Here is a 57671-nt window from a genome sequence, read left to right as displayed (position 1 = left end):
GAAGTCAGGCACGCAAATTTCGATCTGCAGGTCAACGTCACGGACGAGGGGGTCGGGGGCGAACTCGGTCTCGAATTCGTCTACAACGCTGATCTATTCGATGATCTGACGGTATCGAGCTTTGCGGGCCGGTTCGAGCGCTTCCTGAATCAAGTGTCTGTCGACCCGAATGTCGCCGTAGGGCAAATCGACCTGTTGGACAGTGCGGAACGAGCTCTTCTCGTCCCCGCACACGGCGCGGTCGACCGGCCTGATCGATCTCGACTTTCCGGTACGACACTTGCCTCCATGCTGCGCTTCGGCGTCGAATCCGCCCCGGACGCTGTGGCGGTCGAGGGTGAGGGCAACACACTGACTTACCGGGAACTCGATGCCCAGTCGGATGTCGCAGCCGACGAGTTGCGCTCCCGGGGAGTTGGAGTCGACCAGGTCGCTGCTTGGACTGCAGATCGGTCGATTGCGTCGATCGTGCAACTGTGGGCAATCGCGAAGGTCGGTGCAGCTCCGGCATTGACGGACCCGGAACAGCCGCAGGCGCGAGTACGCGATGTCCTCGAAACACTGGGCACCGGAGCGATCGGCGGCCGCAACGCTGGTGGTGAAGACGCTGGTGCTGAAGACGCTGGTGGTGAGAAAGTCACCGACTCGGTGCGCGAATATTCCGAGAACCTGGCGGCCTACGTAGTTTTCACGTCAGGAACGACCGGAACCCCCAAGGCTGTGGTCGTGACCAACGGCGGGCTCGGTGTGATCGCCGAAGACCTGCCCGGTCGATTCTCGGCTGGGCCAGGTTCTCGCGTATTCCATCGCGGAGCGCCAGGATTCGACATGACGTTGCTCGAGGTGCTCATCGCGAGTGCGTCCGGGGCCACGCTCGTTCTGGCGAAGAACGAAGAACTGTTCGGCTCGGGACTCGCATCAGCACTGAGGCGCGAGCGAATTACTCATCTGTGCGCCACACCTACTGTCGTCGCCTCGATCGGCGATCCTTCGCTGCCGGACCTTTCCACGGTGATGTTCGGGGGCGAGCGACTCGGCGGCGCGTTGGCGAAGCGCTGGCAAGCCGGACGCCGAGTCATCAACGGATACGGACCTGCCGAGTCGACGATGTATTCGCTTGCTACCGAACCACTGTCGATCGAACAACTGTCGGGTGACACTCACGACGGATCGATCGGGTATCCACTGGCCGGGGTCGACGCCGTCGTGCTCGATGATCGACTCGAACCGGTGCCGCCGGGAGTCGCCGGCGAACTGTATCTCTCAGGTCGAATGCTCGCTCGCGGTTACGCCGGCCAACCGGCCCGAACTGCGGAACGATTCGTGGCAACCGGTTCAGGCGCCCGGATGTACCGGACGGGCGACCTGGTGATGTGGAAGCCGGAAAGCCCCAAATCCGAGGGAAATACGTATCGCCTGCATTATCTCGGGCGAACCGACGTGCAGGTGAAGGTCAACGGTGTCCGGATCGAACCGGGTGAGATCGAGGCAGTCATTCAGTCTGTCGCGAACGTCGACTTCTGTGTCGTCGGGGTTCGGTCGGCCGAAGGTGGAAGTCCTCTGTTGGTCGCCTACGTGAGAAGTTCAGGTGCCGAAAGAGTTGACACTGGTCAACTTCGCGCTGCCGCCGCAGAAGTCCTTCCGACGTACATGGTTCCGCATGCCATCGTCGACATCGAGGGCGAGCTTCCGATGCGGAACGGCAAGGTCGACTTCGCCCGTCTCCCGTCTCCGACACTGGATGCTTCCCGTGCAGAGGGGCCGGCCACCGCCACCGAACGTGTTGTAGCCGGAGCTTTTGGTTCCGTCCTCGGTGGGAATGAGGACGACCGCGACGCAGACTTCTTCTCGCTCGGGGGCAACTCGCTGTCGGCCGCGGAGGTTACCTCGCTCTTGAGTAGTACTCTGGGGCTGGTTGTTCCGCTCAGGACCGTATTCGAGCATCCAACAGTTGCGGCGTTGGCAGCCCGGCTCGATTCGCTCGAGCAGAACGACTCGGTGACCGATCTTGTCCGACTGGAACCGCGCCGCGACCCCACGCCCGCACCCCTGTCACGAAACCAGCGTGCGATGTGGGTACTGAATCAGCGGAACACGGCGAGCGGCGCGTACAACCTGCCGATCTGCATCGAGATCGACGGTGAACTCGACGCGGCGGCGCTGCGTCAGGCAGCAACGGATCTTGTCGGTCGTCATGATGTCCTCAGAACCCGGTATCCGGGCACTCCACCGGTTCAGGTCGTGGATCCTCCGACCTCCGTGACAATGGAAACGCGGCTGGTCGCCGACATCGAGGTCGAGGTGCTGCTGCGAGAGTTCGGCTCGCGTGGTTTCGATGTAGCGGCAGACCTGCCGGTGCGCTGGATGCTGCTCCAGGTGTCACCGGTCAGGCACGTTCTGGCAGTGAGCTTTCATCACATCGCAGTCGACGGGGTGTCGATGCGAACGGTGGTCGGCGACCTGCTGACCGCGTACGGCAAGCGACGAGCTGGACTGGATTCGCAATGGTCTCCGTTGCCGATCCAGTACGGGGATTTTGCCGCGTGGGAGGCAGCACGTGACGTTTCCCCTGTCGTCGAGCAGTTCTGGCGCCGAACGCTGGACGGTGTGACATCTGTGTCTCCGCTGACGGTGGATCACTCCGATGGCGGGCCGGATACCTTAGCGCAGCGAGTGAACTTCGTGATACCAGCCGTCATCACCTCGGCACTGCAGGCGCGAGCCGACCGATTGAAGGTCTCGCTGTTCGCGGTGGTTCATGCGGCGTTGTCGGTGGTGCTTGCCAAGCTGAGTGGAAATCCCGATGTCGTGATCGCGACAGCTGTCGACGGACGGCGGGCGCCTCAGCTCGACGGCGTGGTCGGCATGTTCGTGGATACGGTGCCTCTTCGCCTTCGGATCGACGGGGACGTGCCGATCGATCTTCTGTTGGGTGCAGCTTTCGATGCTGATGTGGCAGCGTTCGAAAACAGCTCTGTTCCTGCCGAGTTGGTTGGTGAGCTGCTCGGTGGACGAACTCCCCAGATTGCGCTGGGTCTGCAGAACTTCGCGATCCCTGCCGTGGAGGTTTCCGGCCTCACGATCGAGGCTCGCGAAATCGAGACCGCGACAACGAAGTTCCCCATGCATGTCTCGCTCGCACCCGCTGACGACGGTTCATTGACCGGAGCGCTCATCTATGCCGCGAGCGCATTCGATCCTTCGAGCGCCGACGCGGTTACCCGACAGCTGTCGAGAGTGCTCACCTCGATTGCCGAGGATGTACCAGTACTCGTTTCGGATCTCGTGGTGGGCGCGGCGCCCAGTTGGACTGCTGCCGAGGTCGATTCGTCCCGCACGCTGACCGAGATCTTCGCCGCCACCGCGGCGCGATTCCCGAACAACATTGCTCTCGACGACGGACACCGCACGGTGACGTATGCCGAACTCGACTCTGCCTCGGATGCCCAAGCCTGGGAACTGGTGGCCCGGGGAGCAGGACCGGGTGCCGTGTACGAGATTCCGGCGGTACGGACTATCGCGTACCTGGTCCGAATGTTGGCGATCTCGAAGACGGGCGCGGCATTCGTACCGATCGACCCCGACCTGCCGCCGGCACGTCTGAAGCAGCTGCGCACCGTCCTCTCCGATCGCAGCCCTGTTCCCGGTCGGCAGTATCCGGATTCAGTCGCGTACGTTGTTCACACGTCCGGGTCGACCGGTGAACCGAAAGGCGTTGCAGTCACACACCGAGGACTGGGCCTGCTGACCGACGATGCTGTCCGCAAGTACGGCGTGACTTCGGAATCGGTTGTGCTGCACGGTTACAAACCGACGTTCGATGCAGCAATCCTCGAGATGATGTTGGCGATCGGCGCCGGGGCTACCTTGGCGGTCGCTCCTCGGGAGGCTTTCGGCGGAAGGGCACTCGAAGAATTCGTCGCAGAACGCGGCGTCACTCACATGTTGTCCACTCCAGCCGTACTCGACACGATGGCTCCGGAGCGGTTCGATTCGCTCGAGGTGGTGGCAGTCGGTGGCGATGTGCTCTCACCTTCCACCGCGCGTGCGTGGAGTCGCCGCGCGCGAATGCTCAATGCGTACGGACCGACGGAATGCACGGTGGTCACCACTGTCGCCGAAGTGGATCATCGGGTCACCATCGGAGTCCCGCTCGCCGGAATCGGTGCAGAGGTGCTCGATACGCGACTGCGTCCGGTGCCGTGGGCCGGGATCGGTGAGTTGTACGTCAGCGGGCCCGGGCTTGCGATGGGCTATGCCGGAGATCCTGCCGGCACCGCCACGTCGTTCATCGCAGCACCCGGTGGGCACCGCCGTTATCGGACCGGTGATCTGGTTCATCGCCGCACGGATGACACGCTCGGATTCGTCGGACGTTCCGACCGTCAGATGAGCGTGCGAGGAATCCGCGTCGAGCCCGCCGAAATCGAATCAGCTCTGCGTCGGTGCACGGGCGTCGAGGCTGCGGCGGTTGTCCTCGTCGACGACATCGCCGTTGCGTGCGCGGTTGGCGATGGTGTGGAGGCGGATCAGCTGACAATCGAGTTGGCCGCGATGTTGCCTGCGTATCTGATGCCCGGCCGCGTGGTCGTATTGGAGTCGATCCCGCTCACGACGAACGGAAAACTGGATGCAGATGCGTTGCGGCGCCATGTGTTCGAGAGCCAGGCGCCCGATGCAGCAGTGACGGTTTCGGAGGAACTCGTCACCGCTGTCATGTCGGAACACGTGTCCGGAAGTTTCGGCGCTCTGCACAACCTGTTCGAATCAGGTGGTGATTCGTTGGCCGCGGCAGCGGTGGCAGGTCGACTCGCCTCGATCTTCGCGCGAGATGTGCCTGTTCGCGCCGTCTTCGACAATCCGTCGCCGCGAGCGATGTCTCAGTGGCTGTCGGCGAGCGCGTCCGATGGCAAACGCCGCGAACTGACTCGACGTGATCCCGGCAAGCCGGCCCCGCTGGCGCCCTCGCAACAACGACTCTGGCTGATCAATCAGCTTCAGCCGGAATCGACTGCGTACAACCTGACGTTTGCAGCGGTCCTGGCAGACGACATCGATCGTTCGGTCTTGAGCAGCGCCCTCGGCGACGTCGTCGATCACCATGCCGTATTGCGAACTGTCTGTGTTCCGGGCGAATTCGGTCCGCAACAACTTGAAATGGACTCTGTTGCATTCGATCTCACTGCGGTATACGTCGGCGATATCCGTGCGAGCGCTTCGGCATTCGCGACTGTGCCGTTCGATCTCGAACGAGATGTTCCGTTCCGTGTGCGTCTGTTCACCGAAAAGGCAGGAGTCGACTCTGCAGGACTGACGGTCCTGGTCATCGTTGTTCACCACATCGCGATCGACGGAGCGTCGATGGGCCCGATCCTGACCGATTTCGTGGCAGCCTTCGAGGCCAGGTCGGCAGGTCTTCCCTGGGATCGCTCGTCGGGGGAGATCAGCTACGGCGACTACAGTTTCTGGGCGAGAGAGAGCTTGGGTGACCCCGAGGATTCTCTCAGCATGGCCCACCGGCAACTCGACTACTGGTCAGACACACTTTGTGGCGTCGAGGATGTGTTGGCTCTACCCGTCGACAACCCCCGGAGTCCCGTGTCTTCACGATCCGAGGAGATGGTTACGGAAGTCCTCGACGGCGCCACCTACGACGCGTTGTCGGCGTTGGCTCGTTCGCATGGCGTCACGGTATTCATGGTCGTCCACAGCGTGATTGCCGTGCTGCTCGCTCGCGAGTGCGTCACGGACGACGTCGTGGTGGGAGCAGCTGTGAGTCTGCGGAACGATCCGGCGCTGCTGAGCGTCGCCGGAATGATGGTGGGTACTGTTGCATTGCGCACGAGGATCAACTCCACCGATCGCTTCGCTGCTGTTCTGGACGAGGTTCGCCGTGCCGATCTGGAAGCAATGGCGAACGCGGACGTCTCGTTCGACGACGTCGTTGCGAAGGTCGATCCGCCGCGCAGGATGAACGAGCATCCGCTGTTCACGGTCATGCTGGCGTACCGGCGAGCGCTGGAGTTGCCGCAGATCGACGGCATTACCGTCTTCGACATCGACAACGCAGGGGCGTCGACCGGTTACGACTTGACGTGGGACCTGGTCGACACCGGTGACAGTCTGACTATTCGATTGCTGTATGCGACGGAGAAGTTCCGCGAGTCGACCGCGGAACTGTTCATGCAGCGGGTGAGACGTATCGCCGAATCAGTGACCGCGGAACCCGAGATTGTGATCGGGGAGATCGAACTGCTGTCCGGACTCGAACGCTCGGCGCTGACTGCTGCGAATCCTCGCCACGTCGAACCTCTGACGATTGCCGACATTTTCGAACGCGCTCTGCGTCAGGCGCCCGACGGCGTCGCGCTGGAAGAGAACGGCAGACGCTGGACTTACCGCGACCTGCACGAGGAGTCGTCGCACTGGACACGCGAGTTGGTGGTCCGAGGAATCGGACCCGACGACGTGGTGGCCGTTGCGCTCGGGCGCGGGCATCTGTGGATCGTTGCGTTGTGGGCAGTATCGCGTGCAGGCGCAGCGTGGCTGTCGCTCGATCCGGCGCTGCCGACAGCGCGCCGGCAGACGATGGTCGAGGAATGCGGTTCGGTTGTCGGTTTGACAGCGGGAGGTGCATCCGAGAGTTTGCCCGAGTGCGTCGAGTGGGTGGCGATGGACGAATCCCGCACTGCTGGTGGCGCTGCCGAGGTATCGGCAACGCCGGCTCACCCCGACAACCTCGCCTACGTCATCTACACGTCGGGTTCCACGGGAAGACCCAAGGGCGTGGAGGTTTCACACCGCGGAATCATGAACGTCTGCACCGCACACGCCGAGATCGCCGAGCTCGAGCGTGGCCCCCGAGTCCTGCAATTGGCGTCGTCGACCTTCGACGCGTCGGTGATCGAGATCCTTCTCGCGGCTGCAGGGTGTGGAACGCTGATTCTGACTCCCGACTTCGTCTACGGGGGAGAAGAACTCACGAATCTGCTGATAGCCGCCGACGTAACACATCTGATCGTGACGCCGACGGTCCTGGCGACAGTCGATCCGGATGCAGTGCAACCGTTGATCGTCGAATCGATGGGGGAGCCGCTCTCTGCGCGCCTTGCGTCGGCGTGGTCACCCCGACATCGCATCGTCAACGGATACGGACCGACCGAATCAACGATCGCGGCATCGATTTCCGCACGGATCACTGACGCGGACGTCACTGTCGGCACTCCAGTCCCTGGTACGACAGCATTTGTTCTCGATCAGAGGCTCCGACCGGTTCCGGATGGCGTTGCGGGAGAACTGTTCCTCGCCGGTGAGAATGTGGCACGGGGGTACGTCGCTTCCCCGGCTCTGACTTCCGAGCGCTTTGTTGCCAATCCTCATGCGGTGGGGACTCGGATGTATCGCACGGGTGACCTCGTGCGTCGTAGGCGTCACGACCGAGCGCTCGAGTACCTGGGTCGCAACGACGCGCAGGTGAAGGTGCGGGGTGTCCGCGTGGAACCGGCGGAGGTCGACGCGGCTCTGTCAAGCCATGGAGCAGTGGCCTTCTCGGTAACCGTTGTCTGTGACGACGGGCACGGATCCGCTGAGCTCCGTTCGTATGTGACGTTGGCGGAAAACGGTTCGGCGACGGAATCGGAGCTTCGCGGGTTCGTCTCCGGCCTGCTGCCGAAGCACCTGCTGCCTTCGTCGGTGACGATAGTGGGCGAGGTACCGTTGCTCGCTTCGGGGAAGATAGACGCAGCGGCACTTCCTGCTCCTTCACCGCAGCCAGGGTCGAGTGTGGATCGACCCATCTCGGATACCGAACGTCACGTGGCACAGGCATTCGAGGGCGTGACCGGCGCGATATCGGTCGGCCGCTACGACGACTTCTTCGAGCTCGGCGGGACATCGATGGGTGCAGTTCGAGTGGCTACGCGCTTGCGTGAGAGCCTGAACAGGGAATTCCCGGTTCAATGGATTTTCACCGACCGAACTGTGGCGGAGCTTGCCTCTCGGATGGATCTCGTTCATGCCGATGTCTTCGAGGGTGATTCGCTTCGTTCGGATCCGCTGGACACGGTCGTCATGCTCGGAGGCGACCCCGATGACCAACGGCCGCCGTTGTTCTGTGTGCATCCGGTCAGCGGAATCGCCTGGTGCTACGCCGGACTCGTCGGTCAGCTGCGGGGTCGACGGGTGTACGGCATCCAGGCAACGGGAGCAGGTGAATTGCCAGGCACGGTGGCGGAGTTGGCGTCGGGGTACGTCGATGCCGTACGGACGGTGCAGCCGTCGGGTGAATACCATCTACTCGGTTGGTCTGCCGGCGGAACGATCGCGCTCGAGATGGCGAGCCAGCTCGAAGAGGCCGGCGATCTGGTCGGTTCGGTTGTCATGCTCGACGCGCTGTTACCGGAGATGATGCCATCGGTACAAGCGGCTCCGAAACCTTCCGAACTGTTCGCGCAGATCGGGCTATCCGAGGTTGAAACTGACACTGCAGCACTGACTTTCACAGACGTTGCGGCAGAGATCCGAAGGCAGACCGGTATGGATTTCCTTTCCGATACGGTACTCGAATCCGTAGTGGGTCGGGTGGAAAAACTGTCGCGAATCGTTCGGGACCACACGCCGAGGCACTATTTCGGGTCAGTGGAACTGTTTGTGGCGCAGCATGATCTGCCTGAACATCGTCACCTGGTCGAAAGGTGGTCCGAACTGGTGGGGCCGTTGCGGGCGTACCTGGTCGACTGCTCCCACTCGGAAATGTCGAGCACTGAGGTGTTGGCAGAGGTCGCCCAAGTTCTCGTCGGCTATCTCGAAGGTGTCGATTCGGATTCGAAGGATCGCAATCATACTGGGGTGCAGTAGATCTAACGGGCCGGGACTTTGGTCCGGAATTGTCACTCCCGTGGTCCCCTTGCTTCAGTTCCGCAAGTAGAATCTGTAGCATTTCCCTTGTGGCAGTAAGCCATTCAGAAACTATCTCCGGAGGATCGTATGTTGGGTTCCCTTTTTTCCATCAGCTCTGAAATCGGTGTTCCGTCCGTCGACGCGCTCTTCGAGGCTGCTCGGACCATCATCGGCGCGCTCTTCGGCCTGAGCTGACACGTCGCAGCGACCTTCCCCCGCGGTGAAGAAAGTCCCTGTTCTCCGACAAGGAGAACAGGGACTTTCGTGCAGCCTGCAGGTGAGCGTTTGCGTGGCGGTGAGTGAGTGACCTACCGGCCGTTCTGTTGATACGCGATCGCTGTCAGCAATCCGACTTCGTCGTTCACGTCTGCGGTGCTGCTGAGCCCGATCTTGTGGGTCGACTGCCCGGGAGCTTTGGCCGGGACAAGAAGTTCGGATTCGGGGACCTCGACAAAACGTAGTCCGAGGTCGACTCGGGCCTTGGTGGCCGCTGCGATGGCGGCGAATTGGCGAGCGCGAACGAAGGGCGTGTAGGTTCCGCGGCCTTCGACCCGAACATCGGTTCCGAGTTCTTCGATCAGACGTCGGGCTGCATCGAAGATCGGCCGCAGTGCCGCCTTCGGGCCGCTGTACTGCTGGTCGATGTATTGCTCGACGGTCGGCTCCACCCATCCGGACTGTTCGGCAGTCTCGAATGCAATTGCCCACTGCGAATTCTGCGGCACACCGTGCTCTGCTTTCAGCCACTTGCGCACTTCGTTCTGATCGAGCGGGTCGACCCCGGACGTCCGTACGGCCTCAACCCATTCTTCGAGGGTGCGCCCGGTACGGTCGCGCATGGACGAGGTGACTGCGGCCATCATGTCGGAGGGTTCCATGTGTCTGTTCTACCGGTTGTCGCTGGTCTTCCGGTTGTCGCTGCTCTCTCGGTTCTCACGGTGCACGGGTAGCTCGCTCAGTCGATGCCGAGCATCGTCTTGAACGCGCGCACGCCGGTCACTTCGACGGGATACGGCGGTGCGACAAAATCTTCGCGGCTGAGGGTGAAGAGACGACGCACGGTCATGCGACCGTCGGCAGCCAACTCCTCTACTGTGCCGTCTGCGCGGTACCCGACTTTGGTGGACACCGTGATCGAGGCGGGGTTGTCCGTGAATGCCGATGACACCACGCTTCGTGCACCCAAAGAGTCGAATGCGAATGCGCAGATTGCCTGTCGGGCGAGAGTGCCGACACCCCGGCCTTGGAACCCGCGTCCAATCCACGAGCCGGTTTCACCGGTACGACTGGTAGGAAAGTCCGTCGCGGCGAACGCCTGGCAGCCGACGGTTTCTCCGTCGACGACAATGGCTGTTTCGAATTTCCAGTCGGTCATGGTCATCGCTCCGCGGACCGACCAGTGGTATTGGATGAATCTTCGCGACACTTCGTCGGGAGTGCCCACCGTCCAGGGGACGAGAAACGGCATCTGTTCGGCAGGGTGAATGCCGGCTCGGACCAGCGCAGTGAGTTCGGGGAAATGATCGTCGCGCACAGGGAGCAAGGTGATGGGCCCACACGTGATCGTGACTCCGTACGGAGACCAGATCTCTCGCAGTGGGTCAACCATCGTCTTCAGACCTTCGTTTCGTGTGCGAATCGGGTCACAGTCTGGCATGCCAGGCCCGTCCGAGTGAGCGACTTCTGGTCATCGGGATTCTTTTGCCCTCGCGGTACGAAGTCGTGACATTAGTGTGTGGACGGTGACTACAGACAAACCGGTACGTCTTCGTGAAGGTAGATCGCCCGACAGGCTTTCGCGTGGTGTGGTGGCCGGATACGCAGCGGGAAGTGTCGGTACGGGTGGATTCGGTGTTCTGCCAGGTCTGGTACTGGCGTACTACCTGACCGACACGCTCGGCGTTGCCGCGGCGCTCGCGTCGCTTGTGGTCATTGTCCCGAAAATCGCCGACGTCCTGATCGATCCGCTGATCGGGTCGATCAGCGACCGAAGCTCTCATCGAACCGGTACGCGAGTGCCACTCATGCTCGCAGGCGCTCTGGGACTGCCGTTGCTCTTCATTCTCACGTTCTCGGCCCCGGTGTCGGCCGGCCCCGGAGTCGGGGCGATGTGGGTGCTCGTCTTCTTCCTGCTCGCGGCGAGTGCCTACAGCCTCTTTCAGGTTCCATATATCGCGTTGCCGACCGAGTTGACCGGCGATTACCACGAGCGCACTCGGTTGGTATCGGTTCGAATTGCGGTGTTGGCCCTGACAATTCTGGTCATCGGCGCCGGCGGACCCGAGCTCCGCGATGCTGCCGGAGGCGGAGCACGCGGTTATCTGGTCATGGCGATCGGGGTGTCGGCGCTGATGTGCGGGGCAATGATCTGGGCAGTTCGCGGAGCCGCGCGCCACACGGTGACTCACGCGGACGCGCCGGTCGGCTCGTTGCTCTCGCAGTACCGGGACGGGTTCGACGCGATACGACGTACCCGCGCGTTCCGATTGCTGGTCAGCGTCTTCGTGCTCCAAGCTCTTGCCACCGCCGTGATGTTGGCGGGTGCGCAATATCTGGCGACCTATGTGATGGGCAACGAAGGTGCGCTCACCGGTCTGTTCGTTGCACTCGTCGGACCAGCTCTCGTCGTCATGCCGTTGTGGTACCGGTTCTCGCATCGGTACGGAAAGCTTCGCGGTTACGTGGTGTCTTCGGTTCTGTTCGTCGTCGCCACGGCGTTGTTGACGCTTGCGGCTGTCGACGCGGGTTCGTGGATCTACGGTGCCGTCGCGCTTGCCGGCGTCGGCTACGCCGGCATGCAGGTGTTCCCGCTGGCGATGCTTCCGGACGTCATCGAGGACGACGCGCGAATCGGTGGGCGCCAACGCGGTGGTTCGCTCAGTGGTATCTGGACCGCCGCGGAAACCGCAGGCCTTGCCCTGGGACCCGCGGTGTTCTTGGGTGTACTCGCGGTGACCGGCTTCGTCTCGAAAACTGCGGGCGAGACTGTCGTGCAACCGGAATCGGCGCTGACCGGAATTGCCCTCGGCTTCTCGGTCGTGCCGGCGATCCTGGTTGCGATCAGCCTGGTCGTATTGCGGAATTACCGCACCGAACAAGAATCCACTCACGAGAACGAAAGGTGAACGATGAGTTCCACTCGGGCCGAGGAACTTCAGGGCAAGATCGTCGAGAGCGCAAACCTCGAGAAGAGGGCGGCCGACATCTTGAGTCGGTTGCGTTCGCTTCGCGAGCAGGACGCTCCGACGCACGGAGGCCGGGTTCTGTCGTACGTGTACGACAGCGGCCTCGCAGCGCTCGACGAGTTGGCAGCGGACGCAGCTCGATTGGTTCAGCCGGTCAACGGTCTCGACCCGACGGTGTTCCCGTCCACCGCGGTGATGGAGCGTGAGTTGGTTGCGTTCGCACGCGAGTTCCTCCATGGAGCTTCAGACCCAGCCGCAGATACAGACGCCGGAGGCGTAGTCGTCGGCAATGTCACCAGCGGCGGAACGGAGAGTTGTGTGTTGGCCGTCAAGGCAGCTCGCGACTTCCGTGGGCTCCCGCCGGGTGAGGGTTCGCTGGTTCTTCCGACCACCGCGCATGCCGCTTTCCACAAGGCAGCTCACCTGCTCGGACTGGAACTGATCCTGGTACCAGTAGATCCCACGTCGGGGCGCGTCGGCGCACAAGATATTGCGACGGCAGTTCGGAAAGACACGGTCTTGATCGTCGTCTCCGCGCCCAGCTACCCGTTCGCGGCGCTCGACCCGATCGCCGATGTCGCGGAAGTTGCTCGTGCACATTCGATTCCACTGCATGTCGACGCCTGCATCGGTGGGCTTGCGTTGCCGTGGTGGGGTGATCTGCCACCCTGGGATTTCCGGGTGCCCGGGGTCACCAGCATGTCCGTCGACTTCCACAAGTACGGATACTCGCCCAAAGGCGTTTCGGTCCTGCTGCACCGAGGGCGAGATCTGCATCGCAAGCAGTATTTCGGACTCACGGACTGGCCGGGGTACCCGGTGGTCAATCCCACGCTTCTCGGTTCCAAATCCGTTGCTGCTCTTGCCGGTGCTTGGGCGATTTCGCAAGTCCTCGGGCAATCCGGGTACGCCGAATTGGTGTCCCGGGCGCAGCGGGCCACTCGTGCACTGATCGGCACGGTCGAGGCAATCGAGGGTCTTCGCGTCGTGGGCTCGCCGGTGGGACCACTGTTCGCGGTCGCTACCGACGATTCCGTGCCGCTCGAACGGCGAGTGGATCCGCATCGCTGGGTGAGCGCTGTCGGTGCTCGCGGCTTCGTCCTTCAAGGGCAGCCGGCGTCGACGCAACCTGACGGGACGACGTTGCCTCGAACAACCCACCTCACCGTCACCCCGGTGACGGAATCTGTGCTCGGCGAGTTGACCAGCGCACTCGTCCTCGGTGCCGACGACGTTCGCGGCTCGGCGGCAGCCGAGGCGCCGCCGGCCCTGGCAGAGTTGGCCGGAGCATTCGAACGTGGCGATGTCACCGTCGCCGATGTTCTTGCGTTGCCCAGTGACGCCGTCGCGGCAGCGTTGACGTCGGCGGGGCTGGATCCTCGGGGCTCTTCCGATTCTCCCTTGGACATGGCGGCCGTCCTCGCGGCAGTGGAATCGCTGCCACGTGAGGTCACGAAGAGACTGCTGGTGGAATTCCTCGCCGGAATGGTGGAGCCCTGAACTCGGCGATGAATACCGAAACCGCGATGAACACTGTCCAAAACTCGGACAAATGGCGCGAAAGATTCGCGAATCGGGCGTAAGTTTTCTGTCATCGGCTAACCATCTTTGTCGGAGGGTTGATCAGTGACTGGTGCCGCGGCCAAGATTTTGACGGTGTTCGAGGAAGTGATCGGGGTTCCGCTTCCGGTTCGCGTGCGATGTTGGGACGGTTCGGAGGCAGGGCCACCGGACGCCGCTGCGCAGGTTCACTTCCGGAATCGGCGTGCCCTACGGCGGGTCCTTTACTCTCCCAACGAATTAGGGCTGGCGAGGGCGTACGTTTCCGGCGATCTGGACGTAGACGGCGATATCTTCGCGCTCCTCGACGTTCCGGAACTGGTCACGCGGCTCGGTGAGAATCGTTTGTCGACGTTGCCGCTGCGCTCGATTGTTCGCGCCGCCGGTACTTTCGCCGGCTTGGGAGCGGTGGGTCCACCACCGTCACCCCCGGCGATCGAGATGCGTAGTAAGCGAGGCAAGCGGCACAGTAGATCACGCGATTCGGCGACTGTCTCCCATCACTACGACGTCGGGAATCGCTTCTACGAACTGTTCCTCGGGCCGAGCATGGTTTATTCGTGCGGATACTGGCCGGAAGGTGTCGAATCCCTCGAAGCTGCTCAGTACGCGAAGCTGGACTTGATTTGCCGCAAGCTCGATCTGAAGCCGGGAATGCGACTGCTCGACGTCGGCTGCGGTTGGGGATCGATGGCATTACACGCCGCCCAGAACTACGGCGTCGACGTCGTCGGAGTCTCGCTGAGCAACGAGCAGGTCGAATACGCCAAGGGGCGAGTTGCCGACGCGGGTTTGACCGATCGCATCGAGATTCGGGTGCAGGACTACCGCGACGTCGACGACGGCCCTTACGACGCGATTTCGAGCATCGGCATGTCCGAGCACGTGGGCCTGGTCAATTTGCCGGTGTACACGGCAAAACTCTACGACCTGCTCGTGCCGCAGGGTCGTCTGCTCAATCATGCCATCGCCGCGGTGAAGTCGTTGTCGGACAACGTCGATGACGGTCCCAGCTTCATCGACAGGTACATCTTCCCGGACGGTGAGATCCTTCCGTTGAGTAAAACCATTGATGCGCTGGAACTTTCGGGTTTCGAGACGCGTGACAGCGAAGCGTTGCGCGAGCATTACGCACTGACACTGCGCGCATGGGTGCAGAACCTCCGCGAGAACTGGGACGCATCGGTCTTACAGGTCGGTGCTCCCCGGGTGCGTACCTGGTTGCTGTATCTCGCTGCCAGTGCCCTGGGTTTCGAGGAGCCGCACAGGCTTACGATTCATCAGGTTCTGGCCGTGAAACCAGGGGATCGGGGGGCCAGCGGCATGGCCCGCTCGCGTGACAGTTGGTATCGATCGATTGAAGTCCCGCAGATCGAAACCGGTCCGCGCGTCGACTGAGGCCTATACGTTGGATTTCCATGAGCACCCGGAAGGTTGTCCTCGCGGCACTGAAGGTTTCGGCCGTTGCGGTATCGGCGCTGTTGCCGACCTCGCTGCTGTTCACACCGATGTCGAACGCCGAACCCGTGAACGATTTCTACGACGCGATTCCGGGCGACGTCGGTGATCCGGGTTCGGTGATTCGGACGGAACCGCTGGCTCTGGCCGGTGCCGTCGGCGGAGTGCCTGGTGTGGGGACCCGGATCCTGTATTCGAGTACCGACACCCACGGATCCAAGGTTGCTGTGTCGGGCTCGTACCTGGAGCCGGCTGCCCCGTGGTCAGGAGCGGGCCCCCGCCCGACGGTGGTGATCGGTCCGGGTACGCAGGGCCAAGGTGATCAGTGCGCGCCGTCGAGGATGTTTCCCACTGCCGGTCAGCTCCGCCTGGCGGAACCCGGGAATCCGTCGAACTACGGTGCCGGTGTGGACAGTGTCGGTGTCAACTACGAGTCAGCTTTTGCTTTTGCTTTCCTCGCCCAGGGCGTTCGTGTATTCGTCACCGACTACATCGGACTCGGAACACCCGGCGTCCATACCTACGTCAATCGCGCCGAGGAAGCCCATGCGATGTTGGACGGTGCACGCGCTGCCCGAGCCCTCGCGCAGGCAGGAGATGACGATCCGATAGCGCTGTGGGGCCACTCGCAGGGCGGCGGCGCCACTGCCGCTGCAACCGAACTGGCACCCGAATACGCGCCTGAGTTGAATCTGGTCGGGAGTTACGCGAGCGCGCCCCCGGCAGACCTGGCAAGCGTTCTGCGTCATATCGACGGTACCGGCCTGATGGCCGCGATCGGTTACACGATCAACGGCGTCCTCGACCGCTATCCCGCCGCCCGAGAGCCGATCGAATCTCGACTCAACGACTACGGCCGGTCCGTGCTCGCCGACGTCGCCGGGCAATGCCTCATCGATTCCCGAACCAAGTACGGGAAGCAGTCGACGGCGTCGTGGACCACAGACGGACGACCACTCGCCGACGTGGTGGAATCGGTACCGGAGATCCAACAGGTGATCGAGGAACAACGCATCGGGTGGCGAACCCCGGCCTCGCCGATTCTGGTCAACGGAGCGCTCAACGACGATTTCATCCCGTACGAGCAAACCCAGCGCCTGGTTCAGGACTGGTGCGCGCGCGGGGCCGAGGCGACGTTGTTCACCGACACCCTGCCTGCGGTGAATCCGGGGAGCGGCAACAACCACCTCGCGCCGGCCGTAGCGGATTTCGGCGTCGGATTGCAGTACGTGCTGGACAGATTCAACGGCAAGCCGATAGTCGGTGCGTGCAACGCCTGAGTCGCCGTGTCACGTAACCACCGTCTCACTTCTAACAGTGGTTGACTGAGCCCGTGAACGATCGACCGCACGACCTTCCGATCAATCCGGTTCCACGGAGCGCCCTGGGTGCCGGGCCGGCGCTGAGAGTGTCGACGGGTCTGCTGCTCGGTGTGGCCGCCGGTGTCGTCACGGCGTTGGTCGGCTACCCCCGATTCGCGTTTCTGATCGGCTGGGATGTGGCGGCGATGGTGTTCACGGTGTGGACGTGGATTCTGGTCTGGCCCTTCGACGCGACGCTCACCGCAAGCCACGCAACGCGCGAAGAGCCGGCCCGAAACGTCGCGCACCTGCTGATTCTCGGTGCCGCCGTCGCGAGCCTGGTCGGTATCGCGTTCCTGCTCCTGGCGGCACCCGACGGACATCACTACCAAGTAGTGGCGGCATCGGTTGCAGTCGGCAGCGTCGTGATCTCGTGGCTGGCGGTACACACGCTCTTCGCCCTCGGATATGCACGGCTGTACTACTCCGGCCCCGACGGCGGAATCGATTTCAATCAGGAAGAACCGCCGAGGTACAGCGATTTCGCCTACGTGGCGTACACGGTCGGGATGAGCTTCGCGATTTCCGACACCAACTTGAAGTCGTCGGACATGCGCGCGATGGCACTCGGCCACGCATTGCTGTCGTACCTGTTCGGTTCGGTGATCGTGGCGTCCGTCGTCAACTTGATTGCGGGCCTGTGATCTCTCGAGCCGTGTTACCGGTCAAGCCGCTGCACGCCCGATGCTCGAGAGGAAGCCGGCGGCTCCGAAGAACAGGCCGGCGAACACTCGATTGGTGGTTCGCTGCTGTTTGGGGGAGCGCATCAAGGTGAGTACCCGGGCGGCCAGGCCGGTGTATCCGGTCATCACGATCACGTCGACTGCGCACATCGTGGCGGCGATGATCAGATACTGCGGCAGCAGCGGCGCCGACGGGTCCAGGAACTGCGGGAGCACTGCGAGCATGAAAACGACGGCCTTCGGATTGCTCGCGTTCACGAGAAATCCGCGAAGCATCATCATCGGACCGGAGCTGCTCGCGGCTGCCTCGTCGGTCTCCACCTCGGTGGGCGCCGATCGCCACTGCCTGATCCCCAGGTAGACGAGGTATGCGACACCGAACCACTTGATCAAGGAAAAGGCCACGGTCGAACTGGCGAGAATTGCACCGACCCCTGCCGCGACAATTCCGATCTGCAGCAACAATCCCAACTGCAGCCCGAAGATGTTCCAGTATCCGCGTCGCAAGCCGTAGGCAAGTCCCGACGACATCGACGCAATGGCGCCGGCCCCCGGCGACAGGCTGATCACCCAACTTGCTCCGAAGAACGCCAACCAGACGTGCCAACTCATGTCGAAAGTCCTTTGATCGGGAAATACTCCCGACAACGAGCACGCACGGGATCAGAAAAGTGTAGACGGACAGTCCTGCTCACTGCTCGCGACAGTGCAATGATCGGGAGATGACGTCGTATCCCGTACTCGACCTGACACCCGACGAATTGCTGACCACAACGCGGACCGTTCGAAAGCGTCTGGATCTGACCCGTCCCGTGCCGTTGGACCTGGTGAAGGAATGCCTCCAGATCGCCCTGCAAGCGCCCTCCGGTTCGAATCGCCAGGGCTGGCAGTGGATGGTGGTGACCGATCCGGCACTGCGTGCAGCAGTCGGGCAGATCTACAAGGAAGTCACCGACGAGTACCTTGCCTCTCACGGTTCGGCGGCAAAACTCTTCGCCGATGATCCCGATCGCGCGCCGATTCAACAACGCGTGGGCACCAGCGTCGCGTGGCTCGGTGAGCACATGGGTGAGGTGCCGGTCCTTCTCATTCCGTGTATCAAGGCGGGCAAGACGCTGCCGGAGGGGAACCAAGCCGGCCTGTGGGGTTCGCTACTCCCGGCTGCGTGGAGTTACGCGCTGGCCGCGCGGGCACGTGGGCTCGGTACGGCGTGGACGACATTGCATTTGCAGCGTGAAGCGGAAGTTGCGGAGCTGCTGGGCATTCCGGCCGGATTCCATCAGGCTGCGCTCATCCCGACGGCGTACTTCACCGGCGAGACGTTCAAACCCGCCGCCCGTGAACCGGTCGACAACGTGCTGCACGTGGACCGATGGTGAGCCTGATCTACTCGGCGATCTGCTCGATCGACGGGTATGTGGCTGATGAGCAAGGAAACTTCGACTGGGCGGTTCCCGACGCACAGGTCCATGCGTTCGTCAACGAGCTAGAGAGGGGAGTCGGCACGTACCTGCTCGGGCGCCGGATGTACGAGACGATGATTCCCTGGGAAACAATGGCATCCGAGGATCTCGAGCGTTCTTCGGTGGCAGGAGGACCTTCGGCTCCGGACGAGTTTGCCGGTATCGAGGCGGCGACCGCCGAGTTCGCTCAGATCTGGCGTGGAATCGACAAGATCGTGTACTCCACGACGCTGAACGAGGTGTCGACCGCACGTACCAGGATTGTCCCGAGCTTCGATGAAGACTCCATCCGTTTGCTCGAGAGTGAAGCGGTACAAGATATCTCGATCGGTGGACCGACGGTTGCGGTTAGTGCTTTCGCGGCGGGTTTGGTCGATGAAGTCAGACTGTTCCTGTGTCCGGTCAATATCGGTGGCGGATTGCGAGCTCTCCCGGAAAGCCGGCTTGATCTGCAGCTGCTCGAGGAGAAAACCTTCGACGGCGGCGTCATCTATCTGCGATACGCCGTTCGCTAAGCAATCACCATCACTGCCGTGACGACGCCGAGTAGAGCGATGTAGGCGGCGGCATGGACTCGGTCCGGTATGGCACCGACGATTCGTCGGCTCAGCGCGATCGCCGGTAGGGAACCGGCGAGTAGTGCACAGACGGCCAGAAGGTCGACAGCGCCGACTCTGCCCGCCGACAGATCCCAGGCTGAACTGTGCCCTGATGAGACCGCATACACCGCAGTCGCGACGACGGCGACAGGCAAGCTCAACGGGTTGGCGCTCGCGGCGGCGTCGGCCATCGGAACTCCGCCGCGTCGCATCATCGGAACCGTCATGACGCTCCCGCCGACTCCGAGGAAACTTGCGACGGCACCGATGCCTATCCCGACAGCGCGGACGCCGTGACGGTCAAGATGTTCGCGAGGTTCAGATGGTGTCAGAAACCCTTGTCGCAGAAGACTGTCCAGGATTGTCACCAGCAGGTAGAGCACAAACAGAATCCGGACGACGCCGTCGTCTACGTGGCCCGCCGCAACCGCTCCGAGCCCGGCTCCGAGTGCGACGGGGCCGATCAGAGGTCTGATGTACTCCGTCCGAAGCCGTCCTGACTTCCTGAATGCGACTGTGGCACCGAGTGAATTGACCACCATCACGGCCGCCGAGGATGCTACGGCGACATGCATCGGATCGATGACGTCCGGCCTCAGCGTCGATGCAGCGTAAACGACTGGGACAGTGACGAACCCGCCACCGAATCCGAAAAGAACGGTGGTGACTCCGGTCAAGGCGCCGAAAGCGAGAAGGATGAGGGCGTAGTGAAACACTTGATGAACGGTAGCGATTTCTCCGCTGGCGCACATTCGAAGGTTCGCCAGGTTCCATTGTCAATCAGACACGGACTCGGTAGGTTCCTCCGGTGCGCAACATCTCGATCAACGACGTCGATCACTCACCCCGCGGTGTTCTCGCACTCGGAACCGACTACCCACCCGGTCACGTGCTGGCCGCCCACGAACATCGACGAGCCCAGTTTCTCTTCGCTGTGAACGGTGCGATGAACGTCGAAACCGAAGACGGTGAGTGGACGGTTCTGCCGTCCAATGCGGTCATGATTCCAGCCGGTGTCGCTCATGCCGTGACAATGGACGGCGTCAGCACGCGAAGCCTCTACATCGAACCGTCCGCAGCGCCGTGGTTCCCGGTCAGGTGCCGAGTCGTCGCAGTATCGTCGCTCCTGCGTGAGTTACTTGTCGCTGCAGTCGACGTGGATGTCGAGCTGAATGTGGAGGACGACTTCCCCGCACACGGACGCAGCGCCGCGGTATTTCAGCTGATCCTGCACGAACTTCGCGATCTTGCGCCCCTACCTGTGGAACTCCCGCTGCCTCGGCACCCGGGATTGCGGGCGTTGTGCGCGCAGTATCTCGCAGCCCCGTCGATCCATGACTCGCCCACGCGGTGGGCTGACCGACTCCACGTCAGTGAACGGACACTGCACCGCTTGCTGATCTCGGAAACGGGGATGAGCGCGTCGTCGTGGATGCAGCGTGCCTGCATTCTTCACGCGCTTCCGAAACTTTCTGCCGGGGCCAGTGTGACGGCCGTTGCGTCTGAACTCGGATACTCGACGCCGGCTGCCTTCGCGGCGATGTGCACCCGAGTCTCGGGTGCACCGCCCAGTAGCTATCGGGCGCGCGTCACGACACAGACACCGGGATGATGTCGGCGACGACGTCGTGGATGAGACCGTCACGGACTTCGAAGGTTTCACGAATCTCCACGGTCATGAGGCGAGTGCCGCCGATTCCCGCGTCCAGCAGGTAGGTGGTCGAGACGATGTCCCCGGCCTCCGACATCTCGAGGTCTCGGATGCCCTGGATAACGCGGTATTGGATGCCGTTTTCGAGGTCGGCGGACATCTGTGGTCCGGAGAACCCCGTCTTGAGTCCGGCTTCGACGCGGGTCGCATCCGGGGCGAAATGAACATCGGAGACGTCATGGGAGACGAGGGCGTCGATGTAGGCGCGTGCTTGCGCCTCGCGGGGTGAATCGGCCGGGTTCGGGGCTGCCGTCGCAGCGCCTCCGGCAACCAGGATCAGGACAGCGGTGGCAGCGGCAGTTCCGGCGATATTTCGCAGTGTTCGCATGGGACATCCTAACGACGAGGAGTGGAGGAAATTCGGAAAACGGCCCTCATCGAGTAGCCGTACAGCTGCGGGGAGGATCGACGAGCGAGCAGAAAGCCGGGGCCATGACGGGCACGTAGTCGGCTCCGACGCCGTTGTCGTGGATGATTCGGCGGTAGGCGGCGACGCCGTCGGTCGGGATTCGGGCCGCAGTGGGATCGCCGAGAACATCGACCGTGTAGAGGCCGAATCGAGGTCGGTACGAACCCCATTCGTAGTTGTCGGTGATGGACCAGTAGTTGTAGCCGATCACGTCGGCACCGTCTTCTCGGGCGCGTTCCATCCAATAGATGTGATCGCGTAAGTGATTCGCGCGTGTGTATCCGTCGGCGCGCGGCGCTCCGTTGTCGGTGGGCATGCCGTTCTCGACGATGTAGAGGGGGAGTTCCGGATACTTGCCCGAGTACCGCATCAATGCGTCGTACAGGCCTTCGGGCTGCGGCGTGACGTTGTAGAACTCGTCGAGTGCGGCGTACGCGGCAGTCGGATTGTTCAGGGCCACACCGTAGTAGTAGTCGATGCCGAGAAAGTCGAGCTTGTCGCGCACTCGATCCGTGAATACCGAATCGATCGCCTCGGACACGCCGGGAATGAAGGAGAAATTACTGCTTACGCGGGCACCGGGATCGAGAACATGGATGCGGTCGTAGATCGCCCGGTGGACTCGGACCAATGAGTCGAACATCGACGGCGCCTGGGTGAGTGCGATTCCGCCGTAGGTCAATTCGCGCTGAACGTACACAGTCGGCTCGTTGATCGTGATCCAGAGCGCCCCGATTCCGGAGTACCGCTCGACTACCTTCTCTGCGTTGACCAGCCAATCGGCTTCCGTCTTCGGATTTGTCCAGCCGCCTTGATCGACAACCCATCCCGGATACACCCAGTGGTCGAGTGTGATCATCGGAGTCATGCCCCGCGCGCGGATGTGAGCTACCACGTCGTCGTAGTAGGCGAATTCGGTCTCGTTCCAGCTCCCGGCGGCGGGCTGAACTCGCGCCCACTCGACGCCGAATCGGAAAACCTTCGATCCCAGATCGGCCGCCCGGTCGATGTCCTCGGCGTAGCGATGACGGAAGTCGACCGAGTCACCGATCTTGTCGTGGGTTCGTCCGGAATCGGAGTATCGAGACCAGTTGCTGTCCGGCGACGAACCTTCCGATTGGAACCCGGAGGTGGCAACGCCCCAGAGGAAGTCATCCGGTACCTCAGCCGAGGCGTGAGCGGGAAGGGCCAGCACCCCGAACAGGCACGTCAGTGCCATCAGCGCAGGCGCAATAGACCGTGACAGGGCTCCCATGCCTGGGAGACTAAGTCATACAAGTGTCCAGTCGCAGGCGTTTCGTCCGATCCGCCCGCGGCAGGACCGTGTCACTCAGTGACCCAGCCGCTCAGAAATTCCGCTCAGAAAACCATGGTCATCGATCCCGGGTTCCACGTCCCGGAGCGCTGAACGGTCGTTTCGTCGACCTGGGCAGGTACTGCACTCGGATCGATCGGTGTGTACTTCTCGATCGAACCCCAGTCGCGAGCCCAGTCGTTGTCGAGATACGACGGAATGGTCTGAGCGGTCAGGAGCAGATCGATCCACCCCAACGGTCCACCACCGTAGTGGTCCTGCCAGGCACTGGTCACGAGCGCGCCGGAATGGTCGGGAAGGATCCGATACTCGGGGACCTCGGCGACACCGACCCGATGATCGAAGGGGCGTTGGCATGGGAATGCCAGTCCGACAGCCCAATCCAGCATGACGGGCGCCTGTGAACCGACGACGTCGTTGAGCTTCTGGGTCTTCGGAACCCGCGGCGGGGTGACGGCCACCCATTGGTCGGGCTTGCTGTCGTAGTCGCTGACGACCAGTCGAATGCTGTTGGCTTCGACGGGAATCTGATCCAACGGCACACGCAGGTTCCGCCATGACGGCGCCGGGCCGATGTCGAGGGGCGCGATCTTTCCGAGTGTTTCGACAGCGTCTGTTTCGGCATCGTCGACGCCACGCGCTGTGCCGTACTCGACCTCGACGTTCTGGCCGTAGGTGACGATTCCGTCCTTGTCGACGGACCGAACACGACCAGCCGCGGCAATCGAGATGATGTCGCCACGTGTGGCGTTCTCGCCCACGTCGGGGAGTTGGTACCAGTCACTGGTCAGAGTGCCGGGGGAGGGCTGACCGTAACTACCCATGACGGGTGTTGTCGCCGGGTCGAGACCGAACGACAACGCGACCGAACTGCCGTTGACTCCGGTCTGTCCGGCGCCACCGCCGGTTCCGGCCGAGTTGCCGGCGGTGTCCTCGGAGGTGTCGACGGTGTTCGCGCCGCCGGTAGCCGTGGCTTCCTTGTCTGCTCGAAGGTCGGAGGCGACGCCATTCGGATCGAATCCCGTAGCCCCACCGGCGGACAGTCCTGTGGCGACGCTGCCCGAGAGGGGCGTCAGCATCGAGGCGTTCGGATCGGTCTCGAGCAGAACGTCGTTGGCGAGTCCGCAGTGTTGGCCGAGAACGGCGTCGACGTTTGCACGGCCCACCGAATAGGCCGGGTACTGGGTGACCGCGCCCTTGGCCATGGACAGCACCTCAAAGAGGACCATGGCACCTGCGGCAACCGTCAGTGGCGAGATGGCAAGCAGTCGAGCGTGCTTCGCGGACGGTTCCTTCCCCGCGGTGTACGGCTCACGGAAGAAGTACCACGCGGCGACGCCGAGCATCAGCACCGTCAGCCCGAGGAGGACGGTGCTCGCGCCGAGTCCGCTGATGGACACAGGCTTGTCCCACCACGGAACGCTGTAGCTGGACACGTAGTAGTAGCTGTTGCTGCCGGTGAATGCCACCGCGAGGAGGAACAGGACGGCCGCCGCGAAGAGGGCCCGATTGCGCGGCGAGCGCAGGAGTTTTGTTCCCACGGCGACGGCCGTCATCATCGCCAGAACGGCGGTGAGTCCGGCAAAGATTCCGAAGTGGTGCGTCCACTTGGTCGGCGAGAACATCAGCAGTGGCAGTGCGCCGATCGTCAGCCCCACGACGCGGCGTGACGGGCCGGCGGCCAAACCGGGAATCCGGCCCCCCTTGCGCAGCATCATCGCGGTGCAGACGCCAAGGCACAGAACCATGATGAACACACCGAATCTGCGAGTCAGGGAACCGTCGACGGAGATGTTGAAGAGGTACTGATAGCGGAGGTACTCGTCGAACCAGGGCTGATTCGGTGAGATCGAGTGGACGCGTTGCATCTCGATGACGGCGGCCAGACTTTGATCGCCGAACGCGGGGATGAGAATCGAGAGTCCGGCAGCTAGCAGTGGCCCGACAGCCGCGACGTAACCGGTGGTGCGCGCACGTTCGATGATGATGCGCATGATCGGGCGTATTCCGGCGATGAGTGCGGCAAAGCAGATGAGGCCGGAAGGGCCGGCAGTCAAGGTGAATCCGGCGATCAGGATCGCGACTGCGACCGGCAGAAGTCGTCTCGTCGCGACGGCGCGTTCGATCGAGCACCAGGTCAGCAGCACGCCGAGGGCAACGATCGGTTCGGGGCGCAGTCCGTTGTTGAACGGAAGCCAGAAAGCGAGGAAGACAAGCGCGCCGGTCCAGAGGGCGAGTCGATTTCCGCGAATGGCGGCGCCCAGCCGAGGCGCAACCTCCCGGCTGATGACGAGCCAGGTGATGATGCCTGCCAACAGAGCAGGCAGACGGACCCAGGGGCTTGCGGTGCTGACGTGGGCCAGGAGTCCGAGGATGTTGTAATACGGCGTTCCGAACGGGGTTTCGGGGACCGCGAACCACCGGAAGTAGTTGGACATGTAGCCCGATTGCTCGGAGGCTCTTGCCATCGTGAACTGGTAGCCGTCGTCGGTGGTGGTAGCGCCGATGAAGTGCCACAGCACCAGAGTTCCGACGACGACCCCGTCGAGGACGGTGAACTTCCACCATCGGGCGGGCAGAAATTTGCGTGTGCCCCGGCCGTCGCGGTTGTCGAGGCGGTGCAGCGCGAAGAGGGACACGAGAGCCGTGAGTGCCCCGAGAATCATGGCGAGAGTCTTGATCACCGACGGGCTCGACGTGAAGCGAGAGTCCGCCTCGATCGAGACGTTCAAACCGGCTGCCGCCGAATCGAGGTCGCTGAAGACGCCGACTACCTGTGGTCGGCTGTCGCCCTCGATGACGCGCGGTTCGGAACCGGTGGCGCTGAAGGTGGTTCGGGTCGGCTCGGCGGCGAGCGTGAGCGCGCATCCAGTCTGCAGATCAGCAACGGGTGTCGAGAGCAACACTTGATCACGCAGGACAACGTCGACCCGAGCGGGAGCGTCGGCGGATTCGGGGGAGACGGTGGCAACAAATCCGTAGCGGCGCGCATCGGGGGCACCCGGAGGTGCAGTCGAGACGAGTGTTCCGCCGGTGGCGGCCAACTCGCTGATCGACGCGCACGGAATCGATGCCTCCATGCGCAACGGTGTGTACGAGACCAATGGCGCCTCGACGCTTGTCGTCGACCCGGCCTGCGGCCAGTTGACGACGGCGGTGTCCTGCTCGATCGGCAGGAACGGCACTGATCCGCACAAAACTATGCCGAGGATCGATGCGACAATCGCAACGATCCGTGCTCGGTTCGGTCCGCTGGATCGCTGAGGGGTCGGCAAGGCCGGAGGTGCGGTCGTGGCCACGTCACTGTCTGTCACGACTTTGGACCCTAGCTGTGCGTGACGTGTTTGTTATAAAAGCGCGAGTAATGGGATGGTCGTGTTCCCGGTGTCATTCCTCGGGGTGGGGTTGTCGGCGATCGAGGCGGGGGGTGCTGTGCGCGAATTTCACGAGTCCATTCCCCTGAGCCCACTACTGCGGCGGTCGGCGGTCGCATTGTGCGTCGTCCTCGGAATTGTCCTGGTAATTGTCTGCGGGTTCGCGGCAATCGTGGATCGCGACTCGGCGGGCTACGTCGGCGCCGTGTTGTCCGCGGTCCTGTCCTTCGGGTTGGCCGCGTACATGTGGAAGGTGCGCGTGATCATCACCACAGACGTCGAACGAGTGTCGATCGCGCTGTCTCCGGGGCTGCGTCAGGTATTTCGGTGGGACGAAGTTGTGTCTGCCACTGCAGTACATATCGGGATGGGCTCCGGAATCGGTTATCGAATGACCGGCCCAGGTATGCGGGTAATTCTCGCATCTCCCGGCGACGGGGTCCGCTTTCGTCTGCATGACGGCCGTGAAATCTCGGTGGCAACACCTCGAAGGGACGAGCTGATCGAACTCGCCCGGCGGCGGGCGCCGGACCTGCAGTGAGCGTTGCAGGTGGACCGGTGAAAAACGGGGTGCGCCTATCCTGGATAATTGACATCAGTTCTGTGTTTCAGGCGCGCTGTTCAGGGCCCGTGATGCCGGACCGGTTTGCTGCCGCTTGCACAGGCACCCCGTTTGCGTACGAGAGGAACTCTCATGCTTGCCCGCACCGACCTGCGTGGTCGTACCCCATCCACGGCCGAACTTCGCGCCGCGCTTCCCCGAGGTGGAGTGGATGTGGACGCGGTACTGCATCAGGTTCGCCCGATGGTCGAAGCCGTCCGTGATCGCGGGGCAGAAGCCGCCCTCGAATTCGGCGAGAAGTTCGACGGCGTTCGTCCGGCTTCGGTTCGTGTACCAGCAGCCGAGCTCGAGCGCGCACTTCGTGAACTCGACCCCGCAGTCAAGGAAGCCCTCGAGGTTGCGATCGAGCGCACCCGCAAGGTGCACGCCGATCAGCGTCGCAAGGACACCGTCACCGAGGTCGTTCCGGGTGGCACGGTCACCGAGCGTTGGGTTCCGGTCGAGCGCGTCGGGCTGTACGTGCCCGGCGGCAATGCCGTGTACCCGTCCAGCGTTGTCATGAACGTCGTGCCGGCTCAGACGGCCGGCGTCGGATCACTTGTTGTCGCCTCGCCGCCCCAAGCCGACTTCGGCGGATTGCCGCACCCGACCATCCTTGCCGCAGCAGCCATGCTCGGCGTCGACGAGGTGTGGGCCGTCGGCGGCGGACAGGGCGTCGCCCTCCTTACCTACGGCGGAACCGACACCGATGGAACCGAGCTTGTCCCGGTCGACCTCATCACCGGTCCCGGCAACATCTACGTCACTGCCGCCAAGCGTCTGTGCCGCGGACTGGTCGGCATCGACGCAGAAGCCGGCCCCACCGAGATCGCGATCCTCGCCGACCACACCGCTGACCCGGTCCACGTTGCTGCCGACCTCATCAGCCAGGCCGAGCACGACGTGATGGCCGCCAGCGTACTTGTCACGACCAGCGTCGAATTGGCCGACGCGGTCGACAAGGCTCTGGCTGCGCAGCTCGAGATCACCAAGCATCGCGAGCGCGTCACCACGGCACTGACCGGCAGCCAGTCGGGCACGGTGCTCGTTTCTGATGTTTCCGCTGGTCTGCGCGTCGTCAATGCGTATGCGGCAGAGCACCTCGAGATCCAGACCGAGGATGCAACCGGGGTGGCAGCTCAGGTCACCAGCGCTGGTGCCGTGTTCGTCGGCCCGTGGGCGCCGGTCAGTCTCGGCGACTACTGCGCCGGCTCCAACCACGTTCTGCCGACGGCCGGGTGTGCACGCCACTCCTCCGGTCTGAGTGTGCAGACGTTCCTTCGTGGAATCCACGTGATCGACTACTCCGAGTCTGCACTGAAAGACGTTGCCGGACATGTCATCACGCTGGCCAATGCGGAGGATCTGCCGGCTCACGGCGAGGCTGTGCGTCTGCGATTCGAGGCTCTGCGATGAGTAGTGCTCCTGGAGAGTCGATTTCGGTCGACGCCCTTCCGATTCGCGAGAACCTGCGTGGAAAGTCGGCGTACGGCGCACCGCAGTTGACGGTTCCGGTTCAGCTCAACACGAACGAGAACCCGCATCCGCCGACCCAGGCGCTCATCGACGATGTGGCCGAATCCGTGCGCGAAGCCGCGAAGGAACTGCACCGCTACCCCGACCGTGACGCTGTGGCGTTGCGGACGGATCTGGCTGCGTACCTGGCGAAGCAGACAGGTGTACCGGTCACCGTCGACAATCTGTGGGCGGCAAACGGATCGAACGAGATTCTGCAGCAACTTCTTCAGGCGTTCGCAGGTCCGGGACGTAGCGCGATGGGTTTTGTGCCCTCGTACTCGATGCACCCGATCATCGCCGACGGTACCGATACCGAGTGGGTCGAGGTCTTCCGTCGGGACGACTTCGCACTCGACGTGGATGCTGCCGTCACCGTGATCGCGGAACGTCGACCCGACGTCGTGTTCGTGACCAGTCCCAACAACCCGACCGGACACAGCGTCGGCATTGCAGAACTGCGACGCATCCTCGACGTGGCGCCGGGCATCGTGATCGTGGACGAGGCGTACGCGGAATTCTCCGCTGCCCCGAGCGCGATGACGCTGATCGACGAGTTCCCGGCCAAGCTGGTTGTGACCCGCACCATGAGCAAGGCTTTCGCGTTTGCCGGTGGCCGACTCGGCTACCTCGCCGCCGCTCCCGCGTTCATCGACGCACTGTTATTGGTGCGCTTGCCTTATCACCTCTCGGTGGTCACGCAGGCGGCGGCACGTGCCGCCCTGCGTCACGCCGACGAGACCCTCGGCAGTGTGCACGCCTTGTCCGCCGAGCGCGATCGCGTGTCGAAGGCGCTGGCGGACACCGGTTTCCGAGTGATTCCCAGTGACGCGAACTTCATCTTGTTCGGACAGTTCACCGACAGTGCACAGGCGTGGAAGGAATACCTCGACCGCGGGGTTCTCATCCGCGACATCGGCATCCCCGGATACCTGCGGGCCACCGTGGGACTCGAAGCCGAGAACGACGCGTTCATCAAGGCCAGTGACGAAATCGCAGGCACCCAGCTGGTCGACACGAATTCAGGAGAGACGGCATGAGCGATCGCATCGCGCGGATCGAACGAACAACTCGGGAATCAAGCATCGTCGTCGAACTGAATCTGGACGGGACCGGCATCGTCGACGTCTCCACCGGCGTTCCGTTCTTCGACCACATGCTCAACGCCCTGGGTACGCACGCCAGCTTCGATCTCGACGTCAAGGCGAAGGGTGACGTCGAGATCGACGCTCACCACACCGTCGAGGACACCGCGATCGTTTTCGGCCAGGCGCTCGGCCAGGCTCTCGGCGACAAGAAGGGCATCCGTCGTTTCGGCGACGCTTTCATCCCGATGGACGAAACGCTGGCGCACGCGTCGGTCGACGTCTCCGGTCGCCCGTACTGCGTGCACACCGGTGAGCCCGACTACATGGTGCATTCCGTCATCGGCGGGTACCCGGGCGTTCCGTATCACGCGGTGATCAACCGCCACGTGTTCGAGTCGATCGCATTGAATGCACGTATCGCACTGCACGTTCGGGTTCTGTACGGCCGCGATCAGCACCACATCACCGAGGCGGAGTACAAGGCCGTTGCGCGAGCTCTGCGTGAGGCGGTCGAGCCGGATCCGCGCGTGAGCGGCGTGCCGTCGACGAAGGGCACACTGTGAGCGTCCTCTTCACCTACTTGCTGTTCATCGGCGCGGGAATTGCCGTGGGCGGCGCCTACTCGATGTTCAAGGTCAACAAGCTTGCGTCGGGAATCCTTCTGGCGTTGGCGGTTCTGGCGGCGGTAGCGGGCGCACTGCGTCTGTGACGCGAAAAGTGACTGCGTCTGAGACGCAAGATCCTGCTCCATCGCCGGGGTTGCTTCGCACTCCGGGCATGATCGGTGTCCTGATCATGGCGGCAGCAGCTTTCGGTGGCTGGTCGTTGCTGTTGCCGGTGGTGCCGTTGCTGGTTGCGCAGTCCGGCGGATCGGATGCGCTTGCCGGATCGGTGACCGGTGTCTTCATGGCGGCCACGGTCTTGACGCAACTGCTCGTGCCTCGGTTGTTGCGGACGCAGGGCTACCGGCGCGTGCTGGCGGTCGGGTGTCTGCTCCTCGGCCCACCGTCGTTGGTGCTGTTGATCTCGGCCGACGCCGGCCCTGTCCTGGCGGTTTCCGCGGTGCGTGGCATCGGTTTCGGCATGCTGACGGTGGCCGGCAGTGCACTGGTGGCGGAGTTGGCGCCCAAACGAATTCTGGGCCGTGCCACCGGTGCTCAGGGAATCGCGATCGCAGCGTCACAAATGGCGGGGCTTCCGCTGGGGCTTGCGATCATGGAACGGTGGTCGGCGACACCGGTGTTCGTCCTCGGTGCGCTGATCCCGGCGCTCGCGCTGGTGGCTATTGCCGGGTTGCCGAAGATCTTCGCCCAGCCGACCGGGGAATCCGTTCGACTGAGTGTGTTCGCCGTCTTGGTTCCGGTGCTCGCTCTGGCGTGCGTGTCCGCGTCGTTCGGCGGGCTGTCGTCTCTACTGCCGATCGCAATCTCGGAGCGCGCGGCCGTTGCAGGTGTGGTGTTGGCGACCGCCAGTGGATCGATGTTGATCGGCCGGTACTCGGCGGGCCTGATCGCCGATCGTCTCGGCAGTGGTCGGACACTCGCGCCGGCATTGGCGTCGTCGACCATCGGATTGGTGCTGTTCGCGATCAACGTCGACGGCGGGTCGACGCCGGTCTTGTTCTGCGCGGCGGTCCTTTTCGGGCTGGGGTTCGGGGCGGTACAGAACGAGTCCTTGGTCATGGCGTTTCAGGCTGCCGGCCCGAGGCAACTCGGATCCGCCAGCGCGATCTGGAACATCGGCTACGACGCCGGCACCGGAATCGGTGCACTGGCGTTGGGATTCGTGGCCACGACTGCCGGCTATGCGTGGGTCTTCGCGGTCTCCGCGGTCGTTGTCGCTCTGCTCCCGGCACTGGCCGCGGGCGGCAAAGTGATCGGCAGCAGGGTTGCCCGATAGAGTTGGGGCATGAGCGCTTCCACGATTGCTGTACTCGATTACGGCTCCGGCAACCTGCATTCGGCTACTCGCGCACTGGCGCGCACCGGGGCGCAGGTGGAGGTGACCAACGACATGAAGGTTGCACTGGCGGCCGACGGTCTCGTGGTGCCCGGCGTCGGCGCGTTCGCGGCCTGCATGGAAGGTCTGCGTGCAGTGCAGGGTGACCGAATCATCGGCAGACGCCTGGCCGGTGGCCGACCGGTGCTGGGCATCTGCGTCGGCATGCAGATTCTGTTCGACCGGGGAGTCGAATTCGGTGTCGAGGCGGAGGGCTGTGGCGAATGGCCCGGCACCGTGGAGAGGCTGCAAGCAGAGGTCCTGCCGCACATGGGCTGGAACACCGTGGAGGCTCCGGAGTCCAGCACCCTGTTCAAGGGCATAGACGCCGATACCCGCTTCTACTTCGTCCACTCCTACGGTGTGCAGAGTTGGGAGCTCGCGCCGTCCGAGCACATTGCACCCCCGAAGCTGACATGGGCCGATCACGGCGGAAAGTTCCTCGCTGCCGTCGAGAACGGTGCGTTGTCGGCAACGCAGTTCCACCCCGAGAAATCCGGTGACGCGGGCGCCGAGCTGCTGAGCAACTGGGTGCAGAGTTTGTGACCGGGGGATCCGGACCGAACCGCGGTGACGATTTCTCCCTCGCTCGTCTGGCGTTGTTCTCGCTCGGCGCCGCTGTGGCTGCGCTGGCGGTCGCAACTGTCGTCATCGTTGTTCTCAAACCATCGCCGGGCGTCGGCCTCGTGATCGGTCTCGTGGGGGTCGCCGCTGCGATTGCGGCAATGGGCGTCGTATCCAAGCGGATGACCCGAAAAGCGTTCGGTGACCCGGAAGACGGTTCGAGGTCCTGACCTACTAGGGTTACCGCACGTGAGCCTGGTCCTTTTGCCTGCTGTAGATGTCGTCAACGGTGAAGCTGTTCGCCTCGTGCAAGGAGAGGCGGGAAGTGAGACCGGTTACGGGTCGCCCCGCGACGCTGCTCTTGCGTGGCAGAACGACGGTGCCGAATGGGTGCATCTTGTCGACCTCGACGCTGCTTTCGGGCGTGGGTCCAACAGTGAACTGTTGGCCGGCGTCATCGGCGACCTGACGGTCAAGGTGGAACTGTCCGGTGGAATCCGCGACGACGCTTCCCTGGAAGCCGCACTGGCCACCGGCTGTGCTCGCGTGAATCTCGGTACTGCCGCTATCGAGGATCCCGAGTGGTGTGCGCGTGCATTGGCCAAGTACGGCGACAAGATCGCTGTCGGCCTCGATGTTCGTCTCGTCGACGGTCAGTACCGCACCCGTGGTCGCGGCTGGGTCACCGACGGCGGCGATCTGTGGGAGACCCTCGCGCGTCTGGACCGTGACGGCTGCACTCGTTACGTCGTCACCGACGTCTCCAAGGACGGCACACTCACCGGTCCCAATCTCGAACTTCTCAGCCAGGTCTGCGCGGTCACCGACGCGCACGTCGTCGCCTCCGGTGGTGTGTCGACCATCGAGGATCTACTCGCCATTTCCAGCCTGGTTGATCAGGGTGTCGAGGGCGCGATCGTGGGCAAGGCATTGTATGCCGGTCGCTTCACTCTCCCCGAAGCACTGGCAGCAGTTTCCGGATAGATTTTCCAGATGACTCCGACGCGTGACCTCGACGAACTTCTCGCGATTGCGGGTCGGCTTCTCGACGGCGTCCACGATCAGTTCGTCTCCGGTGTCGGCGCCCCGAGTGCGGTCCGCAAGGGCTGGGGTGATTTTGCCACCGAGGTCGATCTTGCGCTCGAGAAGCGGTTGACCGCGGAGTTGTTCGAGCAGACCGGCATCGAGGTGCACGGCGAGGAATTCGGCGGTCCCGACGTCGGTTCCGGGCTCGTCTGGGTTCTCGACCCCGTTGACGGTACTTTCAACTACTCGGCCGGATTGCCCACTGCCGGAACGTTGTTGGCGCTTCTCGACGACGGTGTCCCGGTGCTCGGATTGACCTGGCTTCCATTGATCGGTCACACGTACGCGACTCGCGCCGGCGGTCCGTTGTTGGTCAATGGAATCGCCGTACCGCCGCTGGAGCCAACCGATCTGGCGTCGTCGATCGTCGGCTTGGGTGCGCTCAACGTCAACAGTCGAGGGCGGATCCCCGGCAGTTTCCGTCTCGACCTCCTCGCCGAGATCAGCAAGGTGTCCTCGCGGATCCGGATACACGGTTCAACCGGAGTCGATCTGGCCTTCACCGCGGCCGGCATCCTGGGCGGTGCGATCGTCTACGGCCGCAACGCGTGGGACAACGCGGCCGGGGTCGCGCTCGTTCGCGGTGCGGGCGGGGTGGTCACCGACCTGGCCGGCCGCCCGTGGACCGTAGAATCGGAGTCGGTGCTCGCTGCCGCTCCGGGCATCCACGGTGAGATTCTCGATATCCTCAACGCGCTCGGTGATCCGCGCGCTTCGTCCTCAGGAGGACCACAGTCATGACCCTCGCAGTTCGTGTGATTCCGTGCCTCGACGTCGACGCCGGGCGAGTGGTCAAGGGTGTCAATTTCGAGAATCTTCGCGACGCCGGAGATCCGGTGGAACTCGCGGCAGCGTACGACGCTCAGGGCGCCGACGAACTGACCTTCCTGGACGTGACCGCCTCCACGTCGGATCGCGGCACGATGCTCGACGTCGTAAGTCGCACTGCCGAGCAGGTTTTCATTCCTCTGACCGTCGGCGGTGGAGTGCGCACGGTCGCGGATGTCGATCGTCTGCTGCGTGCCGGTGCCGACAAGGTCAGCGTCAACACCGCGGCGATTGCGCGCCCGGAACTGCTGAAGGAACTGAGTGAGCGTTTCGGCTCGCAGTGCATCGTCCTCTCGGTCGATGCCCGCACCGTTCCCCAGGGGCAGCCGGACACACCGTCGGGGTGGGAGGTCACGACGCACGGGGGCAAGCGCGGCACCGGGATCGACGCTGTCGAGTGGGCCGAGCGTGGTGCAGAGTTGGGAGTGGGGGAGATCCTGCTCAACTCGATGGATGCCGACGGCACCAAAGCGGGCTTCGACCTTCTGATGATCCGCGCTGTCCGGGCGGCAGTCCACGTACCGGTGATCGCCAGTGGCGGTGCCGGCCTGGTCGAGCACTTTGCCCCTGCAGTCGAAGCGGGCGCAGACGCAGTTCTCGCAGCAAGTGTCTTCCACTTCGGCGATCTGAGCATCCCGGAGGTCAAGGATGCGATGCGTGCCGAGGGAATCGTCGTTCGCTAGGCGTTCTCGGCGCGGATTCCGTCGAACATGAGGCGGCTGATGGCTTGGTTCAACGCCGTGCAGTCGACGGACGAACCGGCTCGCAATCCTTGAATCGCACTTGCCAGCATCATGCCGTTGACGGCGTGGGCAGTGTTGTCGACATCGAGGTCGGCGCGTAGATAGCCGCATTCGACTCCGTGGTGCAGGTACGCCGCGGTCAACGAAGCCGACTGGTCGAGTAGATCGAGCATCCGGCCCGTCAGATCGGCGTCGACGCCCGTCGTCTCGAACAGCAGAACCCGCGGGATGCGGGGGTCGTCGAAGAAGATGCGGGGGAGCGCCTCGGCGATCCGTCCCACTTGGGCGCGGTACTCGTCCAGTGTGCTGGCGGCGTCGGGAGCATTCTCGGTGGCCAGTGCGCTGATGATCTTTGCGACGAGATCGTCGATGACGTGATCGATGATGTCGCGCTTGTTCTCGAAGTACCGGTAGAAGGTCCCATGGCCGATTCCGAGAGTTGTTGCGATGTCGGCAATTCCGGTTGCGTGATAGCCGCGCTGGGCGAAGCACTCGAATGATGCGTCGATGATCTCGCGGCGCAATTCCGCCTTTTTTCGTTCCGCTCTGGTCATGGCCTTCGTCACATCAGGAATGATACCGTTCTCAATAACGGAATGACGTGTCAGTTTCTGATGTGCAGTTTTTCTGATGTGCAGTTCACGAGAGGGATTCTCCGATGGCAGTGCAGTACGACGCAGTAGTAGTGGGGGCGGGCTTCGGCGGAATGGGTGCGGCCATTCAACTCAAGCGGCTGGGCCTGAACAACCTGGCGATCCTCGAGCGCGAGGACGATCTGGGTGGAACCTGGCACGTCAACCGCTATCCCGGTCTGGCTGTCGACATCGCGTCGGTCACCTACTCGTATTCGTTCGAGCCCAATCCGAACTGGTCCAGGCTTTTCGCACCGGGCGCGGAACTGAAGAAGTACGCCGATCACGTCGCGGACAAGTACGATCTGCGGAAGCACATGACGTTCGGTGCCGTGGTCAACGGAGCCCGCTGGGACGAGGATTCCTCGCACTGGGTCGTATCCGTCGAAGGCGCGCCGGACATCACTGCCAAGTACCTCCTGACTGCGACGGGTTTCCTCTCGCAACCGCATCGGCCCGACATCTCCGGTATCGACGACTTCGCCGGCAAGATCATCCACACCACGGCCTGGGACGATTCCTACGATCTGTCCGGCACCAAGACCGCAATCATCGGAACCGGCGCCACCGCTGTGCAGTTGATCCCCGAGGTGGCGCGTCAGGCCGCAGAGTTGACCGTCTACCAGCGCACGCCGATCTGGGTGGTTCCCAAGATCGACGTCCCCATTCCGAATGCAGTGCAGAAGCTGTTCTCGCGTATTCCGCTCACCCAGCGAATCGCGCGCGCTGTCAGTTCGTCGATCCTAGAAATGATCATGGTCAGCGCGGTCCTGCACTACAAGCAGGTCAAACTGTTGAACAAGGGTGCGGCGGCCGCATCACGTGCGTTTCTGCGGTCCCAGGTCAGCGACGCCAGCCTTCGCAAACAACTCACACCGGACTACGACTTCGGGTGCAAGCGTCCCACATTTTCCAACAGCTACTTCCGTACGTTCACCAAGGACAACGTGCATCTCGAAACGACGCCGATCGACCACATCGCTGCCGACGGAATCGTCACCGCCGACGGTCGCAAGACCGAGATCGACACCTTGGTGCTGGCAACGGGATTCAACCTCTGGGATGTGAATTTTCCAGCCATCGAGGTTATCGGTCGAGAGGGACGAAACCTCGGTAAGTGGTGGCGCGACAACCGTTTCCAGGCCTACGAAGGGGTCGCGGTTCCGTATTTCCCCAATTTCCTCACGCTCGCCAGTCCGTACTCGTACAGCGGGTTGTCCTACTTCACGACGATCGAATCCCAGATGCAGCACATGGATCGACTGTTCGGCGAGGTGAAACGGCGCGGCGCGGAAACATTCGAGGTCACCGAAACTGCCAACGCCGAGTTTCTCGACCGGATGACCGAGAACCTGGCGGACTCCGTCTTCTACGGCGGTAGTTGCCAGACTGCACGAAGCTATTACTTCAATCAGCACGGCGAGGCTGCGATTCTGCGGCCCACGTCTACACGGAATGCGTTCGTCGAAGCGAAACGCTTTCCGCTCGAGGACTATTCGATCATCTAGGCGGGCTTGTCCCGTGTTCGGCTATCTTGCCGAGCTGACTCCGGTCGGAACCGATATCACGGGATAACGGTTCTGCCGGTTCAGTCGGGAAGTGACCGAGATGTGCATCAGTCGGCTCACCGCGGAGGCAGCGCCTTTTCGCGGAGATCCGATCACGATGGTAAATGCGTCGTATTTGTCCGCGGTTGCGAGAATGACACCGGCCGGGTCTCCATAGGTGCAGTCGTACGTCCAGGTGTCGGCGTGCGAGGCAAGTGCCGAGGTTGTCTGCTCGCGTTGCGACACCATCTCGTCGTGCAGACGCGTTTCGAATTCTGGTGAGTCGGTTTCGACAGGTAGGTCCTCGGACGTGATGCAGTGAACGACGTGGAGGGCTGAATCCTCCTTGGCGGCAAGCGTCAGTGCGTAGCTGAGTACATTCTTGCTGGTAGCACCTGGGCCGATGCCGAGAACGACGTGGCGGGTTCGGACGCGATCGGTACTCGGGTTCGCGAGATGGCAGATGTACTCCGGGTGCGGACCGTCATGACGTTGATGGTTCATGTCGGATCTTCTTCCAGAGCGAGAAGCGAAGGAACTTCCATTCTAGGGCGGCCGTGCAGGGGAATTCCACGGAAGTCACAGGTGGAAGGTATAAACGTCATATGAGTCTTGATCCCGCAATCGCGGCGAAGCTGAAGCGAAACGACGCCGGACTGTTCAGCGCGGTTGCGCAGGAGAAGTCGACCGGTGATGTGCTGATGGTCGCGTGGATGGACGACGAAGCGCTCGCGCGAACACTGGAAACCCGTAAGGGGACGTACTATTCGCGCTCGCGGCAGCAGTACTGGGTCAAGGGAGAGACCTCCGGGCACACCCAGTACGTGCACGAGGTGCGACTCGACTGTGACGGCGATTCCGTCTTGCTGATCGTCGATCAGGAGGGCGCCGCGTGCCACACCGGCACTCACACGTGTTTCGACACCGACGTCCTGCTCGCTGCTGAGCAGTGACGCGAGATGGCCACTGACAAGACTCCACAACCGCTCGATTACTCGTTCACCGCTCCCATCGAGAAAGACGGTGCGTTCGCAACGTTCTTGACCGTGCCCGGCTCGGCGGAACTTCTGGGAACCAGACGCGCTGTGAAGGTGCTCGGAACCCTCGATGGTGAGCATCCCTTCGAGGCGACGCTGATGCCGTCCGGTGACGGTCCACACTGGCTTCCGCTGCGCGTGGCGCTGTGCAAGGCGATCGGCAAGAGCGCCGCTGGAGAAGAGGTAGCGGTACATCTACAGCAGCGCCTGAGCTGAAGTTTTCCCGAACCAAGGAGCGCCGTCGTGCAATTCTGTTCGACTTCGCACACGCCGCGGACGTGGAGCCGGATCGGTGGGCCGAGTACGGTCCAGGTGCCGTCGGCGTCGGGTGGGACATGGGACTGCTCGGGCTGGCTCGACACGTGGAACTGGGGATCGCGACGCCACTCGAGACACCCGAGTGGTCGGCGAGCGACGAGGCCAAGGCATTCATCGCGGGAAGCAGTGAACTGTGGGCCGAAGCTGCGATCGCATCGGGCGACGACCCGGATGCGGCTGCAGCCGCCGCTGCTCGCACGACCGCTGCATACACCGGGTAGATCACCTCTACGAGGACTAACATCGGATTAGTCTGGTTGTTGCGGGACTTCCGCGCCACGAGCGGAGACGACGATGGTGTATCGGCTCATCGAAGTAGTAACGGTGTTCGTTCACTTCGGGTTTGTCCTCTATGTGGTGCTGGGTGGGTTCGTGGCGTGGAAGTGGCGTCGTACCATCGGTTTCCACCTACTTGCAGTCGTCTGGGGAGCCGGTTCGATAGCGGTCGGATATGACTGCCCGCTGACCAATCTCGAGAACTGGGCCCGCCGGATGGCCGGGATCGCGGAGTTGCCGTCCACCGGATTCATCTCGCACTACATCACCGGTGTGTTCTATCCGGCGAGTATCGAAGGCCTTGTACAGGCGCTCGCGGCGACAGTGGTTGTCGGATCCTGGGTCGGATACGTGCTGCTCGGACGGCATGCGAAGGGTGAGGTCAAAGCCTCTTCAGCGACCTGATTCCGTACAAACGATCCCAGCCGTTTCCGAATGGAAACGACTGGGAGGTGCTACCAGGATTTACGCGCGAGTCAGGGCTACCACCGGGATTGTGCGGATCCCAGCGGTCTTCTCCGCGTATTCGGCAAATCCCGGGTATCGACTGGCCTGCTCGTCGTAGATGCGGTCACGCTTTTCGCCGGTTACTTCGCTGACGGAGACCGGGTATGTTTCGGTGCCGATCTCGACCTCTGCCTGGTCGGTGGCAACGAGGTTGTAGTACCAGTCGGGATTGGTCGGGGCACCGGCCTTGGATGCAAAAACGTAGATGGTCTTCGGATCCTGCTCGTCTGCCAGATACATCATGGGACTCACGAAATCGCGTCCGGATTTGCGTCCTGTGTGGTGGACCAACACCATGGGCGCACCTTCGAAGGGGCCACCTACCTTGCCCTCGTTCTCCCGAAATTCCGCAATGATTCCTGCGTTCCAATCGTCGGTACTCATCGTTGTCTCCCGGTCTGCGAGTGGCGAAGGGCTCTGCCGCCAAGCTTTGCACAACTGGTGAATCGACGAGAGGTCATCTTCGGCGTCCAGCATGATCTACTATCTACGTATGAACGCAGATAGTGGTGTTTGTCGCCGTAAGCTTCCCGATGATCAAGTCGACCTCGTCGTCGAGGTGTTCCGCATGCTGGCCGACGCAACCCGTGTGCAGGTTTTGTGGGCATTGGTAGACCGCGAGTGCTCGGTGAACGAACTGGCGGAACGCGTCGGCAAGCCGGCGCCCTCGGTGTCGCAGCACCTGGCGAAATTGCGCATGGCAAGGTTGGTACGAACGCGCCGCGATGGTACGACGGTGTTCTATCGCCTGGAGAACGACCATGTGCGCCAACTGGTTACGGACGCGGTCTTCAATGCGGAGCATGCCGGACCCGGATTGCCGGGGCATCACCGTAGTGAAGGTGAACTTCGGGAGATACACCCGGAGCGCTCGGCGAACGTCGATCGGACCGATCAAGAAGAAGGTGCGTCGTGACGCACGAACCCAAGACGTCCCACGGCCACGGCCACCCCCATGGCCACGGGCCGAAGGGATTTCGATCGGCAGTCCGCGAAGTGTTCTCGCCGCACAGTCACGACGCTGCCGACAGTGTCGACGACGCATTGGAATCGAGCGCAATCGGCATCCGGGCGGTCAAGATCAGTCTTGTCGCGCTCGGAGTCACCGCAGTTGCTCAGGTTGCGATCGTGGCGATCTCGGGTTCGGTGGCGCTGCTGGCGGACACCATTCACAACTTCTCCGACGCGCTCACGGCAGTCCCACTCTGGATTGCCTTCGCGCTCGGTCGGCGCGCTGCGACCAGGCGCTATACCTATGGTTTCGGGCGTGCGGAGGATTTGGCCGGACTGTTCGTGCTCGCCATGATCGCACTGTCGGCAGTGATCGCCGGTGTCGAGGCGGTGAGGCGATTGATCAACCCGGTCGAGATCGAGCACCTCGGTTGGGTAGCGGCGGCAGGTTTGATCGGTTTCATCGGAAACGAATTGGTGGCGTTGTATCGGATCAGGGTCGGCAGGCAAATCGGTTCAGCGGCCCTGGTGGCCGATGGATTGCATGCTCGGACCGACGGATTCACTTCGCTCGCAGTCCTTCTGGGGGCGGGGGGAGTTGCGCTGGGTTTCCCGTTGGCAGATCCGATCATCGGCCTTGTCATCACCGTTGCCATCGTGGCGGTGCTCAGGACTGCAGCGCGAGACGTCTTCCGGAGGTTGATGGACGGCGTCGAACCTGAGTTGGTGGACGACGCAGAGCATGCATTGATGCACGAACCTGGAGTCCTCGGTGTTCGTGATCTGAAGATGCGGTGGATCGGACACCGACTGCATGCCGATGCAGAACTCGACATCGATCCCCGGGCAACACTTGCCGAAGCTCATGCGATTGCACACAGCGCCGAGCATTCGCTCACTCACGCGGTGCCCAAACTCGCTACTGCCTTGGTGCATGCGTACCCGGCGCATGACGCGGCCAACTCCGAAGTCTGATACCGGCCGCCTTCCCGGTGATCTGTGCTTGATGTCAAGCGCAGGCGGCTTCCCAGGCGAAACCGTCTGGGTCTGTGAAGGTTTCAGACGCGCCGGCAACGGTCAGACGGTGTGATCCGGTGCCTTCCGGAGCAACCCCGGCATCCTTTGCCAAAGCGCGGCGACCATACAGTGCGAGTGTCACATTGTTTGCTGCACTGGTGAATTCGACGTACTTGCGACCGAAGCTCTTGGACACCTCGAGTCCGCGGTCGAGGTAGAACTGCTTGCTGGCCTTGACGTCTTCGGCGCCGAGCAGCAGCACGAGGCTGTCGATCGTGCGGGTGGCCGGCCCGTCGTTCTTCTTCGACGACGTGGCGATCTTCCAGATCGAACCGTCTGGAGCCTGGACGACTCCGCCGTATCCCCAGAGGGATTTCTTGACAGGCTTCAAGGCGGTGGCACCGGCTGCGAGTGCTGCGCCGACGAAGGCGTCGACGATGTTCGGTTGGGAGACGACGAGCGAAAGGGTGTACCCACGAAACCCTGTTGTCGGTTCGTTCGATTCGCGTAGCTGGATTCGATCTCCGACGCCGAGAGCGTTGTAGAAGGCTTCGGCTGCCGCGAGGTCGGGAACGTCGAGTATCACGGATTTCGCGGTGGTCATCTGGGCGCTCCCTGCTGATGTGTGGATTGGCGACGTGTGGTCGGAAGTGGACTTCTGTGGTGTGTTCATGTGTTTCAACGTAATTGCGGGTCTCGTGGCTGTGCTTCTCGATTTCTGATCGGTTTGCTGAGACTGCTTGCAAGGTGCAGCACTCACGCAGGCCTTAGGTGGGCGATTTGTCGTGAATATCCTGTTCAGCCGATGTTTTCTCGATAGGCTGGTGAGCGCTGATCGGACGTACCTCACGCCACCATGGAACGGGGAAACCAGTGATCGCACTGCGAGGAAAGTCGTTAGCCGCAGCAGTAGTGGTGTCCATGACTATGGCGTTGGCCGCGTGTACCTCCGGTGAATCGGCGCCCGAGGTGGGCGGCAATTACGGCTCTGGCGGAACCGCCGTCGACTATCGGGAGCCGGTGAAACTGAGTAGCCGAGATGGTGTTCTCGAGGTGCGCTTGTCCGCTCATCAGGGAGTGATTCCGCTCGATACCGCTTCGGCGCCCGTGTCGAATTTTCTGCTCTTCGGGTACGAGGTCATCCGCGGTACGGCGTCGGACGGATCGACCTCGGCGAGTGACGTCTATCCGGCGCCGACTCTCCGCGTCAATCCCGGAGAGCGATTGATCATTCATTACGACAACGATTTGCAGGATCTCACGATCCAGGACTTCTACGATCCGGCATTCACACCGGCGGGCGGGGACGTGCCGATCTATCCGCCGGCGCTGACGTCGGCTCCGCTGAATCTGCACACGCACGGAGTGCACGTGAGTCCGGACGGCAATGCGGACAACGTGTTGCTCAACATTCCCGCCGGCCAGGGAAACGTGTACGACTACGCGATTCCGGGGACGATGCCGAACGGTCTGTACTGGTATCACAGTCACCGGCACACCCTCACCGCCCAGCAGACGTACATGGGCCTGGCCGGGCTACTGGAAATCGGCCGGCCGGACGGCAATCTGCCTGTCGTGACGGCAAACGACGTTCCGATTCGCGATATGGCACTGCAGTACAACTTCGTATTCGACCGAAAAGGAAAGGGCCGACAGCTCAACGACGCGAACTGGCCCCAATTCGTCAGTACGTTGACGCCACCCGCCGGTACGGAACTAGCCGACGGCACGTACCGTCCGAGCCTTGCTCCGATGAATTTCTCGGACACCACCGAGGGCGCGCAGTATTTCACCAACTGGTACACCGGACCGTTGTCCCCGGCCAATCATCGTGGACAGAATCAATTCGTTCCAGGCAATCTGCAGAGCTTCGTGGGTGAATCGACGACTGTACCGGCCGATCCCTCACTGCCGGACAACCAACGCGATGTGCAGTACACCGTGAACGGTCAGTTCCAGCCGTCGCTGAAACTGAAGCCGGGGCAGACCGAGATCTGGGTGCTTGCCAACATCAGCGACTTTGCCTACATGCCGGTCACGTTGACGGAAACCGCAACCGGCGCCCATCCGAAGTTCGCCATCGTAGGGCAGGACGGAAACCCGTTCGACGAGGTCAGGCCACCCGTGGATGGGGACGGAACCAGGCTGGTGATTCCGCCGGCCTCGCGATACGCAATCGCAGTGACGATGCCGGAGTCCGGCGATCTGGTGCTGGAGATGCCACCGCTCGAAGGTGCGAAGCCGGTGAGCAATCCAGGCATTCTCTACACCAACAACGGTACCGACAATCCGCCCGCCGAACTCGGAACCGTCACCGTCGACCCGTCGGTGATCAGTTACGCGGACGGATTCTTCACGTTCCCGACTCAGCAGTTGATCCGTGCGACGCCAGACGAGGGTGAAGGAAAGACGACTCCCTTCGAGTTCGGACAGAAGCTCGATACCTACACCTCGTTCGTGGATACCGCAGCGATGACGCCCGACGTGACCCGCAATCTCACAGTGTCCGGTGGGTTCGGAAACGAGAAGGCCAGCAACAGCGATCCGAAGGCCTTCACCTACGAATTCGCCGACAACACGTTCCCCAACATTCCGCTGATTCAACCGCGACTGAATTCCGTTGAGGAATGGAAGATCACGAACCTCAACAACGACGAACACCCGATGCATATTCACGTCAACGACTTCCAGGTAACGGAAGTTGTGGATCCCGTCGCAGGTACCACGACGGGCGTTCAGCCCTGGGGAATCGACAACGTGAACGTGCCGGCGCCGGTGACGGACGAGAACGAGAATGCGCTGGAACCAGCATCGGTGACGTTGCGGACGAAGTTCACCGAGTACACCGGAACCTTTGTGATTCACTGCCACCGACTCAATCACGAGGACAACGGTTTGATGGCGACTGTCAACGTGATTCCCGAGGTATCGACATATGCCGTCGCGATACCTGGTTCGGCCGGCGTGCCCGCCAAGGTGCAGATATTCGATGCCAACGGCGACAAACTGATCACTGCTGTGACGCCCTTCCCGTCGTTCGAAGGCACCCCGAGTGTTGCGATGGCGGACGTGAACGGAGACATGGTGCTTGATCTGGTCGCTGGAACAGGTGCAGGCTCGGCTCCGGAAGTGGTGGCGTACAACGCAGTCGGCGGCGTGCCGTTCACCGACGAGTTGGCAAGATTCGCCCCCTTCGATGTGGGTTTCCGCGGTGGAGTGAACGTCGGCGGTGTCGACATCGACGGAAATGCACTGGCAGACAACATCATCGTTGCATCAGGCCCAGGGATGGAGTCGCAGGTCAAGATCTACTCCACCGACCTTCCGGCGGACAAGAGGTCCGCACCCACAGAATTCGGTTCGTTCTCGCCGTACCCCGGATCGAGTAGCGGAGTCACGTTCGCAACCGGAATGGTTGACAGTCACTCCGGTCGAGCGAGCATCGTGACAGCACCCGGTGCGGGCGAGGAGCCCTTGATCAAGACGTTCCGCTACGACCTGTACGAACCGACGGCGGCTGCGCAGGGCGGCTCCGATGAACACGCAGGTCATACGGCTGGTCCGGCAACGACATCACAGTTCTTGGCATTCGATCAGGACTACCGCGACGGGGTGTCTCTGTCGACGGGTTGGGTGGCCGGCGCCGAGGGCGGAGCAAAGTCGATAGTGGCAGGCATGCTCGGAGGCGAAGGATCCGTCCGCGTCTTCTCGAGTGGATCGAGGCTCGACGGTGCGCCCGAGATGTACCTGGAGAGCCCAGATCATCATTCGACGGACGTGGTGTTTCGGGAAGTTGCATCCTTCGATCCGTTCGCCGGTCCAGGGACGGGTGTCGGAGTAGCCACGACGAGCACGACCACCGGCGCGGATCTCCTCGTCAGCGGCAGCGACGGAAGTGGTGCCGAAGTTCGGAAATTCACTCTCGGTCGTTCCGATCCGTCTGCGACCACATTGACACCGACACTTGCGGGAACGCTCCCTCCCTACCCCGTCGGTGGGGGAGCGCTGCCGCTCGGCGGTCGATGATCGATGTCGACAGTATGGACTGATTGCGGAGTCGGGATCTGTGCATGGAAACAGATTTTCATCGATCCTGACCCGAGAGAACCCTCAATGACGCTCTGGGACAGAGTTTGACGGCGCGTTGGGCATCCGTTTCGAGTTCGGCGGGAATGTGTGGCTCACGTCGGCGATCGTGTGGGAGTGGATATCCCCATTCGTCGCGCGTCAGCAGGGTCGGCAGCAATTCTGTGCACAGTCCTCGACCTTCACATGTAGTCCAATCGATGTGTAGGACTTTGGGCGATTTTGTGCTCATGATGCCGCTCCCATCCGTGTGTTGACCTCGCAGGCTCCTGCGGCATGCATTCGGAGATCGTGCTGGAAAACGTGAAGGGAGCTCCTCACCAATCTCACTGCCCCGTCCGGATGTTTGCATGCTCCACGCCCCTCGACCAGATCTGCCAGATATCGGATCGACTCCTGGGTATGGACCGACCCTGAGCGATAGGCAATCTCGGATAACGCGCGTGCCAGTCGGGGCATTCCGTTGATGCACGGTCCACACTGCCGAGCGCTTTGATCGGCGAGATACTCAACGATGTCGGCCGAAGTCTTCAGACCACACCTTGCGTGACCCAGTACGTGAATGACTCCGGCGCCGAGCGAAGCACCGACCGTCACCAAAGCCGTTGTTGTCATGGTGGTGGTTGGCAAGTCTTGCGCATCGATCCAACCTCCGTGAAACCCGCCGACGAGGACTGCTCTGATAGACGGAGTATCAGTACGCGCATACTGGGTCACCAACTGATCCAATGGAATTCCCATCGGGATCTCGACGACACCACTCACGGTCACATCGCCTGACAGGGTGATCAAGGTCGTCCCCGACGCGTCGCCCAGCCCTCGCGTGCGGAACCACTCGGGTCCGTATCGGGCGATGAGAGCGATGTGCGCCAGTGTCTCTACATTGTGAACCACTGTGGGTCGTCCGTTCAGCCCGGCCACGGTGCTGTGTACCGAGCGGTCTCGAGGAATGGGTGCTCGGCCTTCGATCGTTCCGACTACCGCGGATGTCTCGCCGCTGATGAATGTCTTCGGTGAAGCCACGAGTGTGACCAAAGGCTCGGTCAGCCCGGCAGTCCTTCTTTCTTTCAACGCATTCCGTACGAATTGAAGCAGTTGCGATCCTGCGTACAGATATGTTTCTTCGCTTCCGCACTCGTGTGCGACGAGTTGTAAGCCGTCGAGGACGAGGTGCGGCGCACGTTCGAGAAGAACTGCATCCTTGTCGCTGAGCGGTTCGCCTTCGCTACCGTTTGCGATAACCACAACACGCCGTCCAGTTACGGAATCGAGTTTTCGCGCAGTCGAAAATGCCGCCCCGCCTTTCCCGTGGAGACCGGCATCGGCGAGTAGGCGGCTCAAGGTACCCGGCGACGAGCGTGGGTTGTGGCCGTGGAGGGCCGTGTGGGTGGCTAGATCGGGTGAGCATGCGGCGAGAAGGCCCGCATAGGTGGATTCGGTTGTCACGTCACGTCCTTTCCATGAGGCGCAGGGTCGAGAATTCGACGAAGTCTGTCCGGAGTCGCCAGAGAACTGCTCCGGTCACCGCGACGGCCGATCCGATGGCGATGGCGAGAAACCACGTGTGTCCTGAGTCCGTTCCGTTTCCCAGTCCGTGCGCGAACGCGATCGGCCACAGAGCGTACGCGCTCCAATGAACGACGCGAAAAGTTCTGTTTCCTAGGCGATTTCGCAGTAGTCCTGTCAAGGACACCGCTAACAGAACATCGAACGCAAGGGTGCCCAGTCCGAGCCAGAAGGCACGATAGTTACCCAGGAAGGGGAAGACGAAGTCGACGAGTTTCAGTTGTGCGTACGGATCGGCCAACAGTGCCAGCATGTGTACGACTACGAGGATCACCCCGATCAAGGCGGCGTCCCTGTGCACGTTCTGCACGCCGAATCGAGGTAGTCCCGCTAGAGCTCTCCCAGACCGTGTGACGATTCCGAGAACCATCGACATCGTCATGAACACGAGAGCGGTGATACCTGTCCCTCGACCCAATGCCCACAGTGCTTCGTCCACGACTAGGGTTCCCGTCTGCCGGTGGCGACCGCATCTTCCGTCGGCCATCCGTTCAGTAGGCGGATCTCACCTGCACGGTCCACCAGTCGCACCGGTAGGCCCGTGTTCATGAGGTCCCGCGCACCTTCGAAACCTCGGACGATGCATGCGGTGCTCGCGAGGTTTGCCGACACACAACTGTCCGCGCCGACGGTGACCGTCTGCCATGCGGCATCAACGCTGGTGCCACTCCGCGGATCGACGATGTGGTGCACGTGTCTACCGTTTTGCGACCATCGACGCTTCCTGGTGCTGGATGTAGCGATGGCTGTCCCGCCTGGAATGGCGACCGTATCGGCCGGGGCGTCGTCGCCGTCTTGGACGAGAACGATCCACCCACCGTCCGGCGCCGGTCCGGCGGTAGCGATGTCTCCGCCGAGGCACACCAGGACACCGCAGTCGAGTGACATGCTGACGGCGTGCGCACATTCGTCTGCTGCGAGGGCCTTTGCCGTTGCCCCGAGGTCGAGTTGGACGCCCGAGGGAACTGTGACCTTTTGTCCGTCGAGTTTGACCGAGGTCCACTGCGGAGTAGAGACGAACGATGTCTTGATCGGCACGTCCCTGCCTTCGATCTGCGCGAAATCGCGGTCGTATCCGAGCGCGACGAGCGCTGCGCCGATGGTCGGGTCGACGGCGCCGTCCGTGCACTCGGCGCCATCGAGTGCTGTCTGGATCAGCCGGGCAAGCGTGCTACTCACTTCGACCGGTAGGCCTGTCGACTTTTCGAGAGCTCGAATCTCTGAATCGTCACGAAATCGACTGCATGCCAATTCTATTTCGAGAAGGCGCTCGTCGATTATCGACCTGGCAGATGGAATCGCCTCGGGTTTTGTCACCACGACCGTGGCTTCGAGGCCCCACACCCTCCACATGGAACTCGCGACGCTCAGGGAGGTGGTCACGATCCGGCCGATCGAGCGTGGGGAGTAGAACTTCCGCTCGAGGTCTTCGGTGCCGCCGCGGTTGAGGTAGTTTTCGATTGCGAGTTCGGAGTCGAATTGCCGCCAGGTGCACTGCTCGATTGCTTGGTTTCGTCTGTGGTCGCTGTGATCGGCGTGGCCTGCGTATCCGAATAGGCAAGTACTGTTCCGCCGACAACGCCCACGACTCCGAATGCCACGAGGGCCCCGGTGACGATTCGGGTGCGTCGAAATCCGTCTTCCGGTGTATCCATCTGATGCCTGCTCTCGAAGGTTCGATTGAGAACTCAACAATCGGCCGAGGTGCTTGTCCGGGGCTGCACGTCTGCTGTGAAGCTGCGGGGAATCGGTCGTGCCGTCGGAGAGTTCCGAGTTCCACGATCGCGGTGCAATCTTGGAGAGTTCTCAGAACGGACGTGGCAGGCTCGCAGGCATGGGCGCGAAACCACGAATTCTTCTTGTCGAGGACGACCGGCAATTGGCGGGCCTGCTTGCGGACCTCTTCGAGGAGGAAGGGCACGAGGTCGACGTGGCGCACGACGGACAAATCGGTCTGCATCTGGCGTTGACCCGCAGCTACGATGCTTTCGTTTTCGATCGTGGAGTGCCGGTCATCGACGGTGTGGAATTGCTCAGAACCCTCCGGGCGAGGGATTGCTCAGTACCGTCGTTGATCCTCACTGCTCGCGGTTCCGTTGCCGATCGAGTGGAGGGACTCGATGCCGGTGCCGAGGACTACTTGGTCAAGCCCTTCGAGATTCCCGAGTTGTTGGCTCGAATGCGTGCGCTGTTGCGTCGCCGAACGTCCATAGTGCCGATCGTGGTTGGAAGGTGGGAAATCGATCGAGTGAACCGGACGGCTACCGACACCGAGTCCGGATCGGTGACCTCGTTGTCCGAACGCGAGAGCGAACTGCTCGGGTTTCTGTGCGCATCGCCTGGGCAGGTTTTTTCTCGGACTCAGCTTCTGGGGCGTGTCTTCGGAAGTGCCGATACTCCAGGCACCGTTGACACTTATGTCCACTATCTCAGGCGGAAACTGGGCAGGGACGTCGTAGCCACCGTCCACGGACTCGGATACCGGCTCGGATCATGATTGTCCGCAGCAAAAACAAGGACAGGCAGTCGTCTGGGATCGGGTTCGGTGACGAGGTGCGTCTACGGCGAGCCGGACGTTCAGCTGCGGTCCAAGCCGCCATTGCTCTCGGTGCCGTGTTGCTGATCGTCGGAGCGGTGTCCTACGCGGGGTATGCGCGGGCACAGGATCGTCAGATTCGTTCTGCACTGACCGAGGTTGCAGCCACAGCAGACGATGCGGACGATCCGCCGCCCGGTATGTCGCTGGCCTTTCGTTCCGATGATGGGGTGGAGACCGTGAGCGCGCATGCCCCCACCGGTACCGCGGAACTCTTGGATGCGCCCGCTGGGTATTCGGATTTCACCGATGGTGACAGCAACTTCAGGGCCCTCGTCTCCGACGGTGCGGAAGGTCGCGTTGTCGTGATCGCGGCACTCGAGCCCTATGAATCAGGAAGGCAGCGATTACTTCTTGCACTCGGATTTGCCGAACTCACCGGAATTGCCGCATCTGTGGGCGTAGTGGTGTTGTTGTCCCGACGTGCGATTCAGCCACTGACACAGGCGCTCGAGTTGCAACGTCGTTTTGTCGCCGATGCATCGCACGAACTACGTGCGCCGTTGACCGTACTACACACTCGTGCACAACTTTTGGCTCGACGCGGAGACTCTCTCGAGTCTTCTGAGCTTGTTTCGCAGCTCAACGGGTTGGTGGACGACACTCGGGCCCTCGGCGAAGTCATCGAGGACCTGTTGATGGCCGCATCGATGGACGACAGCGGACAACCCCGGAATCGAGTGGACATGGCGGCAGTGTGTGAGAAGGTCCGTGACAGTGTGGCCGATCATGCTCAGAAATCTGGCGTCTCTGTCGACGTGAGCAAGGCCGGAACTGGAGAGCCAGTGGTCTTGGGGATCGAATCGGCTTTGCGCCGAGCGGTTCTCGCGCTCGTTGACAATGCGCTTGCTCACGAGCGTCCAGGAGGCCACGTCCTTCTCCGCGTCGAGCGAGATCGCGACCACGTCAGAATCCGCGTGAGCGATACGGGAATCGGAATCGAATCTGAAGCGGTTCCGATTCTGTTCGACCGATTCTCACATGGCCCGACTCAACCCGCCGGTAGCCGGCGATATGGCATCGGATTGTCCTTGGTTCGCGAGATCGCGCACGCGCACCGAGGGAAAGTCTTCGTCGAATCGACACCGGATGTCGGCTCGTCCTTCGAGATTGTGCTGCCGGTAGCTCGTTGACACCGAGCACGTTCGAGCAGGGTCCCCAGAACTCTCCAAGAAATCCTGCCTACGTTGATCGACATGGGCCTGACCACGATCGGCGGATTACCCGCTCACCCACTCCTCGTTCATTTCGTTGTCGTGTTGGTTCCGCTCTCGGCGGTTCTGGTTCTCTGCTCCGTTCTGTGGCCGAGTGCTCGGCGCAGGCTCGGGATCTTTCCACCGGCCATCGCCCTCGTCACGTTGATACTCGTACCGATCACCACCGATGCAGGTGAATGGCTCGAACACAATTCGCCTCACAGCGAGTTGATCGAGATTCACGCCGAACTCGGTGATCAACTTCTGATCTGGTCCATCGCGGTGTTCGTGTTCGCGGCGACATGGTGGGTCCTGCATACCGATAGATTCACCGAGTGGCGAGGCGCACGAACTTCACTGTCCGACAGTTCGACGCTTCTCCGAGTCGTGACAGTCGCGATAGCGGCGATCGCAGTTGTCGCGGCAGTGGGTTCGATGGTTCAGGTCTATCGCATCGGTGAGAGCGGAGCGAAGGCAGTCTGGCAGGAGCAGTCGTAGACATCCACCGAGTAAGTCCACGGCAGGAGCGCAGTGTGATGATTCGATTTCCCGGTGTCTATTCGCCTCAGTGCGATACTCGTCTTATTTCCGACGCAGTACGCGCCGAGAAGTTGGATGCGTCTTCTCAGGTTCTCGATCTGTGCTCCGGTAGTGGTGCGCTGAGTGTGTGTGCGGCCAAGGCTGGGGCGGGAACGGTTTTCGCCGTGGATATCTCACGACGTGCCGCGGTGTGCACCTGGATGAACGGGCGACTCCGCGGTCACAGAATCCACGCCCGTCACGGAGATCTCCTGACCCCGTTTCACGGTCGTCGATTCGACCTCGTCGTCTCGAACCCGCCTTATGTTCCTTCCGTGGACGACCGTGCGCCGCGCACCGGCCGTGCTCGTAGTTGGGACGGAGGCAACGACGGACGCCTGTTGCTCGATCGCATATGTGCGACGGCACCGGGTGTTCTGCAGAAGGAGGGCACGATATTGCTGATCCAGTCCGCACTCAGCGGCATCGATCGCACCGTCGAACTGTTCGCCGACAACGAACTCGATGCATCGGTGGTCTCGAGGACCTCGATTCCTTTCGGCCCGGTCTTGCTGTCGCGCAGGCGATACCTGGAGTCGATCGGCGTCATCGACCCTGACCAGGTCACTGAGGAGATCGTCGTGATCCGAGCGAGACGATGACGCCGTTGACAGCTGCACAACGCTCGTTGTGGTTCGCTCAGTCCCTTGAACCGGCGTCGCCGTTTGTCATAGCTCAGTTCGTTGATCTGAACGGTGAGCTGGACGCATCTCGGCTGGAATCATCGACAGTCGCCGCGCACCGTGAGTTCGGCGTTGCGGGCCTTCGTCTGCGTGTGACGGATGGAGTGCCCGAATTGGACGAAGACCCTGATCTGACACTGGTCGGCGGAAGGCTGGATTTCCGTCGATACGACGATCCCGTCCGTGCAGCGATGACGTGGATGAATCGAGAGTGGAGCACGGCGACTCTCGCTCCGGATACTGCCCTCACCGTCGCCAATCTGTTGCAGGTCGGCCCTCATCGCTGGTTCTGGTACTACCGTGCGCATCACATCGCACTCGACGGTTACTCCGCTGCACTTCTGATGCGCCGCACCGCCGAGATCTATCTGTCCGCTGGTCCGGTGAGGCCGGATCAGGTCGACTCGGTTGTGTCGGATCGCGTGGCGGCGGTTGCCCGCCAGGAAAGCCGATACCGAGAATCACCGCGCTGTGTCCGCGATCGAGAATTCTGGCACGAGAAACTCCGGTCAGTTCCCTCCTCTCCGGTCTTGGGAGCGAGCGCGACGGGCACTTTTCGGGGAAGTACGCTGCGAGCGAGTGGCACAGTGCCACTGTCCGATCTCTCGGCAGCAACGGTGATATCGGCGTTCGCGTCATACGTGGCACTGATGTGTGGTGTCGACGACCTGTGTTTGTCTCTGCCGGTGTCCGGGCGAGTGACTGCTGCGTCGAGATCGTTGCCGGGCGCGATGTCGAACGTGGTTCCTCTGGTACTTCGCGGCGTGGGTGCATCGACACCCTCCTCGGCGGTATGCGTTGTCGAGAGCGCACTGAGCGAGGCACTTCGGCACCAACGTTACCGCCGGGAGGACATGTCCGCTCTGACTGACGGTCGACGGCAGTCAAGAGTGCAATCTTTCGGTCCGGTCGTCAACGTCATGTTGTTCGACAGGGCCCTGAGCTTGGGCGCGGTACGAGGTCACGTCGAGATACTCACGACCGGACCGATCGACGATATCGCGCTGAACGTCTACCCCGGTTACACAGGGAACATTCGCGTCGATCTCGAGGCCAACGGTGCGCTGTACAGCTCTGCCGAACTTTCTGCCCATCATGATCGATTCGTTCGGTTTCTCGAGGTATTCGTCGACACGCCGCCGGATCATCCTGCTCCGCCCCTGTGGACGGATGTCGAGCTGGGAGCCACGAGTCCGGCGCGTGGCGAGCCTTCGATCGAGCCCAGAAGTCTTGATTCTCTTCTGCGTTCCGCAGTGCACCGGGCTGTCGATTCGGTTGCCATCACCGACGGTGACAGATCGTGGACCTACGGGCACCTCGATCGGATGGCGGGACTCTGGAGTCGGCATTTGAAGTCCGTCGATGTGGGCCCCGATGATGTTGTCGTCGTGGCGATCCCGCGATCCATCGAATCGGTCCTGGCAATGTGGGCTGTGGCGCGTGTAGGAGCCACATACGTACCGATCGATCCGGCCCACCCCGCCGAACGGGTCGTGGACATGCTCGGTGTATGCAAACCAAGGATCGGGCTCACGACTTTCGGGATGCGGCGTTCGTTGCCGTACGACCTCGAGTGGCTGTTCTTGGACTGTGACCCCGATGCTTTCGCGCCGTCCTTCGACCCCGAGCCCGCACATGCCGATCATCGGGCTTACATGATCTTCACCTCCGGCTCCACGGGCCGGCCCAAAGCGGTGTCGGTCACTCACCGTGGCCTGGCCAATTTGGCTACCGACATTCGCGAGAAATACGAGCTCGATTCACGCTCTGTCGTAATGCATTGTGCTTCAACCAGTTTTGACACCTCTGTCGTAGAGATGCTCGCTCCCGCTCTGTTCGGCGCCTCGTCGGTGATCTGCCCACCCGAGACCGTTGGTGGATTCGAGCTGGAAGACCTCATCTGCCGTCGTGCCGTGACACATCTACTCGTAACACCTTCGGCGCTCGCAACATTGGCTCCGGAACGGGTGCCCGGCTTGAAATTCCTGATAGTCGGTGGCGAGAAATTACCGCACGAACTGATGCGCCGGTGGGCGCCGTTCGTGCGTGTTCGAAGCGCGTACGGCCCTACCGAGGCGACATGCAGTGTCACCATCACCGACGTCTTGAACGTCGACGATCGTGTGACACTCGGGCGGCTCATGCACGGAGTCGAGGCGGTGGTTCTCGACGCATCGCTCGAGCCGTTGTCCACAGGGGCCGCGGGGGAGCTCTACCTGTCGGGGCCTGGTTTGGCCAGAGGGTACGAGGGTGGAGCGGGTGAGACGGCTGCGCGTTTCGTTGCGTCCACACTTTCAGCGGGGCATCGTATGTTCCGAAGCGGCGATCGGGTCCGATGGACAGACGACGCCCAACTCGAATTCCTCGGTCGCACAGACGATCAGGTGAAGGTGCGTGGGCGCCGAATCGAACTCGGTGAGATCGATTCCGTCCTGTACGGCCACCCGTCGGTGGAGTTCGCCACGACGTTGGTCCGCGATCTGGCCAATGGTTCGCCGGCGCTGGTGAGTTACGTGAAACTGCATTCGGGAATGCTCGACTCGGACGTGAGTATCGAACGCCTTCTGACTCAGAAGTTGCCGGAATACATGATCCCGGTCGTCGTTATTCGAATCGACGCGGTTCCGCTCACCACGAACAGGAAAGTCGATCGGGGCGCGCTCCCCGCTCCCACCTTCGAGCGGAGAGAAGCGGTACGGGTCGCAACACCGATCGAGGCCCGCATCATCCGTACCTTCGAGGGAGTGCTCGGAGCCAGCGAGATCGGCCACAGCGATTCGTTTTTCGATCTCGGGGGAGACTCATTGTCTGCAACTCGCGTGATCGGCCGCCTCAACGCTGAGTTCGGCATCAACCTCGGTGTTCGGGATCTGTTCGACTCGCCGAGCGCCGCCGCGCTCGCGAGTTCCTTCGGCCAACACGTCGGGTGGGTGCCACCGTTGGAACAGGCCGGCGACGCCTCGACGCCGCTGCTCTCACCTGCACAGGAATACATCGGTCGAGAACTCACCTCGCCTGCTCTGTACAACCTGCCCTTCACAATTCGCGTGCGTGGCAGACTCGACCACGACGCGTTGGCTTCGGCCGTGCAGGACGTAATGGTCAGGCACGAAACACTTCGAACCGTGTATCCGGATGTCTCGGGTTCGCCGCGCCCGCTAGTGGTGAATCCGGACCGGATTCCGCGCGGACTTCAAGTGGTCGAAGGGAATTCGAGCGATGCAGAATCGATCGTTCACCAGACGCTCTCTCGGGGTTTCGATGTGCGTTCCGAGATCCCCATTCGCTTGATCGTGTGTGCATACGGTCGGGACGATCATCTGTTGGCGGCGGTTGTCCATCACATTGCGGCAGATGGATGGTCTCTCGCCATTCTCGCGCGCGACTTGTCCGTCGCGTACGAGGTTCGGGCGCGGAATACGCACCCGACGTGGCCGGAGACCGCGGTGCGGTACTCGGACTACGCCATGTGGCGCACGGAAATTCTGGGAGCGCAGGGGGCGCCTACCGACCTCGCTGTCGGTCAACTCGAGCATTGGGCGAGGGTTCTCGACGGGGCACCGAGTGAGAATTCTCTGCCACTCGACCACGCTCGACCCTCGATGTGGACATTCGGGGCCGGGCGAGTCGAATTCTTGCTCGATCCTGAGACTCATCGCGGGCTGAGTATGTCTGCAAAGCGAGCCGAGACCGGGTTGTTCACCGTCGTTCACGCCGTCTTAGCGGCGACACTGAGTGCTCTGTCCGGTGACCACGACATCATCGTCGGTAGCCCGGTCGCAGGCCGGGGCCATCCGAAACTCGACGACCTCGTGGGCATGTTCGTGAACACACTCGTGCTTCGCACATACGTCGACGTTTCGGCGGACTTCGACTCTCTTGTCGCCGAGTGCCGCCGAGTAGAACTGTTGGCGCACGATCACAGCGATGTGCAGTTCGAGCGACTGGTCGACTATCTCGATCCTCCTCGTCATGCGTCGCTGCATCCGTTCTTCCAGGTGGCAATGTCGTTCGAGAACTTCCCTGCCGCAGTGCTCGAATCCGACGGGCTTACCTTCGAGGTCACGCCGCGGCCACTCGACATCGCCAAGTGTGACCTTCATTTTCACTTTGCCGAAGTGTTCGACGAAACCGGTGAACTCGCCGGGATCGAGGCGGCACTCGTCTACTCCGCCGATCTCTTCGACGCAGCGACCGCCACCCTCTTCGCCAAGACTCTGTCCGCAACCGCAGATGCTCTCGTGAGGAGTCCGGATGCGCCGCTGCACGCGCTGGACACGAGATCGTGACGGTCAGCGTGCGGTGTGTTCCGGAGTGCAGACATGTTTGTGGATTCCCCGCGAGAGTTCCGCGACGGTCTCGGTCAGTGCCGTGTTCGCCTCGATCAACTGTCGGAGTTGATTGGTGTTGTCGAGGGTATGAACCGCGACTTCACTACTGATGGCATCCGCCCGTTTCGCCGAGATCAACAGAATTGCTCCCTGCATGCCGGCAAGCATCGACAAAAATAGATTCAGCAGAATGAACGGGTAGGGATCGAAACCGGTATTGCCGTTGAACCCTGCCCAGATTCCCATGATCGCGACGAACACGAAGACGAACGGCCACGACCCCATACCGTTGCGGACCACATCGGCCGCACGTTCTCCGCGGGTCAGCTCCGAACCCGTACGGACTGCGGGATGCAGATGCCACCGATTCTTGTTTCCGAGTCTCATGGTCCTGCGTCTCATGGTTCACCATTGTGCGCTTGCCGCTGGTCGTGTTCAGTTCAGGTCGACCATCCTCGGCATTCTTTCGGTCACGAGCGCGGTCTCCCCGCAGCGTATCCACCGTCGACGACAAATTCTGTGCCGGTGGTGTACGTCGCTTCGCTGACGATGAAGCGCACTGTCGATGCTATCTCGTTCGGACTTCCGAGACGCGGGATAGGCTGATCGGCGACGAAGGGCAAACCGCCGAAATCATTTGTCGCTGAGCCTTGTATCGGTCCGGGGTGAACGGAACATACTCGCACGTCGTTGCCGCACAGGTCGAGGGCCGCCGCCTTAGTAAGCCCTCGAAGGCCCCATTCGCTGGCAACGTAAGCACCCATTCCCTGGTATCCGGTCAGACCGGGACTGTAAGAACAACGGTGTAACTCTGAAAGGAGATACGCCACTATGACTGATGTGATTGATCGTGAGACAGAGACGAACTCGGCTCAGCCGGGTATCAGCGATGCGCGGCTCAAAGAGCTGGTCGAGCAGGCGCGAGCCGAAGGGCTGCAGTTGACCGGAGATGGTGGATTGCTGTCGAAGCTGACCAAGCTAGTCGTGGAGTCCGCGCTCGAAGGCGAGATGGACGACCACCTCGGATACGGCAAGAGCGACCCGGCAGGCAGGGGCAGCGGCAACTCCCGCAACGGCAGACGCACCAAGAACGTGTTGACCGAGGCCGGCCCGGTCGAACTCGAGGTGCCCCGTGACCGGGATTCCTCCTTCGAACCGAAGATCGTGGCCAAGCGGCAGCGTCGGCTCTCAGGCGTGGAGGACATGGTGATCTCGTTGTCATCCAAGGGTTTGACGACCGGTGAGATCGCTGCACACCTGGCCGAGGTGTACGGAGCCGATGTGTCCAAGCAGACGATCTCGACGATCACCGAGCGGGTGATGGAAGGCATGGCCGAGTGGCAGAACCGGCCGTTGGACCCTGTGTACCCGGTGCTGTTCATCGACTGCATCCACGTCAAGATTCGCGAGGGCAACGTCGCCAACCGGCCGATCTACGTCGCGATGGGGGTGACTGTCGACGGCACCCGCGACATCCTCGGATTGTGGGCCGGTGAGCACGGCGACGGGGAAGGGGCGAAGTACTGGCTTCGGGTGTTGTCCGAGCTGAAAAACCGTGGTGTGCAGGATGTTCTGATCGTCGTGTGCGACGGTCTCAAGCATCTACCCGACTCGATCGAGCAAGTGTGGCCACAGACCATCGTGCAGACTTGTGTGGTCCATCTTCTCCGTAACACCTACGCCTATGCCTCCCGCAAGGACTGGTCCGAGATCGCCAAGGACCTCAAACCCGTCTACACGGCGCCGTCGGAGCAGGCCGCGCTCGACCGATTCGCAGAGTTCAGTGACAAATGGGAGAAACGCTATCCCGCGATCATCAGGCTCTGGACCAATGCCTGGGCTGAGTTCGTGCCGTTCCTACAATTCGACAACGCCATCCGGCAGGTCATCTACACGACCAACGCCATCGA

The 57671-nt window shown here is 62.1% G+C and carries 52 protein-coding genes (2 of these 52 cut by a window edge); 34 read left to right on the top strand and 18 right to left on the bottom strand.

From position 1 onward, the window contains the following. Positions 1 to 8856, top strand: the 3' portion of a protein-coding gene (locus RA302_RS16565; RefSeq protein WP_338477319.1) for an amino acid adenylation domain-containing protein. It extends 7356 nt beyond the left edge of the window; only the last 8856 of its 16212 coding nucleotides appear in the window; its start codon lies off the left edge, out of view; its stop codon occupies positions 8854 to 8856. A 350-nt stretch (positions 8857 to 9206) separates the two neighbouring features. Here the strand turns inward: RA302_RS16565 and RA302_RS16560 are convergent, their stop codons facing one another. Then, positions 9207 to 9776, bottom strand: a complete 570-nt coding sequence (locus RA302_RS16560; RefSeq protein ID WP_070161662.1) for a DUF5655 domain-containing protein — start codon at positions 9774 to 9776, stop codon at positions 9207 to 9209. A 77-nt stretch (positions 9777 to 9853) separates the two neighbouring features. Continuing rightward, positions 9854 to 10507 carry a GNAT family protein gene (locus RA302_RS16555; RefSeq protein ID WP_338477318.1) on the bottom strand — a complete coding sequence of 218 codons (654 nt, stop codon included), beginning with the start codon at positions 10505 to 10507 and terminating at the stop codon, positions 9854 to 9856. A gap of 124 nt (positions 10508 to 10631) precedes the next feature. Here RA302_RS16555 and RA302_RS16550 point away from each other — a divergent pair, with 124 nt between their 5' ends. From RA302_RS16550 to RA302_RS16530, 5 genes are all read left to right on the top strand, one after another. After that, positions 10632 to 12023 (top strand): MFS transporter, encoded by a 1392-nt coding sequence (locus RA302_RS16550; protein WP_042925076.1) that lies wholly within the window; start codon positions 10632 to 10634, stop codon positions 12021 to 12023. 3 nt (positions 12024 to 12026) lie between these two features. Next, entirely contained in the window at positions 12027 to 13583 is a 1557-nt protein-coding gene (locus tag RA302_RS16545; protein ID WP_176742016.1) for an aminotransferase class V-fold PLP-dependent enzyme, read from the top strand. A 126-nt stretch (positions 13584 to 13709) separates the two neighbouring features. After that, positions 13710 to 15041 carry a cyclopropane-fatty-acyl-phospholipid synthase family protein gene (locus RA302_RS16540; RefSeq protein ID WP_054187182.1) on the top strand — a complete coding sequence of 444 codons (1332 nt, stop codon included), beginning with the start codon at positions 13710 to 13712 and terminating at the stop codon, positions 15039 to 15041. A gap of 20 nt (positions 15042 to 15061) precedes the next feature. After that, on the top strand, positions 15062 to 16381 hold the full coding sequence (locus RA302_RS16535; RefSeq protein ID WP_070161664.1) for an alpha/beta fold hydrolase: 1320 nt from the start codon (positions 15062 to 15064) through the stop codon (positions 16379 to 16381). A gap of 53 nt (positions 16382 to 16434) precedes the next feature. Further along, positions 16435 to 17106, top strand: coding sequence for a DUF1345 domain-containing protein (locus RA302_RS16530; protein WP_030537075.1), 672 nt, complete (start codon positions 16435 to 16437; stop codon positions 17104 to 17106). Positions 17107 to 17127: 21 nt separating this feature from the next. Here RA302_RS16530 and RA302_RS16525 read toward each other — a convergent pair whose 3' ends face one another. Continuing rightward, positions 17128 to 17757 (bottom strand): LysE family transporter, encoded by a 630-nt coding sequence (locus RA302_RS16525; RefSeq protein ID WP_037130153.1) that lies wholly within the window; start codon positions 17755 to 17757, stop codon positions 17128 to 17130. Between the two features lie 110 nt (positions 17758 to 17867). Here RA302_RS16525 and RA302_RS16520 point away from each other — a divergent pair, with 110 nt between their 5' ends. Continuing rightward, on the top strand, positions 17868 to 18524 hold the full coding sequence (locus RA302_RS16520) for a nitroreductase family protein (protein ID WP_003942413.1): 657 nt from the start codon (positions 17868 to 17870) through the stop codon (positions 18522 to 18524). Beyond that, positions 18518 to 19123, top strand: coding sequence for a dihydrofolate reductase family protein (locus tag RA302_RS16515; protein ID WP_070161666.1), 606 nt, complete (start codon positions 18518 to 18520; stop codon positions 19121 to 19123). The genes RA302_RS16520 and RA302_RS16515 overlap by 7 nt, the downstream gene beginning before the upstream one ends. On the opposite strand, the gene RA302_RS16510 is transcribed toward RA302_RS16515, so the two are convergent. Beyond that, a complete protein-coding gene (locus RA302_RS16510; protein ID WP_238704793.1) occupies positions 19120 to 19923 on the bottom strand; it encodes a sulfite exporter TauE/SafE family protein in 804 nt (267 codons plus the stop codon). The two genes, RA302_RS16515 and RA302_RS16510, sit on opposite strands and share 4 nt — an antisense overlap. A 92-nt stretch (positions 19924 to 20015) precedes the next feature. On the opposite strand from RA302_RS16510, the gene RA302_RS16505 reads away from it, so the two are divergent. Beyond that, positions 20016 to 20819 (top strand): helix-turn-helix transcriptional regulator, encoded by an 804-nt coding sequence (locus RA302_RS16505; RefSeq protein WP_070161670.1) that lies wholly within the window; start codon positions 20016 to 20018, stop codon positions 20817 to 20819. On the opposite strand, the gene RA302_RS16500 is transcribed toward RA302_RS16505, so the two are convergent. The 3 genes from RA302_RS16500 to RA302_RS16490 all read right to left on the bottom strand — a co-directional run bounded on the left by RA302_RS16500 (position 20797) and on the right by RA302_RS16490 (position 25941). After that, positions 20797 to 21246: a hypothetical protein gene (locus RA302_RS16500; RefSeq protein ID WP_070161672.1), complete on the bottom strand. Its 450-nt coding sequence runs from the start codon at positions 21244 to 21246 to the stop codon at positions 20797 to 20799. The genes RA302_RS16505 and RA302_RS16500 overlap by 23 nt on opposite strands. Positions 21247 to 21292: 46 nt before the next feature. After that, the gene (locus tag RA302_RS16495) at positions 21293 to 22546 is read right to left on the bottom strand and encodes a family 1 glycosylhydrolase (RefSeq protein WP_007732259.1); all 1254 of its coding nucleotides are present in this window, start codon (positions 22544 to 22546) and stop codon (positions 21293 to 21295) included. 140 nt (positions 22547 to 22686) lie between these two features. Then, a complete protein-coding gene (locus tag RA302_RS16490) occupies positions 22687 to 25941 on the bottom strand; it encodes an arabinosyltransferase domain-containing protein (protein ID WP_338481174.1) in 3255 nt (1084 codons plus the stop codon). Positions 25942 to 26011: 70 nt separating this feature from the next. Between RA302_RS16490 and RA302_RS16485 the strand changes: the two genes are divergently transcribed. From RA302_RS16485 to hisF, 11 genes are all read left to right on the top strand, one after another. Then, a complete protein-coding gene (locus RA302_RS16485) occupies positions 26012 to 26557 on the top strand; it encodes a hypothetical protein (protein WP_007732256.1) in 546 nt (181 codons plus the stop codon). A gap of 153 nt (positions 26558 to 26710) precedes the next feature. Next, a complete protein-coding gene (gene hisD / locus RA302_RS16480) occupies positions 26711 to 28033 on the top strand; it encodes a histidinol dehydrogenase (RefSeq protein ID WP_020908000.1) in 1323 nt (440 codons plus the stop codon). Then, positions 28030 to 29172 carry a histidinol-phosphate transaminase gene (locus tag RA302_RS16475; protein WP_042449556.1) on the top strand — a complete coding sequence of 381 codons (1143 nt, stop codon included), beginning with the start codon at positions 28030 to 28032 and terminating at the stop codon, positions 29170 to 29172. The genes hisD and RA302_RS16475 overlap by 4 nt, the downstream gene beginning before the upstream one ends. Continuing rightward, positions 29169 to 29783: an imidazoleglycerol-phosphate dehydratase HisB gene (gene hisB, locus RA302_RS16470; protein ID WP_003942383.1), complete on the top strand. Its 615-nt coding sequence runs from the start codon at positions 29169 to 29171 to the stop codon at positions 29781 to 29783. Before RA302_RS16475 ends, hisB begins: the two co-directional genes overlap by 4 nt. Next, entirely contained in the window at positions 29780 to 29929 is a 150-nt protein-coding gene (locus RA302_RS16465) for a hypothetical protein (protein ID WP_007732248.1), read from the top strand. The genes hisB and RA302_RS16465 overlap by 4 nt, the downstream gene beginning before the upstream one ends. A 68-nt stretch (positions 29930 to 29997) precedes the next feature. Continuing rightward, on the top strand, positions 29998 to 31119 hold the full coding sequence (locus RA302_RS16460) for an MFS transporter (RefSeq protein ID WP_042449554.1): 1122 nt from the start codon (positions 29998 to 30000) through the stop codon (positions 31117 to 31119). A gap of 9 nt (positions 31120 to 31128) precedes the next feature. Next, complete coding sequence (gene hisH, locus RA302_RS16455; RefSeq protein ID WP_003942389.1) at positions 31129 to 31764, top strand: imidazole glycerol phosphate synthase subunit HisH; 636 nt, start codon at positions 31129 to 31131, stop codon at positions 31762 to 31764. Continuing rightward, positions 31761 to 32012 carry a hypothetical protein gene (locus tag RA302_RS16450; RefSeq protein ID WP_050655347.1) on the top strand — a complete coding sequence of 84 codons (252 nt, stop codon included), beginning with the start codon at positions 31761 to 31763 and terminating at the stop codon, positions 32010 to 32012. The genes hisH and RA302_RS16450 overlap by 4 nt, the downstream gene beginning before the upstream one ends. Before the next feature lie 19 nt (positions 32013 to 32031). Continuing rightward, a complete protein-coding gene (priA, locus tag RA302_RS16445) occupies positions 32032 to 32766 on the top strand; it encodes a bifunctional 1-(5-phosphoribosyl)-5-((5-phosphoribosylamino)methylideneamino)imidazole-4-carboxamide isomerase/phosphoribosylanthranilate isomerase PriA (RefSeq protein WP_003942371.1) in 735 nt (244 codons plus the stop codon). 9 nt (positions 32767 to 32775) lie between these two features. Then, positions 32776 to 33609: an inositol monophosphatase family protein gene (locus RA302_RS16440; RefSeq protein ID WP_003942414.1), complete on the top strand. Its 834-nt coding sequence runs from the start codon at positions 32776 to 32778 to the stop codon at positions 33607 to 33609. Next, positions 33606 to 34379, top strand: a complete 774-nt coding sequence (hisF, locus tag RA302_RS16435; RefSeq protein WP_003942380.1) for an imidazole glycerol phosphate synthase subunit HisF — start codon at positions 33606 to 33608, stop codon at positions 34377 to 34379. The genes RA302_RS16440 and hisF overlap by 4 nt, the downstream gene beginning before the upstream one ends. On the opposite strand, the gene RA302_RS16430 is transcribed toward hisF, so the two are convergent. Beyond that, positions 34376 to 35005, bottom strand: coding sequence for a TetR/AcrR family transcriptional regulator (locus RA302_RS16430; protein WP_037126827.1), 630 nt, complete (start codon positions 35003 to 35005; stop codon positions 34376 to 34378). The genes hisF and RA302_RS16430 overlap by 4 nt on opposite strands. Before the next feature lie 92 nt (positions 35006 to 35097). Between RA302_RS16430 and RA302_RS16425 the strand changes: the two genes are divergently transcribed. Next, the gene (locus tag RA302_RS16425; RefSeq protein ID WP_030537063.1) at positions 35098 to 36579 is read left to right on the top strand and encodes an NAD(P)/FAD-dependent oxidoreductase; all 1482 of its coding nucleotides are present in this window, start codon (positions 35098 to 35100) and stop codon (positions 36577 to 36579) included. A 21-nt stretch (positions 36580 to 36600) separates the two neighbouring features. Here RA302_RS16425 and RA302_RS16420 read toward each other — a convergent pair whose 3' ends face one another. Beyond that, complete coding sequence (locus RA302_RS16420) at positions 36601 to 37122, bottom strand: universal stress protein (RefSeq protein WP_050655349.1); 522 nt, start codon at positions 37120 to 37122, stop codon at positions 36601 to 36603. A gap of 101 nt (positions 37123 to 37223) precedes the next feature. On the opposite strand from RA302_RS16420, the gene hisI reads away from it, so the two are divergent. The 4 genes from hisI (at position 37224) to RA302_RS16400 (ending at position 38654) form a co-directional block, all read left to right on the top strand. Then, complete coding sequence (gene hisI, locus RA302_RS16415; protein ID WP_003942390.1) at positions 37224 to 37571, top strand: phosphoribosyl-AMP cyclohydrolase; 348 nt, start codon at positions 37224 to 37226, stop codon at positions 37569 to 37571. A 6-nt stretch (positions 37572 to 37577) separates the two neighbouring features. Next, positions 37578 to 37871 (top strand): DUF1905 domain-containing protein, encoded by a 294-nt coding sequence (locus RA302_RS16410; RefSeq protein ID WP_042449548.1) that lies wholly within the window; start codon positions 37578 to 37580, stop codon positions 37869 to 37871. A gap of 62 nt (positions 37872 to 37933) precedes the next feature. Next, positions 37934 to 38194 (top strand): hypothetical protein, encoded by a 261-nt coding sequence (locus RA302_RS16405; RefSeq protein ID WP_223304508.1) that lies wholly within the window; start codon positions 37934 to 37936, stop codon positions 38192 to 38194. Positions 38195 to 38267: 73 nt separating this feature from the next. Then, entirely contained in the window at positions 38268 to 38654 is a 387-nt protein-coding gene (locus RA302_RS16400) for a DUF2784 domain-containing protein (protein ID WP_003942402.1), read from the top strand. Positions 38655 to 38714: 60 nt separating this feature from the next. Here the strand turns inward: RA302_RS16400 and RA302_RS16395 are convergent, their stop codons facing one another. Beyond that, entirely contained in the window at positions 38715 to 39140 is a 426-nt protein-coding gene (locus tag RA302_RS16395) for a nitroreductase/quinone reductase family protein (protein WP_029255500.1), read from the bottom strand. A gap of 109 nt (positions 39141 to 39249) precedes the next feature. Between RA302_RS16395 and RA302_RS16390 the strand changes: the two genes are divergently transcribed. Then, positions 39250 to 39672 carry a metalloregulator ArsR/SmtB family transcription factor gene (locus RA302_RS16390; RefSeq protein ID WP_003942406.1) on the top strand — a complete coding sequence of 141 codons (423 nt, stop codon included), beginning with the start codon at positions 39250 to 39252 and terminating at the stop codon, positions 39670 to 39672. Continuing rightward, on the top strand, positions 39669 to 40682 hold the full coding sequence (locus tag RA302_RS16385) for a cation diffusion facilitator family transporter (protein WP_070161676.1): 1014 nt from the start codon (positions 39669 to 39671) through the stop codon (positions 40680 to 40682). The genes RA302_RS16390 and RA302_RS16385 overlap by 4 nt, the downstream gene beginning before the upstream one ends. 34 nt (positions 40683 to 40716) lie before the next feature. On the opposite strand, the gene RA302_RS16380 is transcribed toward RA302_RS16385, so the two are convergent. After that, positions 40717 to 41328 (bottom strand): glyoxalase, encoded by a 612-nt coding sequence (locus tag RA302_RS16380; protein ID WP_021333651.1) that lies wholly within the window; start codon positions 41326 to 41328, stop codon positions 40717 to 40719. 317 nt (positions 41329 to 41645) lie between these two features. Between RA302_RS16380 and RA302_RS16375 the strand changes: the two genes are divergently transcribed. Then, the gene (locus tag RA302_RS16375; protein WP_176742017.1) at positions 41646 to 44750 is read left to right on the top strand and encodes a multicopper oxidase domain-containing protein; all 3105 of its coding nucleotides are present in this window, start codon (positions 41646 to 41648) and stop codon (positions 44748 to 44750) included. A gap of 58 nt (positions 44751 to 44808) precedes the next feature. On the opposite strand, the gene RA302_RS16370 is transcribed toward RA302_RS16375, so the two are convergent. From RA302_RS16370 to RA302_RS16350, 5 genes are read right to left on the bottom strand one after another with little or no spacing between them, the layout of a single operon-like run. After that, positions 44809 to 45042 (bottom strand): ferredoxin, encoded by a 234-nt coding sequence (locus RA302_RS16370; protein ID WP_082900857.1) that lies wholly within the window; start codon positions 45040 to 45042, stop codon positions 44809 to 44811. Continuing rightward, the gene (locus RA302_RS16365) at positions 45039 to 46256 is read right to left on the bottom strand and encodes an NADH-ubiquinone oxidoreductase-F iron-sulfur binding region domain-containing protein (protein ID WP_231915780.1); all 1218 of its coding nucleotides are present in this window, start codon (positions 46254 to 46256) and stop codon (positions 45039 to 45041) included. Before RA302_RS16365 ends, RA302_RS16370 begins: the two co-directional genes overlap by 4 nt. A 1-nt stretch (position 46257) precedes the next feature. Then, positions 46258 to 46815, bottom strand: a complete 558-nt coding sequence (locus RA302_RS16360; protein WP_021333648.1) for a ferric reductase-like transmembrane domain-containing protein — start codon at positions 46813 to 46815, stop codon at positions 46258 to 46260. 2 nt (positions 46816 to 46817) lie between these two features. Beyond that, positions 46818 to 47759 carry an FAD:protein FMN transferase gene (locus RA302_RS16355; protein WP_021333647.1) on the bottom strand — a complete coding sequence of 314 codons (942 nt, stop codon included), beginning with the start codon at positions 47757 to 47759 and terminating at the stop codon, positions 46818 to 46820. Further along, positions 47756 to 48031, bottom strand: a complete 276-nt coding sequence (locus RA302_RS16350) for a hypothetical protein (RefSeq protein WP_021333646.1) — start codon at positions 48029 to 48031, stop codon at positions 47756 to 47758. Before RA302_RS16350 ends, RA302_RS16355 begins: the two co-directional genes overlap by 4 nt. A 179-nt stretch (positions 48032 to 48210) precedes the next feature. Between RA302_RS16350 and RA302_RS16345 the strand changes: the two genes are divergently transcribed. The 5 genes from RA302_RS16345 (at position 48211) to RA302_RS16325 (ending at position 55719) form a co-directional block, all read left to right on the top strand. Beyond that, entirely contained in the window at positions 48211 to 48873 is a 663-nt protein-coding gene (locus tag RA302_RS16345) for a response regulator transcription factor (RefSeq protein ID WP_031331629.1), read from the top strand. After that, positions 48870 to 50105: a HAMP domain-containing sensor histidine kinase gene (locus RA302_RS16340; protein ID WP_082900856.1), complete on the top strand. Its 1236-nt coding sequence runs from the start codon at positions 48870 to 48872 to the stop codon at positions 50103 to 50105. The genes RA302_RS16345 and RA302_RS16340 overlap by 4 nt, the downstream gene beginning before the upstream one ends. 63 nt (positions 50106 to 50168) lie before the next feature. After that, positions 50169 to 50666, top strand: a complete 498-nt coding sequence (locus tag RA302_RS16335; RefSeq protein WP_021333643.1) for a DUF2231 domain-containing protein — start codon at positions 50169 to 50171, stop codon at positions 50664 to 50666. A 35-nt stretch (positions 50667 to 50701) separates the two neighbouring features. Beyond that, a complete protein-coding gene (locus tag RA302_RS16330; protein ID WP_064112849.1) occupies positions 50702 to 51349 on the top strand; it encodes a HemK2/MTQ2 family protein methyltransferase in 648 nt (215 codons plus the stop codon). Continuing rightward, positions 51346 to 55719 (top strand): non-ribosomal peptide synthetase, encoded by a 4374-nt coding sequence (locus tag RA302_RS16325; RefSeq protein WP_070161682.1) that lies wholly within the window; start codon positions 51346 to 51348, stop codon positions 55717 to 55719. Before RA302_RS16330 ends, RA302_RS16325 begins: the two co-directional genes overlap by 4 nt. Before the next feature lie 3 nt (positions 55720 to 55722). Here RA302_RS16325 and RA302_RS16320 read toward each other — a convergent pair whose 3' ends face one another. Both RA302_RS16320 and RA302_RS16315 read right to left on the bottom strand, forming a co-directional pair. Beyond that, entirely contained in the window at positions 55723 to 56163 is a 441-nt protein-coding gene (locus RA302_RS16320; protein WP_232319005.1) for a DUF1003 domain-containing protein, read from the bottom strand. 68 nt (positions 56164 to 56231) lie between these two features. Next, positions 56232 to 56591: an SDR family oxidoreductase gene (locus RA302_RS16315; protein WP_338477317.1), complete on the bottom strand. Its 360-nt coding sequence runs from the start codon at positions 56589 to 56591 to the stop codon at positions 56232 to 56234. A 1-nt stretch (position 56592) separates the two neighbouring features. Here RA302_RS16315 and RA302_RS16310 point away from each other — a divergent pair, with 1 nt between their 5' ends. Next, a protein-coding gene (locus tag RA302_RS16310; RefSeq protein WP_003945410.1) for an IS256 family transposase crosses the window boundary here: on the top strand, positions 56593 to 57671 show its 5' portion. It continues 205 nt past the right edge of the window; 1079 of the gene's 1284 nt are visible here — the first part of the coding sequence; the start codon lies at positions 56593 to 56595; the stop codon falls past the right edge of the window.

Origin of the sequence: Rhodococcus sp. DN22 (assembly GCF_036669995.1) — a bacterium.
In the GTDB taxonomy this organism is placed as follows: domain Bacteria; phylum Actinomycetota; class Actinomycetes; order Mycobacteriales; family Mycobacteriaceae; genus Rhodococcus_F; species Rhodococcus_F erythropolis.
This window is presented reverse-complemented; position numbering and strand designations above follow the sequence as displayed.

Coding starts and splice junctions, on each gene's coding strand:
- RA302_RS16520 (WP_003942413.1), top strand. CDS start 17,868: ATGACGTCGTATCCCGTACTCGACCTGACACCCGACGAATTGCTGACC.
- hisB (WP_003942383.1), top strand. CDS start 29,169: ATGAGCGATCGCATCGCGCGGATCGAACGAACAACTCGGGAATCAAGC.
- RA302_RS16535 (WP_070161664.1), top strand. CDS start 15,062: ATGAGCACCCGGAAGGTTGTCCTCGCGGCACTGAAGGTTTCGGCCGTT.
- RA302_RS16325 (WP_070161682.1), top strand. CDS start 51,346: ATGACGCCGTTGACAGCTGCACAACGCTCGTTGTGGTTCGCTCAGTCC.
- hisH (WP_003942389.1), top strand. CDS start 31,129: ATGAGCGCTTCCACGATTGCTGTACTCGATTACGGCTCCGGCAACCTG.
- RA302_RS16545 (WP_176742016.1), top strand. CDS start 12,027: ATGAGTTCCACTCGGGCCGAGGAACTTCAGGGCAAGATCGTCGAGAGC.
- RA302_RS16460 (WP_042449554.1), top strand. CDS start 29,998: ATGATCGGTGTCCTGATCATGGCGGCAGCAGCTTTCGGTGGCTGGTCG.
- RA302_RS16390 (WP_003942406.1), top strand. CDS start 39,250: ATGAACGCAGATAGTGGTGTTTGTCGCCGTAAGCTTCCCGATGATCAA.
- RA302_RS16340 (WP_082900856.1), top strand. CDS start 48,870: ATGATTGTCCGCAGCAAAAACAAGGACAGGCAGTCGTCTGGGATCGGG.
- RA302_RS16420 (WP_050655349.1), bottom strand. CDS start 37,122: ATGAACCATCAACGTCATGACGGTCCGCACCCGGAGTACATCTGCCAT.
- RA302_RS16440 (WP_003942414.1), top strand. CDS start 32,776: ATGACTCCGACGCGTGACCTCGACGAACTTCTCGCGATTGCGGGTCGG.
- RA302_RS16320 (WP_232319005.1), bottom strand. CDS start 56,163: ATGAGACGCAGGACCATGAGACTCGGAAACAAGAATCGGTGGCATCTG.
- RA302_RS16515 (WP_070161666.1), top strand. CDS start 18,518: ATGGTGAGCCTGATCTACTCGGCGATCTGCTCGATCGACGGGTATGTG.
- hisD (WP_020908000.1), top strand. CDS start 26,711: ATGCTTGCCCGCACCGACCTGCGTGGTCGTACCCCATCCACGGCCGAA.
- RA302_RS16410 (WP_042449548.1), top strand. CDS start 37,578: ATGGCCACTGACAAGACTCCACAACCGCTCGATTACTCGTTCACCGCT.
- RA302_RS16335 (WP_021333643.1), top strand. CDS start 50,169: ATGGGCCTGACCACGATCGGCGGATTACCCGCTCACCCACTCCTCGTT.
- RA302_RS16375 (WP_176742017.1), top strand. CDS start 41,646: ATGACTATGGCGTTGGCCGCGTGTACCTCCGGTGAATCGGCGCCCGAG.
- RA302_RS16380 (WP_021333651.1), bottom strand. CDS start 41,328: ATGACCACCGCGAAATCCGTGATACTCGACGTTCCCGACCTCGCGGCA.
- RA302_RS16370 (WP_082900857.1), bottom strand. CDS start 45,042: ATGAGCACAAAATCGCCCAAAGTCCTACACATCGATTGGACTACATGT.
- RA302_RS16525 (WP_037130153.1), bottom strand. CDS start 17,757: ATGAGTTGGCACGTCTGGTTGGCGTTCTTCGGAGCAAGTTGGGTGATC.
- hisF (WP_003942380.1), top strand. CDS start 33,606: ATGACCCTCGCAGTTCGTGTGATTCCGTGCCTCGACGTCGACGCCGGG.
- RA302_RS16345 (WP_031331629.1), top strand. CDS start 48,211: ATGGGCGCGAAACCACGAATTCTTCTTGTCGAGGACGACCGGCAATTG.
- RA302_RS16475 (WP_042449556.1), top strand. CDS start 28,030: ATGAGTAGTGCTCCTGGAGAGTCGATTTCGGTCGACGCCCTTCCGATT.
- RA302_RS16495 (WP_007732259.1), bottom strand. CDS start 22,546: ATGGCACTGACGTGCCTGTTCGGGGTGCTGGCCCTTCCCGCTCACGCC.
- RA302_RS16350 (WP_021333646.1), bottom strand. CDS start 48,031: ATGGATACACCGGAAGACGGATTTCGACGCACCCGAATCGTCACCGGG.
- RA302_RS16400 (WP_003942402.1), top strand. CDS start 38,268: ATGGTGTATCGGCTCATCGAAGTAGTAACGGTGTTCGTTCACTTCGGG.
- RA302_RS16555 (WP_338477318.1), bottom strand. CDS start 10,507: ATGGTTGACCCACTGCGAGAGATCTGGTCTCCGTACGGAGTCACGATC.
- hisI (WP_003942390.1), top strand. CDS start 37,224: ATGAGTCTTGATCCCGCAATCGCGGCGAAGCTGAAGCGAAACGACGCC.
- RA302_RS16560 (WP_070161662.1), bottom strand. CDS start 9,776: ATGGAACCCTCCGACATGATGGCCGCAGTCACCTCGTCCATGCGCGAC.
- RA302_RS16500 (WP_070161672.1), bottom strand. CDS start 21,246: ATGCGAACACTGCGAAATATCGCCGGAACTGCCGCTGCCACCGCTGTC.
- RA302_RS16395 (WP_029255500.1), bottom strand. CDS start 39,140: ATGAGTACCGACGATTGGAACGCAGGAATCATTGCGGAATTTCGGGAG.
- RA302_RS16425 (WP_030537063.1), top strand. CDS start 35,098: ATGGCAGTGCAGTACGACGCAGTAGTAGTGGGGGCGGGCTTCGGCGGA.
- RA302_RS16485 (WP_007732256.1), top strand. CDS start 26,012: ATGGTCGTGTTCCCGGTGTCATTCCTCGGGGTGGGGTTGTCGGCGATC.